This window comes from Pseudomonas parasichuanensis (assembly GCF_021601385.1).
Classification (GTDB): domain Bacteria; phylum Pseudomonadota; class Gammaproteobacteria; order Pseudomonadales; family Pseudomonadaceae; genus Aquipseudomonas; species Aquipseudomonas parasichuanensis.
Genome location: NZ_BQHO01000023.1, coordinates 1 through 54,708 on the forward strand (window position 1 = coordinate 1; position 54,708 = coordinate 54,708).

Annotated in this window: 56 protein-coding genes; 33 read left to right on the forward strand and 23 right to left on the reverse strand. The window is 63.0% G+C overall.

The window, feature by feature from the left end; translation table 11 throughout:
* The 3 genes from L6D77_RS17940 to L6D77_RS17950 form a co-directional block, all read right to left on the reverse strand.
* Positions 1-174 (reverse strand): DUF4158 domain-containing protein (locus L6D77_RS17940; protein ID WP_236170104.1); only part of this gene is annotated, 174 nt, incomplete at its 3' end.
* A gap of 3 nt (positions 175-177) precedes the next feature.
* Positions 178-588: a putative toxin-antitoxin system toxin component, PIN family gene (locus tag L6D77_RS17945; protein WP_003150546.1), complete on the reverse strand. Its 411-nt coding sequence runs from the start codon at positions 586-588 to the stop codon at positions 178-180.
* Positions 588-827, reverse strand: coding sequence for a ribbon-helix-helix domain-containing protein (locus L6D77_RS17950; protein ID WP_003089107.1), 240 nt, complete (start codon positions 825-827; stop codon positions 588-590). The genes L6D77_RS17945 and L6D77_RS17950 overlap by 1 nt, the downstream gene beginning before the upstream one ends.
* A 222-nt stretch (positions 828-1,049) precedes the next feature.
* On the opposite strand from L6D77_RS17950, the gene L6D77_RS17955 reads away from it, so the two are divergent.
* Positions 1,050-1,958 carry a recombinase family protein gene (locus tag L6D77_RS17955; protein WP_256930140.1) on the forward strand — a complete coding sequence of 303 codons (909 nt, stop codon included), beginning with the start codon at positions 1,050-1,052 and terminating at the stop codon, positions 1,956-1,958.
* Between the two features lie 3 nt (positions 1,959-1,961).
* Here the strand turns inward: L6D77_RS17955 and L6D77_RS17960 are convergent, their stop codons facing one another.
* On the reverse strand, positions 1,962-2,600 hold the full coding sequence (locus L6D77_RS17960) for a flavin-containing monooxygenase (protein WP_232884599.1): 639 nt from the start codon (positions 2,598-2,600) through the stop codon (positions 1,962-1,964).
* A gap of 376 nt (positions 2,601-2,976) precedes the next feature.
* Entirely contained in the window at positions 2,977-3,558 is a 582-nt protein-coding gene (locus tag L6D77_RS17965) for a TetR/AcrR family transcriptional regulator (RefSeq protein WP_166886036.1), read from the reverse strand.
* Between the two features lie 304 nt (positions 3,559-3,862).
* Between L6D77_RS17965 and L6D77_RS17970 the strand changes: the two genes are divergently transcribed.
* The 8 genes from L6D77_RS17970 (at position 3,863) to L6D77_RS18005 (ending at position 15,249) form a co-directional block, all read left to right on the forward strand.
* On the forward strand, positions 3,863-4,750 hold the full coding sequence (locus L6D77_RS17970; RefSeq protein WP_232884598.1) for a phytanoyl-CoA dioxygenase family protein: 888 nt from the start codon (positions 3,863-3,865) through the stop codon (positions 4,748-4,750).
* A 66-nt stretch (positions 4,751-4,816) separates the two neighbouring features.
* On the forward strand, positions 4,817-6,184 hold the full coding sequence (locus L6D77_RS17975; RefSeq protein ID WP_232884597.1) for an NAD(P)/FAD-dependent oxidoreductase: 1,368 nt from the start codon (positions 4,817-4,819) through the stop codon (positions 6,182-6,184).
* 74 nt (positions 6,185-6,258) lie between these two features.
* Entirely contained in the window at positions 6,259-6,921 is a 663-nt protein-coding gene (locus L6D77_RS17980) for a hypothetical protein (protein ID WP_232884596.1), read from the forward strand.
* Between the two features lie 465 nt (positions 6,922-7,386).
* The gene (locus tag L6D77_RS17985) at positions 7,387-8,808 is read left to right on the forward strand and encodes a DUF1329 domain-containing protein (RefSeq protein WP_232884595.1); all 1,422 of its coding nucleotides are present in this window, start codon (positions 7,387-7,389) and stop codon (positions 8,806-8,808) included.
* A gap of 24 nt (positions 8,809-8,832) precedes the next feature.
* Positions 8,833-10,479 (forward strand): DUF1302 domain-containing protein, encoded by a 1,647-nt coding sequence (locus tag L6D77_RS17990; protein WP_309295659.1) that lies wholly within the window; start codon positions 8,833-8,835, stop codon positions 10,477-10,479.
* An 8-nt stretch (positions 10,480-10,487) separates the two neighbouring features.
* Positions 10,488-12,902 (forward strand): efflux RND transporter permease subunit, encoded by a 2,415-nt coding sequence (locus L6D77_RS17995; protein ID WP_232884594.1) that lies wholly within the window; start codon positions 10,488-10,490, stop codon positions 12,900-12,902.
* A gap of 10 nt (positions 12,903-12,912) precedes the next feature.
* On the forward strand, positions 12,913-13,875 hold the full coding sequence (locus tag L6D77_RS18000; RefSeq protein ID WP_232884593.1) for a WD40/YVTN/BNR-like repeat-containing protein: 963 nt from the start codon (positions 12,913-12,915) through the stop codon (positions 13,873-13,875).
* Between the two features lie 171 nt (positions 13,876-14,046).
* Positions 14,047-15,249: a PucR family transcriptional regulator gene (locus tag L6D77_RS18005; protein WP_232884592.1), complete on the forward strand. Its 1,203-nt coding sequence runs from the start codon at positions 14,047-14,049 to the stop codon at positions 15,247-15,249.
* A 336-nt stretch (positions 15,250-15,585) separates the two neighbouring features.
* Here L6D77_RS18005 and L6D77_RS18010 read toward each other — a convergent pair whose 3' ends face one another.
* Together L6D77_RS18010 and L6D77_RS18015 are read right to left on the reverse strand one after the other, a co-directional pair.
* Positions 15,586-16,476, reverse strand: coding sequence for an alpha/beta fold hydrolase (locus L6D77_RS18010; RefSeq protein WP_232884591.1), 891 nt, complete (start codon positions 16,474-16,476; stop codon positions 15,586-15,588).
* Positions 16,473-17,546, reverse strand: a complete 1,074-nt coding sequence (locus L6D77_RS18015; protein WP_232884590.1) for a sugar phosphate isomerase/epimerase family protein — start codon at positions 17,544-17,546, stop codon at positions 16,473-16,475. The genes L6D77_RS18010 and L6D77_RS18015 overlap by 4 nt, the downstream gene beginning before the upstream one ends.
* A 110-nt stretch (positions 17,547-17,656) precedes the next feature.
* On the opposite strand from L6D77_RS18015, the gene L6D77_RS18020 reads away from it, so the two are divergent.
* Positions 17,657-18,244 (forward strand): TetR/AcrR family transcriptional regulator, encoded by a 588-nt coding sequence (locus tag L6D77_RS18020; RefSeq protein WP_232884589.1) that lies wholly within the window; start codon positions 17,657-17,659, stop codon positions 18,242-18,244.
* Between the two features lie 17 nt (positions 18,245-18,261).
* Here the strand turns inward: L6D77_RS18020 and L6D77_RS18025 are convergent, their stop codons facing one another.
* Positions 18,262-19,176 carry a LysR family transcriptional regulator gene (locus L6D77_RS18025; protein ID WP_232884588.1) on the reverse strand — a complete coding sequence of 305 codons (915 nt, stop codon included), beginning with the start codon at positions 19,174-19,176 and terminating at the stop codon, positions 18,262-18,264.
* Positions 19,177-19,278: 102 nt separating this feature from the next.
* On the opposite strand from L6D77_RS18025, the gene L6D77_RS18030 reads away from it, so the two are divergent.
* The 4 genes from L6D77_RS18030 (at position 19,279) to L6D77_RS18045 (ending at position 23,541) form a co-directional block, all read left to right on the forward strand.
* A complete protein-coding gene (locus tag L6D77_RS18030; RefSeq protein WP_232884587.1) occupies positions 19,279-20,247 on the forward strand; it encodes an ABC transporter substrate-binding protein in 969 nt (322 codons plus the stop codon).
* A gap of 76 nt (positions 20,248-20,323) precedes the next feature.
* Positions 20,324-21,175 carry an ABC transporter permease gene (locus L6D77_RS18035; protein ID WP_130264451.1) on the forward strand — a complete coding sequence of 284 codons (852 nt, stop codon included), beginning with the start codon at positions 20,324-20,326 and terminating at the stop codon, positions 21,173-21,175.
* A complete protein-coding gene (locus L6D77_RS18040; protein ID WP_232884586.1) occupies positions 21,172-22,005 on the forward strand; it encodes a quaternary amine ABC transporter ATP-binding protein in 834 nt (277 codons plus the stop codon). Before L6D77_RS18035 ends, L6D77_RS18040 begins: the two co-directional genes overlap by 4 nt.
* A 12-nt stretch (positions 22,006-22,017) precedes the next feature.
* Positions 22,018-23,541 (forward strand): HAL/PAL/TAL family ammonia-lyase, encoded by a 1,524-nt coding sequence (locus L6D77_RS18045; protein WP_232884585.1) that lies wholly within the window; start codon positions 22,018-22,020, stop codon positions 23,539-23,541.
* A 154-nt stretch (positions 23,542-23,695) separates the two neighbouring features.
* Here L6D77_RS18045 and L6D77_RS18050 read toward each other — a convergent pair whose 3' ends face one another.
* The 5 genes from L6D77_RS18050 to L6D77_RS18070 form a co-directional block, all read right to left on the reverse strand.
* Positions 23,696-25,153, reverse strand: a complete 1,458-nt coding sequence (locus L6D77_RS18050; RefSeq protein ID WP_232884584.1) for a DUF1254 domain-containing protein — start codon at positions 25,151-25,153, stop codon at positions 23,696-23,698.
* A gap of 450 nt (positions 25,154-25,603) precedes the next feature.
* Positions 25,604-26,842, reverse strand: a complete 1,239-nt coding sequence (locus tag L6D77_RS18055) for an MgtC/SapB family protein (RefSeq protein WP_232884583.1) — start codon at positions 26,840-26,842, stop codon at positions 25,604-25,606.
* A complete protein-coding gene (locus L6D77_RS18060) occupies positions 26,827-27,648 on the reverse strand; it encodes a helix-turn-helix domain-containing protein (protein WP_232884582.1) in 822 nt (273 codons plus the stop codon). Before L6D77_RS18060 ends, L6D77_RS18055 begins: the two co-directional genes overlap by 16 nt.
* A gap of 2 nt (positions 27,649-27,650) precedes the next feature.
* Positions 27,651-27,869, reverse strand: coding sequence for a hypothetical protein (locus tag L6D77_RS18065; protein ID WP_232884581.1), 219 nt, complete (start codon positions 27,867-27,869; stop codon positions 27,651-27,653).
* Between the two features lie 81 nt (positions 27,870-27,950).
* Positions 27,951-29,024 carry an NAD(P)-dependent alcohol dehydrogenase gene (locus L6D77_RS18070; protein WP_232884580.1) on the reverse strand — a complete coding sequence of 358 codons (1,074 nt, stop codon included), beginning with the start codon at positions 29,022-29,024 and terminating at the stop codon, positions 27,951-27,953.
* A 200-nt stretch (positions 29,025-29,224) separates the two neighbouring features.
* Here L6D77_RS18070 and L6D77_RS18075 point away from each other — a divergent pair, with 200 nt between their 5' ends.
* The gene (locus L6D77_RS18075; protein WP_232884579.1) at positions 29,225-30,151 is read left to right on the forward strand and encodes a universal stress protein; all 927 of its coding nucleotides are present in this window, start codon (positions 29,225-29,227) and stop codon (positions 30,149-30,151) included.
* 27 nt (positions 30,152-30,178) lie between these two features.
* Here the strand turns inward: L6D77_RS18075 and L6D77_RS18080 are convergent, their stop codons facing one another.
* On the reverse strand, positions 30,179-30,730 hold the full coding sequence (locus tag L6D77_RS18080) for a GNAT family N-acetyltransferase (RefSeq protein WP_232884578.1): 552 nt from the start codon (positions 30,728-30,730) through the stop codon (positions 30,179-30,181).
* A gap of 181 nt (positions 30,731-30,911) precedes the next feature.
* On the opposite strand from L6D77_RS18080, the gene L6D77_RS18085 reads away from it, so the two are divergent.
* The 3 genes from L6D77_RS18085 to L6D77_RS18095 are packed head-to-tail and all read left to right on the forward strand — an operon-like array spanning position 30,912 to position 33,861.
* Entirely contained in the window at positions 30,912-31,838 is a 927-nt protein-coding gene (locus L6D77_RS18085) for a universal stress protein (protein ID WP_232884577.1), read from the forward strand.
* Positions 31,829-33,196: an MBL fold metallo-hydrolase RNA specificity domain-containing protein gene (locus L6D77_RS18090; protein WP_232884576.1), complete on the forward strand. Its 1,368-nt coding sequence runs from the start codon at positions 31,829-31,831 to the stop codon at positions 33,194-33,196. The genes L6D77_RS18085 and L6D77_RS18090 overlap by 10 nt, the downstream gene beginning before the upstream one ends.
* A 20-nt stretch (positions 33,197-33,216) precedes the next feature.
* Entirely contained in the window at positions 33,217-33,861 is a 645-nt protein-coding gene (locus tag L6D77_RS18095; protein WP_232884575.1) for a hypothetical protein, read from the forward strand.
* Between the two features lie 77 nt (positions 33,862-33,938).
* On the opposite strand, the gene L6D77_RS18100 is transcribed toward L6D77_RS18095, so the two are convergent.
* Positions 33,939-34,508 carry a GNAT family N-acetyltransferase gene (locus tag L6D77_RS18100; RefSeq protein WP_232884574.1) on the reverse strand — a complete coding sequence of 190 codons (570 nt, stop codon included), beginning with the start codon at positions 34,506-34,508 and terminating at the stop codon, positions 33,939-33,941.
* Positions 34,509-34,722: 214 nt separating this feature from the next.
* Between L6D77_RS18100 and fnr the strand changes: the two genes are divergently transcribed.
* A complete protein-coding gene (gene fnr / locus L6D77_RS18105) occupies positions 34,723-35,454 on the forward strand; it encodes a fumarate/nitrate reduction transcriptional regulator Fnr (protein ID WP_232884602.1) in 732 nt (243 codons plus the stop codon).
* On the opposite strand, the gene L6D77_RS18110 is transcribed toward fnr, so the two are convergent.
* The 4 genes from L6D77_RS18110 to L6D77_RS27310 form a co-directional block, all read right to left on the reverse strand.
* Positions 35,429-36,187: a hypothetical protein gene (locus L6D77_RS18110; RefSeq protein WP_232884573.1), complete on the reverse strand. Its 759-nt coding sequence runs from the start codon at positions 36,185-36,187 to the stop codon at positions 35,429-35,431. The two genes, fnr and L6D77_RS18110, sit on opposite strands and share 26 nt — an antisense overlap.
* A 92-nt stretch (positions 36,188-36,279) precedes the next feature.
* Positions 36,280-36,705, reverse strand: coding sequence for a potassium channel family protein (locus tag L6D77_RS18115; RefSeq protein ID WP_232884572.1), 426 nt, complete (start codon positions 36,703-36,705; stop codon positions 36,280-36,282).
* A 28-nt stretch (positions 36,706-36,733) separates the two neighbouring features.
* Positions 36,734-38,575: an ATP-dependent zinc metalloprotease FtsH gene (gene ftsH, locus L6D77_RS18120; protein ID WP_373870597.1), complete on the reverse strand. Its 1,842-nt coding sequence runs from the start codon at positions 38,573-38,575 to the stop codon at positions 36,734-36,736.
* Between the two features lie 27 nt (positions 38,576-38,602).
* Positions 38,603-38,731 carry a hypothetical protein gene (locus tag L6D77_RS27310; protein ID WP_269807636.1) on the reverse strand — a complete coding sequence of 43 codons (129 nt, stop codon included), beginning with the start codon at positions 38,729-38,731 and terminating at the stop codon, positions 38,603-38,605.
* A 184-nt stretch (positions 38,732-38,915) separates the two neighbouring features.
* On the opposite strand from L6D77_RS27310, the gene L6D77_RS18125 reads away from it, so the two are divergent.
* Entirely contained in the window at positions 38,916-39,170 is a 255-nt protein-coding gene (locus L6D77_RS18125; RefSeq protein ID WP_232884570.1) for an outer membrane lipoprotein OprI, read from the forward strand.
* Positions 39,171-39,187: 17 nt separating this feature from the next.
* Here L6D77_RS18125 and L6D77_RS18130 read toward each other — a convergent pair whose 3' ends face one another.
* The gene (locus tag L6D77_RS18130) at positions 39,188-40,084 is read right to left on the reverse strand and encodes a universal stress protein (protein WP_232884601.1); all 897 of its coding nucleotides are present in this window, start codon (positions 40,082-40,084) and stop codon (positions 39,188-39,190) included.
* A 162-nt stretch (positions 40,085-40,246) separates the two neighbouring features.
* Between L6D77_RS18130 and L6D77_RS18135 the strand changes: the two genes are divergently transcribed.
* The 9 genes from L6D77_RS18135 (at position 40,247) to L6D77_RS18175 (ending at position 47,785) form a co-directional block, all read left to right on the forward strand.
* On the forward strand, positions 40,247-41,137 hold the full coding sequence (locus L6D77_RS18135) for a universal stress protein (protein ID WP_232884569.1): 891 nt from the start codon (positions 40,247-40,249) through the stop codon (positions 41,135-41,137).
* A 68-nt stretch (positions 41,138-41,205) separates the two neighbouring features.
* The gene (locus L6D77_RS18140) at positions 41,206-41,370 is read left to right on the forward strand and encodes a hypothetical protein (protein ID WP_232884568.1); all 165 of its coding nucleotides are present in this window, start codon (positions 41,206-41,208) and stop codon (positions 41,368-41,370) included.
* Between the two features lie 138 nt (positions 41,371-41,508).
* Positions 41,509-42,186, forward strand: coding sequence for a thermostable hemolysin (locus L6D77_RS18145; RefSeq protein WP_232884567.1), 678 nt, complete (start codon positions 41,509-41,511; stop codon positions 42,184-42,186).
* Positions 42,176-43,639 carry an AMP-binding protein gene (locus tag L6D77_RS18150; RefSeq protein WP_236170103.1) on the forward strand — a complete coding sequence of 488 codons (1,464 nt, stop codon included), beginning with the start codon at positions 42,176-42,178 and terminating at the stop codon, positions 43,637-43,639. The genes L6D77_RS18145 and L6D77_RS18150 overlap by 11 nt, the downstream gene beginning before the upstream one ends.
* 8 nt (positions 43,640-43,647) lie before the next feature.
* A complete protein-coding gene (locus L6D77_RS18155) occupies positions 43,648-44,328 on the forward strand; it encodes an iron-containing redox enzyme family protein (RefSeq protein WP_232884565.1) in 681 nt (226 codons plus the stop codon).
* The gene (locus tag L6D77_RS18160) at positions 44,315-45,121 is read left to right on the forward strand and encodes an SDR family oxidoreductase (protein ID WP_232884564.1); all 807 of its coding nucleotides are present in this window, start codon (positions 44,315-44,317) and stop codon (positions 45,119-45,121) included. The genes L6D77_RS18155 and L6D77_RS18160 overlap by 14 nt, the downstream gene beginning before the upstream one ends.
* The gene (locus L6D77_RS18165) at positions 45,118-45,759 is read left to right on the forward strand and encodes a tetratricopeptide repeat protein (RefSeq protein ID WP_232884563.1); all 642 of its coding nucleotides are present in this window, start codon (positions 45,118-45,120) and stop codon (positions 45,757-45,759) included. Before L6D77_RS18160 ends, L6D77_RS18165 begins: the two co-directional genes overlap by 4 nt.
* A 2-nt stretch (positions 45,760-45,761) precedes the next feature.
* Complete coding sequence (locus tag L6D77_RS18170) at positions 45,762-46,424, forward strand: response regulator (protein WP_232884562.1); 663 nt, start codon at positions 45,762-45,764, stop codon at positions 46,422-46,424.
* A complete protein-coding gene (locus L6D77_RS18175) occupies positions 46,421-47,785 on the forward strand; it encodes a sensor histidine kinase (RefSeq protein ID WP_232884561.1) in 1,365 nt (454 codons plus the stop codon). Before L6D77_RS18170 ends, L6D77_RS18175 begins: the two co-directional genes overlap by 4 nt.
* A gap of 80 nt (positions 47,786-47,865) precedes the next feature.
* Here the strand turns inward: L6D77_RS18175 and L6D77_RS18180 are convergent, their stop codons facing one another.
* A complete protein-coding gene (locus L6D77_RS18180; RefSeq protein ID WP_232884560.1) occupies positions 47,866-48,780 on the reverse strand; it encodes a LysR family transcriptional regulator in 915 nt (304 codons plus the stop codon).
* 208 nt (positions 48,781-48,988) lie between these two features.
* Here L6D77_RS18180 and L6D77_RS18185 point away from each other — a divergent pair, with 208 nt between their 5' ends.
* Positions 48,989-50,011, forward strand: a complete 1,023-nt coding sequence (locus L6D77_RS18185; RefSeq protein WP_232884559.1) for a zinc-dependent alcohol dehydrogenase family protein — start codon at positions 48,989-48,991, stop codon at positions 50,009-50,011.
* Between the two features lie 385 nt (positions 50,012-50,396).
* Positions 50,397-51,806 carry a hypothetical protein gene (locus L6D77_RS18190; protein ID WP_232884558.1) on the forward strand — a complete coding sequence of 470 codons (1,410 nt, stop codon included), beginning with the start codon at positions 50,397-50,399 and terminating at the stop codon, positions 51,804-51,806.
* 9 nt (positions 51,807-51,815) lie between these two features.
* Here L6D77_RS18190 and L6D77_RS18195 read toward each other — a convergent pair whose 3' ends face one another.
* Both L6D77_RS18195 and L6D77_RS18200 read right to left on the reverse strand, forming a co-directional pair.
* On the reverse strand, positions 51,816-52,610 hold the full coding sequence (locus tag L6D77_RS18195; RefSeq protein WP_232884557.1) for an ABC transporter permease: 795 nt from the start codon (positions 52,608-52,610) through the stop codon (positions 51,816-51,818).
* Entirely contained in the window at positions 52,607-53,227 is a 621-nt protein-coding gene (locus L6D77_RS18200; RefSeq protein ID WP_232884556.1) for an ABC transporter ATP-binding protein, read from the reverse strand. Before L6D77_RS18200 ends, L6D77_RS18195 begins: the two co-directional genes overlap by 4 nt.
* 234 nt (positions 53,228-53,461) lie before the next feature.
* Between L6D77_RS18200 and L6D77_RS18205 the strand changes: the two genes are divergently transcribed.
* Both L6D77_RS18205 and L6D77_RS18210 read left to right on the forward strand, forming a co-directional pair.
* On the forward strand, positions 53,462-54,226 hold the full coding sequence (locus L6D77_RS18205) for a COG4705 family protein (RefSeq protein WP_232884555.1): 765 nt from the start codon (positions 53,462-53,464) through the stop codon (positions 54,224-54,226).
* A 15-nt stretch (positions 54,227-54,241) separates the two neighbouring features.
* Positions 54,242-54,664 (forward strand): hypothetical protein, encoded by a 423-nt coding sequence (locus L6D77_RS18210; protein ID WP_232884554.1) that lies wholly within the window; start codon positions 54,242-54,244, stop codon positions 54,662-54,664.
* Positions 54,665-54,708: the final 44 nt, after the last annotated feature.

A 54,708-nucleotide genomic window follows, 5' to 3' on the forward strand; every position in this document is an offset into this window, starting at 1 on the left:
GGTGGTCAGCAGAACGGCATAACCCAGACGGTTATGGTTACCCCGCAGCACCTGGATGGCTTCACGGTCTTCATCGCTCAGGTGGAAGTAACGTTCCAGCTCTTCACGGCTGGGCGAATCAACATAGCGGCCAAAACCGTCGCGTTGCTCTTGAGTCAGAAAACCGACCGGCATTGATCACAGCACCTCGACGCAGAACACGGCGGGCGTGACGATCCGCGTGCGTTCGATGTGCCCGCGTTGCAGCAGGCCGGCGCGGCGATCACCGGTTACCAGGTAGTCCGCATCGCCCGCCAAGGCCATGGCCAGCAAAAACGAGTCATCCGGATCATCGGCTTCGACCTCGATGGTCAGGCGCTCCAGTACCACAGCCCGTTGCAGGTTATTGATCATGGCGCCCACCTTGGCGGGCTGTAGGATGGCCTGAAGCTTGGGATAGCGGCTGGCTCGACGAATTTCATCGAGTTGCATCCGCGAGGTCACCACCTCGAAACGCGCCGCCCGCCAGGCACGGTAGATCGCATCGGGCGCGCCATGTGGCGAGATCAGGGCGCTGAACAGGATGTTGGTATCCAACACGACCCGCATCAGCGCTTACGTGCCCAGTCGAGCGCTTCGTCAACCGCGTTGGTCAATTCTGCCTCACTCAGATGGGCGTTAGCGGCCTTGGCCTGCTCAGCGCTCAGCTCCAGGATGTGTGCCCGTACCGCTTCTTCGATGAAGCGCGACAGGTCGCCCTTACGGCCGCCGCCCTGGCTGGCCAGAAACATCCGAAGCGACTGGTCGGTGTCGGCCGAGACGGCGACATTCCAGCGAATGGTATTCATAGCGTTCTCCGCTAATAGGTGTTTGTGTGTTTATACGCCAATCACAAAGGGCGATGCAATGGTTCGACAAAACGAAGGTTTTGCCGAACTCTATCGAGGAATGGCTCGGTTCGTTAAGCTCCCCGCGCTACGGTTCAAATAACTGGTACGCTTAATCAAAGTTCAACTATTACTAACGTAGTCGAGTAAACAGTACTTTTGATGAAGATCGGTTATGCGCGAGTGAGCACTCGGGATCAGAAAGCCGACCTACAAGTCGATGCCCTGAAACAGGCCGGGTGCGAACGCATCTACCAAGACATCGCCAGCGGCGCGAAAAGCGCCCGGCCGGAGTTGGACAAACTGCTGGCCAACGTGCGGCCGGGTGATGCCGTGGTGATCTGGAAGCTGGATCGCCTTGGGCGTTCCCTCAAGCACCTGGTCGAGTTGGTCGGCGAGCTGGCAGAGCGCAAGGTCGGCTTACAGAGCCTGAATGACCCCATCGACACCACCCACGCCCAAGGCCGCCTGGTGTTCAACCTGTTCGCCTCGCTGGCGGAGTTCGAGCGCGAGCTGATCCGCGAGCGGACTCAGGCGGGTCTGTCGGCCGCACGGGCGCGTGGCCGGATCGGTGGCCGTCCCAAGGGCCTGCCAGCCAAGGCTGAGGCCACCGCCATGGCGGCCGAAACCCTCTACCGCGAAGGTCGCCTGAGCGTCAGCGCGATCGGCGAGAAGCTGCACATCTCCAAGAGCACGCTGTACAGCTACCTGCGCCACCGTGGTGTCGAGATCGGCGCGTACCAGAAGAGCGCCAGGTCACGCGACCAGCAGCCTTCGGCCGCGTCGCCGGCAGAGCCGCCCGCCGCCGAGCGGGTGGCCACCGTCACCCTGCGCCTCGCGGTGGTGAATAACAGCAAGTTCGTGCGCGGCCGGAAGCGGGCCACGGAGAACATTGAGCGCTACTGCCTGGAGCCCTATGGCATGAAGCGGCTGGATGCCGGCCACTATGAGTTGACCATTCCGTATCGGAGCGACGATGAGCTGGACAAGAGCGTGCATGACCTGCTGACCGAGATCAGCCAGGAGGCCGACATGCGCAACTGTTTTGTCGAGATGGGCGCCTGGGAAGAAGACACCGAAAAGCGTTGGTAGGGCTTACGTTGGTTTTTGGTTCCATTGCTCCCCAAACCCCGGAATCAGGGTGACCGCGGTTGCGCCACTGCCGATGACCACGACGCGCTTGCCGCTGTAGTCGAGGTTTTCTGGCCAGTGCTGCGGATGGATGATCTGGCCCTTGAACTGCTCGGTGCCCTCGAAGCGCGGGGTGAAGCCCTGGTCGTAGCGATAGTAGCCACCTGCGCTGAACAGCCAGCGGCATTCGAGGGTGCGCACCTGCGCCGTTTGGCCGTCCTCGATGCGTACCGCCCACAGGCCCCTTTCGCTTTGCCAGTTGGCCGAGATGACTTTCTGCTGGTACTGGATGAAGGGGGCCAGCTGGTGCTCGTCGATGGCTTCGCCCAGGTACTCGAGAATGTCCGCGGCGTCCGCCAGCGACTTGGCCTTGGTCCAGGGCTTGAAGTCGAAACCGAAGGTGTACAGGTCCGAGTCGGAGCGGATGCCGGGGTAACGGAACAGGTCCCAGGTACCCCCCATGCGCTCGCGGGATTCGAGGATGGCGAAGGTCTTGTTCGGTTGATTGCGTCGCAGGTAGGCCGCCGCGCCGATGCCAGACACACCGGCCCCAATGATTAAAATATCGAGCGGTTCAACCGGAAGAGCAGTGTGAGAGGACATCTCGCCTCCTGATTATTGTGTTATAGAGACTGATCTTATGACTTGATCACCTGACCAGAATAGGGCGGCCAACGGTGCTGGACAAGGTGCAAAATGCACCAGGTCGCTATCGTTTTAGGATGATTTGCACCTTGAAGGGTGGCGGGATGCTGATTTGCGCCATGCCTTGCGCAGTTCTTCTGTAGGAGCGGCATGCTAGCCGCCAGGTGGGCTTTAGCCGCGCAGCAGGCGACGCGGTGGATGGCACCGGCTCTGCCGGTGTTCGCGGCTAAAGCCGCTCCCACAGCGACCTCGTTGAATCACTCGTGGGTGACTTGTCACAAACCGCCCGGATGCGCCGCGCTACATGGCAGCACAGCGCATCCGACAGGGTGCCTCAGTAACTGGCCACCAGCAGCTTGACCGCCTGGCAGGCCGTGTCGGTCTCGGCCTCCAGGCGCGCGCGGTCGCCGTGGGCGGACCAGGCGAGCATCAAGCCGTCGAACAGGTTGATCAGCAGGCGGCTGATGGTGGTCAGTGCGGTCTGGTCCAGCGCGCCGTCGGTGACCTTCACGATGGCCTGCTGGGCCGCTTCGAGGGACACGGCATAGATCTTGGTCGCCATCTGCGGGTTGTTGCGCAGGTTCCAGCAGAACAGTTCGAACTGGGTGGTGGCCATTTCCGGGTGGGCGGTGAACCAGTTGACCAGCTGGCGCAACATTTCCCCCACCGATTCCGCGGCCGTGGCGCCTGTCGGCACGTGTTGCAACGATTGTTGCGGCATGTTGATCAAGGACTCGTAGACCGCATAGAACAACTCGTCCTTGGTGTGGAAGACGTAGTGCAACGACGCCAGGGGCGAGTCTGCCGCCGCGGCGATACGCCGGGTGGTGGCGTTGGCCACGCCATGTTCCGCGATCACCTTCACGGTGGCCTCGATGAAGTCCTGCCTGCGCTCTTCCGCGCCAATCCGAGCCATTGAGTTCTCCCTATTCGGTGGTGCCGCCAGCCCTGTGGTCGGGCGTTGGCGGTGACGAATGCTATCGCAAGGTCATGCCTGGATCCATGAGTCGATGCAATCCCATGCCCTGGAGATAGCACAGCACGGAAATTAGTTTAATCAAACGACTTGATCATGTGACCATGTTCGGTAATGATGAGTTCTCCACCGTGTCATCGCTGGACGACGGTCGCGAACACTGTGGTTGGCACCGGGTGGGCTGAGCCGGGTTGCCGAGGCTCACTGGACAGAACAACGACAAAACCAGACAGGTAGAACACAGATGGATACACGAGAACTCTCGACGGTCGGCAGCGATGCCTCGGTCGAGCAAGTGGTGGAGATCATCCGGCGTGACGGTGGGGTCATCATTAGTGACTTCGTCTCGCCAGCCACGCTGAAGGCCCTCACCGAAGAGCTGGACACCTACTTGAAGGCCACACCTTGCGGCGTCGACCCTTATTTCGCAGGCACGCAGACCCGGCGTGTCGCCCGTATCATCGGGCGCAGCGACACGGCGGTGGAGGTGGCGCTGAATCCGCTGTTCATTGATACAGCCAGGCAGATCCTGCAAACACCCACCCATGTCTGGGTCGGGAGCGACCGCATCGAGGTCGCGCCCGATATTCAACTCAGCATCACCCAGGCCATCCAGATCGGGCCGGGCCAGGGCCTGCAGCCGTTGCACCGTGACGATGCCACGTCGCTGTGGCGCCATCCCCAGTACGGGCGTGAGGCCCGCCTGCAGATGATGCTGGCCATCTCGGATTTCACCGATGAGAACGGTGCGACGCGGGTCATCCCTGGTAGTCATCTGTGGGATGACGAGCGCATGCCGACCCAGGAAGAGACGGTCGCCGCACAGATGAAGGCAGGCTCGGCGCTGCTGTGGATGGGGTCGGTGTACCACGGCGGCGGCGCCAACAGGTCCGACGCGCCTCGCACCGGCCTGACCATGGCCTATGACCTGGCGTTCCTGCGCCTTGAAGAGAATCACTTCCTGTCCATTCCCGTCGAACGCGTTCGCCAGCTGCCTGCAGAGATGCAACGCCTGCTGGGCTGGAGTGCCAGCTCCACGCTGCTGGGCTGGGTAGAAATCGATGGCCAGATGCGCGACCCGCAAGAGCTGCTGGGCATGGCGGACTTCGCCGAGCCGGGCAAAGGGTTCTGACGCGCCTGGGCCGCCATGGGGCGGCCCAGGGTGCAAGCCACAGTCGATTTTCCAGGAGCCACGTAAATGAATGCGTTGAACAAAGCAGCCCTCGGTGATGCAGCGCCGTTGAAGTTTCGTAGCCTGGGTGGATGGGTGGAGCGGCCGGGTGATCTGCAGCCAACGCTCGAAGCACAGGTGCAGGCCGATGTCATCGTGGTCGGTGCCGGTTTTGCCGGCCTGTCGACGGCGCTGGAGCTGAGGGCGCGCGGGGCGGATGTCATCCTGCTGGAGCAGGATTTCGCCGGCTTCGGTGCCAGTGGCCGCAATGCCGGCTACCTGCTGGGCAGCATGGGCATCGAATACGATATGTTCGTCAAGCGCGTGGGCATGGCGCAGGCCACGCAGTTCGTCAGGTTCTATGACGAGGCGGTGCCCTATGTGGAAGGTCGATTCAAAACACTGGGCATCGACTGTGACTACAACCCTTCGGGCGTGCTCCGGGCCGGTGTTCATCCCAGCCAGGAGAAGCGCTTGCGGGAAAACATGGCGCTGGGTCAGAAGCTGGGGGCGGCGAGCCGCTTCGTGGACGGTGCCGAGATGCGTAAGCGGGGCATCCCCTCGGCCTTTCTGTTTGCCGCCGAGCAGTGTGGCGGCACCCTGAACCCAGGGAAATACATCGGCGGCCTGCGGCGCGCGGCCATCGAGGCGGGGGTGAAACTCTACGAGCGCACGCCGTTGCTGTCCTTCAGCGAAGGGCCGGTCATTACCTGCACGACCGCGCATGGCAGTGCAAGCGCCCCGGTGATGGTGTTGGCCACCAACGCCTATACCCCGCAGCTGGGGGTGTTGCGCAACAAGGTCGCGGCCATTCGCGTGTCGGCAATCGAAACCCAACCGCTGTCGCCGCAGCAGTTGGCAACTCTCGGCTGGCAAGGGCGGGAAGGGATCATCACGCCGCACTACACCATGGAGAGCCACCGCCTGACGGCGCACGGCACCATGGTGTTGACTGTCAAGAAACTAGGGTATGCCTACGGTTCGAAGACGCCCAATATCCCCGACCACGACGCCTACGCGGCATTGGCACAGGTACTGCGCGAGCGCTATCCGGCGTTGCAGGGCCTTGGCGTCAAGCACTGCTGGAGTGGTTACGTCAGCGGCGCCTACGACTTCCTGCCGGTAATCGGTGCCATGGGCGCGAAACAGAACATTTACTACTCAGCCGGCTGCTCGGGCCACGGGCTGGGCACCCAGTCGTTGATCGGCAAGCTGTTTGCCGAACAAATCGACGGCAAGGCGCCTGAACTGCTGGCGGCACTGCAACACAAGACGCCGTCCTTGCTGCCTGAACCCTTGCAATGGTGCGCCGTTCACGCTGCCTTTGCGGCGGCCAAGGTGCTGGATGACTGGACCGATAGAAAAGTGCGCAAAGACAAGGCCAGGAAGGGCTGATTGCAATTGATGTGCTTGTTCTATGCCCGTGACTGTAGAACTACGGCGCGACCCTTATAACAGAGGCTGTTATCGTGGAACTCATAGATTTATTTGCGTTGATCGCATGCGTGCTGCTGGTGGTGAGTGGCTTGGGTTATGGTGTTGCGTTTATTAGGCGTAAGAATTACCTGCTGGGCGTGGAGTTCTTGATTGTAGGTATTTCCGCAACGAACTTTACGACGTTCATCGCGACGGGGTGGCAAGCCAATTACAATGTCGCCATCTTTCTGGATGCATTTTCCCGCGGGGTTGGCGTGCCGGTTATTGCAACGCTCGGGTTGATGGCCGTGACGCACAATTACAAGCCGTCGCCGGCGAAGGACGTGATATTGTTTTTGGCCGCTTTTGCGGCGACGGCTTTTTACTACCTGTCGACGGGTTTTAAAGAGTGGCTGCCCTATTTCTATATATTGACGTGGTCGTTCTACACGTTGTTCCTGGTTTACTTTATCTGGCGGCTGGCACGTGCCGGCGAGTCTCTGCACGCGCTGGCCACCTTGCTGGGAGGGGCGGCGGGGCTGACGATCGCGCTGCGGTATGACTTCTTCCCGATCCCGGGGGATGACACGAAGATGATCTTCATGACCTGCGCCTTCCTGACCTGGTCCTATTCGATTGTGCAGTTGTTTTATGCCTATGGGGCACTTCAGCGTTCACGGAAAGTGTCCTCGCATGCCGTGCTCAATCCCAGCTAAGTTGTGGGGTAGGGCTCAATTGCTGGTTGGGTAATTTATTGAATGGCTGTCATTACTCCATGGCGGGCGAAAGCCTGCTTTTTTTACCGCCCCTCGGGGCGGTTTTTTTATGGCCGAATCATTCGCTTCGATAATGGGGTTGGATAAGCGAGCGCTATATGCGGTTCGGCGCGATCAGTGGCAATTTGTTCATGTGGCGCACTATTAACAAGCCTCTTTTGGTAACACATGTTTCCTTACTTCCCAATAAGGTGCAGGCGCCAGTCGCGTATTAAGCGATAAATAAGTCCAACCAGCTGATTTATCTAATGTAATCCGCGTATCAGGCATTCTGGCATGTGGCTTGCGTGTTGATCGTGCGACATGGTCAATTGATCATGTCGCTTGATCAGGATGTAGCAGGCGCCGATTTTTCCACCGATGGGTCGAGCAGCCGGTCCAAGCCCTTTGTTTGAGGATCCTCCTATGAAAGAAGTCACTGCACGGTCGGAAGGTGTCGTATCCGCCCGCCGTATTTTCAGGCAGCTGCTGGTTACCCTCGCGGCCTCGACCGCGATCTGTTCGGTACAGGCTGCGCCCCAGGGGGCCGAGGCGCTGGGCTCGAAGTTGACGCCGCTGGGCGGCGAAAGCGCCGCCAGTTCAAACGGGGATATCCCGGCCTGGGCCGCCCCAGGGCCGCAGGGGGCTGGCTGGAGTTATGGCCAGGTGCGCGGGGAGTATTGGAAGTTCAAGGGCGACAAGCCCCTGTACAGCATCGACTCGAGCAATGTGGCGCAACACGCGAGCAAGCTGTCGCCCGCCCAGCTTGAGCTGTTCAAGAAGATTCCGGGCTATCGCATGGATGTCTTCCCGACCCGCCGTACCTGTGATGCGCCGAACTTCGTGGCTGAGAACACCCGGCAGAACGTTGGCTTCGCCAAGCTCGACGCCAGCGGCGTTGCCCTCGAAGAAGCCCATGTGCCGGGCATCCCGTTCCCCCTGCCCACGACCGGTGCAGAGGTGATGTGGAACATGAAGATGCGTTACCGCGGCGTCGGCGTCGAAATCCCGAAAACCATCTCGGGCATTTCGCCGCGCAAGGGCGGGGAGTGGTTGCGCCAATCCACCGACACCTTCTTCTATACGCCTTGGGGCAAGAAGGGCAGTGCGCTGTTCTCGTCCGTCGGCCGCCTGGAAAACGCCACCTTCTTCAATTACCTGGAGCCCGCCGCGCTGGCCGGCCAGTCAGCGGTGCAGACGGCCGTGGCCGGTGAGCAGGCCACGACCTTCTACTACTTCCCCGGCCAGCGGCGGGTACGGCGCATGCCATCGTACTCCTACGACGCGCCGCAGATCGGGCTGGATAACCAGTACACCGTCGATGAGGCGAACGTGTTCTTCGGCACCATGGACCGCTTCGACTGGAAGCTGGTCGGCAAGCAGGAACTGCTGGTGCCGTACAACGCCTTCGGCGCCTATGACACCGCCGCCAAGGTAGAGACGTTTGCCGGCAACGATTCGATCGCGCCGCAGTCGCGCCGCTACGAGCTGCACCGCGTGTGGGTGGTCGAGGCGAACGTGCGCCAAGGCATGCGCCACCAGGCCCCCAAGCGCATGTTCTACATCGACGAGGACAGCTGGAACCCGCTGCTGGCCGTCGACTACGACAAGCAAGGACAGATCTGGAAGGTGCGTGAAGGTTTCTCGATCCCGGTGTACGAGACCGGTACCTGTGATGTGCAGGCGCAGGTCCAGTACAACCTGATCGATGGCCGTTACCTGTTCGACATGACCTCGATCGGCGCGGGCAAGAACGATATCCGCTGGCTCACCGAGGAAGGCAGCAGCCCGCGCCTGAAACGCGATTTCTTCACCTCCGACAACCTGCGAGCCATCAGCGAACGTTGATCCTTCACCTTTCCGAGCGCCGATATGAAAACAACAATCACAAAAGCTTCAGGCCTTGCTATTGCGTGCATGACTCCCCTGGCAATGGGGTTCACCTTCGAAACCGAAACCCTTCATGGCTCGTTCGACTCCACCATCACCGCAGGCATGGGCCTGCGTACCGAGTCGCGCGGCTGCAACCTGATCAACCAGGGGCCGACCGGGCACAACGTGCCCTCTGGCTGCCTGGCGCAGAGCTCAGGCGTGGCGGACCAGGGCGACCTGAACTATGACCGCGGCGATATGTTCACCAACTACCTCAAGGGTACCCACGAGCTGCTGCTGAAGATGCCCGAGGACGTCACCTTCATGGCGCGTGGCACCTGGATCCGCGACTTTGCCGCCACCGATACCACCGGCACGCTGTCGTTCAACACCCCCGAGAGTGTCGGCAGCAACGGGCTCAGCGACGACGCCCGCGACGACCTCGCCTTCAAGGCGCGGCTGCTGGACCTGTGGGTGAGCAAGGGCTTCGACGTGGGCGGGCAGCGGGTGCGAGCGCGCCTGGGCAACCAGGTGATCAACTGGGGTGAGAGCCTGTTCGTGGCCGGTGGTATCAACAACACCAACGCCTACGACTATCAGGCCCTGGCGCGCCCCGGCGTGCAGCTCAAGGAGGCCGTGCTGCCGGCACCGATGCTCAGTGTTGCCTCGGGCCTGGGCGCCGGCGTCAATGTCGAGGCCTACTACCAGTTCCGCTGGAACAAGAGCGAGCTGCCGCCGGTGGGCAGCTACTGGTCCACCACCAACGCCCTCGGCGAGGGCAGGGGAGACTACGGGTACTCTGAGAAAAAAGCCCGGGACAGCGGCCAGTGGGGGCTCTCGCTGCGTTGGCAACCGGAGGACAGCGACGTCAACTATGGCTTCTACGTGATGCGCTATCACGACAAGTTGCCGTCGCTGCGGGTGGACATTCTTGACCCGGACACCTTCGCGGCGGCACCGACCTGGCACTACCAGGAAGACCGGATGATGTACGGCATCAGCGCCAACATGCCGATCGGCGACTGGGCGGTGGGGACGGAGCTTTCGTACCGGCCGAAGGATTCGGTCATGCTCAATCCGGTCGTCGACCTGTGTACAGGCAATGGCGGCAAGTGCTGGAAGGACGAGAAGAAGTTCCAGTGGCACCTGACCGGCCTGTACAGCTTCACACCGTCCAACTCGCCGACGCTGCTCGATTTCACCGGGGCCAGCTCGGGCACCTTGCTGACCGAGCTGGTGGTCATCCGGTACCCGGGGCTGCATGACGAAGTGAATGGCGAACCACTGGCTGCGGGGCTCAATACCTGGCAGCTGGACCCAGCAACCGCGCCCAAGTCCCGAGGCGACAAGACTTCATCGGGTATCAACCTGGACTTCAGCATGACCTACGACGGCACGGTGTTGCCGGGCTGGCAGGTCACGCCGGGTATCTTCTATGCACGATCGCTGGGCGGGCGCACGCCTAACCTCACGGCCACCTTCACCGAAGGTGCGAGCAGCATGAACCTGTACCTGAACTTCGTGCGCAACCCGGCCAGTTGGCAGATTTCCCTCAACTACGCCAAGTTCATGGGCGGCGATACGCCTTACGACCAGCTGTACCGTGACCGCGATTATGTCGGCGTCGCGATCTCCCGCACCTTGTGAGGCCTGCCGTGAACGGTTCCGTGAAACTCACTGAAATCCAGGCGCGTGGCGTGCTGCCACGCGTCGAGCGTGTCCTGTTCGGGCATCGTCGGCTGGTGCTGGCGAGCCTGGCCGTGTTCACGCTGGTCATGGCGTGGTTCGCCGTGCAGCTGCGCATGGATGCCGGCTTCGAAAAGCAGCTGCCGGTCGGCCATGAATACATCGAGACATTCCAGACCTACCGCAATGACCTGATGGGCGCCAACCGCCTGACCCTCGTGGTCAGGTCGCGCACAGGCGATATCTGGAGCGCCCCCGGCCTGAAGCGGCTGTATGACGTGACTCAGGCGGTCAGCTTCCTGCCCGGGGTTTCCCGCAGCAGTGTGCGTTCGTTGTGGACGCCCAATGCCTTCGTCAACGAGATCACCGAGGAAGGCTTTCGCGCCGATCCGCTGGTGCCGGGAACGGTTTCTCCCGAGCACTTGAACGATGAGGTCATCGCCAAGATCGCCAGCTCCACCGCGCAGGGGGGCTTCATCGGCACGCTGGTGTCCCGTGACCAGCGCAGCGCGATGATCACGGCGGAGCTCAACGAGTACGAAGCCGATGGCAGTCACCTGGACTACGTGGCGTTCAACCACCGGCTGGAGCAAGAGATCCGTCAGCAGTTCGAGGATGGCGACTTCGAAATCCAGATCATCGGTTTTGCCAAGCAGATCGGCGACATTGCCGAGGGCGCTTCAGCCGTGCTGGAGTTCTGTTTGCTGGCACTGTTGCTGACCGCCGCTGCGGTTTATTGGTATTGCCACTCGCTGCGTTTCACGCTGTTGGCGCTGGTGTGTTCGCTGGCCTCGCTGGTCTGGCAGTTCGGCAGCCTGCGCTTGCTGGGCTACGGCCTCGATCCGCTGGCGGTGCTGGTGCCCTTCCTGGTGTTCGCCATCGGGGTGTCCCATGGTGTGCAGCAGATCAACTTCATCGTCCGCGAGATCGCGGTCGGCAAGAGCGCAGAAGCGGCAGCGCGTTCGAGCTTCACCGGCTTGCTGATCCCGGGAACACTGGCGCTGGTGACTGCGCTGGTGTCCTTCGTGACGCTGCTGCTGATCCCTATCCCGATGGTGCGGGAGCTGGCCATCACGGCCTCGCTGGGCGTGGCGTTCAAGATCATCACCAACCTGTTGATGCTGCCATTGCTGGCGTCCATGCTGCGGGTCGACGATCGCTATGCGGCGGCCCAGGAAGTTTCCCGGCAGCGCCGTACCCGCTGGTTGCGCGGCCTGTCCCGGCTCGCCGAGTGGCGTAACGCACAATGGGTGCTGGGCGTGGCCCTGGTGGTGTTCCTGGTGGCGATCTGGCAAAGCCATGACCGGGTCGTCGGCTCGTTGCAGGCTGGGGCCCCGGAGTTGCGTGAGGACTCGCGCTTCAATCGCGATGCCGTCTCTATCGCCGGCAACTATGACATCGGCCTGGACTGGCTCAGTGTGGTTTTCGAAGCCAGCCCGCAGGGCGCTGGTGAAGGCGGGGCGACGGCCTGCGAGGATGTGGCGGCGGGGCAGTACCAGGATCGTTTCGTCTGGGCCATGCAGGGGGTGCCCGGTGTGCTGTCGGTGGCCTCGTTCTCCAGCAACATGCGCCAGTTCAACGAGGGCTACAACGAGGGCAATCCGAAGATGGCCGCGGTGCCCATCGACCCGATGAACTACGCGGCGCTGGCCACCGAGGTGGCGCGTACGCCCGGGCTGGTGCGCACCGACTGCAGCATGTCCGCCGTGCACCTGTATCTGGCCGACCACAAGGCCACGACCATCAACAGGGTGGTGGAAGCCGCCAAGGCATTCCGCAGCGAGTATCCGCTGCCTGGCATTACGATCCGCCTCGCCTCGGGTAACGCCGGCGTGCTGGCCGCCATCAACGAGGAAGTGGAGAAGAGCGAAACCCCCATGCTGCTCTATGTTTATGCCGCGATCGCGCTGCTGGTGTTCGCCGTCTACCGCGACCTGCGGGCGGTGCTGGTGTGCTGCCTGCCTTTGACCATCGGCACCTTCATCGGCTACTGGTTCATGAAGGAACTGCAGATCGGCCTGACCATCGCCACCTTGCCGGTGATGGTGCTGGCCGTGGGCATTGGGGTCGACTATGCCTTCTACATCTACAACCGCCTGCAATTGCACCTGGCCCACGGCCAGCCGATCACCAAGGCGGTCGAGCACGCGTTGCTCGAGGTGGGCGTCGCCACGATCTTCACCGCCATCACCCTGGCCGTGGGCGTGGCCACCTGGGCGTTCTCGGACCTCAAGTTCCAGGCCGACATGGGCAAGCTGCTGGCCTTCATGTTCATCGTCAACATGGTCATGGCCATGACCGTGCTGCCGGCCTTTGCCGTGTGGCTGGAGCGGGTGTTCCCGCGCAAGCGCCCCGTGCGCTTGATCGGCGCGTTGCTGCACTGAGGAGAGTGTCATGGGATTGAAGTATTCATTGATGGCGACCCTGTTCGCCGCCGCGTTGCCGCTGCTGCCCGTCCACGCCGAGCCCTTGCAGGCCGTGCCGGCGGCCCAGGCAGGCAATGCCACGCAAGCCACCATGCTGGATGCTGTTTGGGCGGCAGAGCGCCTGGTGGCTGTCGGCGACCACGGCGTGGTGTTGTTGTCCGACGATCACGGCAAGCACTTTCGCCAGGCGCGCTCGGTGCCGCTGTCCACACAGCTGACCGGGGTGTCGTTCGTCGATGCCAGGCACGGCTGGGCGGTCGGCCATTGGGGGGCGATCCTGGCCACTACCGATGGCGGTGAGTCCTGGCAGGTCCAGCGCTTGTCCAGCGAAGAAGATCGGCCGCTGTTTGCCGTGCACTTCTTCAATGCCCGGCAGGGCGTTGCGGTGGGGCTCTGGGCATTGCTGCTGACCACCGAGGATGGTGGCCAGACCTGGACGCAGCAGCAGTTGCAGGCACCGCCAGGCGCCAAGAAGGCCGACCTCAACCTGATGGGGCTGTTTGCCGGCAGCCACGGCTCGCTCTACGCCACGGCCGAGCATGGGCAGGTGTTGCGCTCCGAGGACCAGGGCAAAAGCTGGCGCTACCTGGATACTGGCTACGAAGGCACGCTTTGGGCCGGTGCGGTGCTGGCCGATGGCAGCCTGCTGGTGGGCGGGCAGCGGGGTACCCTGTTGCACGGCGATGCGGCCGGAAAGGACTTTCGCCGAGTACCGACCCAAGGCAAAGGCTCTGTTACTGCCATGGCGGTATCGGGCGCGCGGGTGCTGGTGGTCGGGCTGGATGGGATGAGGGTGCTCAGCAACGATGGCGGGCAAAGCTTCCAGGAAAACCAGGCCGCCGATGGGCTGTCGCTGACTGCGGCGCTGCTCGATGCCGACGCGGCGCCTGTGCTGTTCTCACGACGCGGGGTAGTGCTCGACCCGGACTAGAATGCTGTGAAGCTCCACACGCAATTTGTCCTCTAACCAGGTGTCACCGAGCGAAGCCTGGTTTAGTGACAAACCGCTCCATTAACGGGTTCGTTTTTTGAGTAGTTCGCACGCCTTATGACCAGTCCTGCGCCCCTCTGGCCACGCCCATCGGAAACCGTTCGCGAGCTCATGCGCAAAGGCGCCGAGCGGGCTCAGGCTTTGCCAGCGGAATGGATCGAGCGCCTGAATCAATCGCTGTTTGCTTCCCCGGAAGATGCACGGCTGCTGGAGGACCCGGTGATCCTGGCGGCGTGCCGGCGCGCCAACCGGGCGGAGTTGCTGCACTGGGCGAATGCGAACCTGCAGCGCCCTGGCGAACCGGTGGAGCCCTATGTGTCCGCCGACATGGTGGACACGGCCCGGGAGCTTGCCCGCAGAGGCTTGTCGGAACTGCTGGTGAATATCGCCAGGTCGACACAGAACACAGCCTGGGAGCTGTGGATGAAGATGGCGTTCAGCCTGACCCAGGATCCCCTGGTGCTCGAGGAGTTCCTGGCCGTCTCGTCGCGCTCGATCTCGGAATTCATCGACGGCAACATGCGGGTGATCACCCAGATCATCCTGCGGGAAAAGGAAGCGGTCGCGCATGACGAGCACATCGACAAACGCAGCCTGGTCAGTCGGCTGCTCGACGGCAGGGAGGTGGACAGCGAGCATTTTGGCAGGCGGCTGAACTACAACCTGGTTCAGAAACACCAGGCTTTCGTGGTGTGGAGCGAAACCCCAGACGTGGAGATCCGCTTGCTGGAGCGCATGGCAGGCGGCCTGGCCCAGCTCAACGGCCTATCAGCCCCCCTTGTTGTTTTCGCAGGCCCTGCAACTTTGTGGGGCTGGTGTAGCGCGGCGAGGCCGCTTGACCTGATCATGCTGCAAGGCGTGGGTGCAAAGTTCCCAGGCATTCGCGCGGCAATCGGCTCGCCGGCGGCGGGGGTGAACGGCTTTCGGCGCTCGCACCTGGAGGCGTTGACCACCCAGCGGCTCATGGGTCGCCTTGCCGGGTCGCCTGCCGTGGCCACGATCGACCAGGTCAGGATGGTGTCGCTGATGACCCAGGATGACCGTGCGGCCAGGCAATTTGTTGTGAGCACCTTGGGGCGTTTGGCGACGGAATCGAAAGTGCTCCAGCAGTCGTTGCACGCCTTCCTGGCCAATGGCTGCAATATCACCCAGACCGCCGAGGTGCTGGGCACCCACCGCAACACCCTGCTGCGCAGGCTGGAGCGTGCACAGGACCTGTTGCCTGTGCCGTTTGCCGACCACCGCATACAGATTGCCGCAGCGCTTGAACTGGTGATCTGGAGTACGCCGCTTGATGAGGGCTTGAACAGCTGAGGTTTGCTCGGTTGGCTCCGTGGTTGTCAGGGACATGCTGGGGAGGAGGGCAGTCCACTGTTGTAGGGGCCCCCCCGGCAAGGCTGCTCCCACATCATGGGCTTGCTCGCCCCCTTGTAGGAGCGGCCTTGCCGGAGCGCCGGACCGGCCGGAAAGGGCTGCGCAACAGCCCGCCGATATTGGCGGCGCCACATAGCTCGCGGGGCCGCTTTGCGGCCCTTTCGCGGCACAAGGCCGCTCCTACAGAAAAGCAGCACAAGACAGTTGCTCCCACAGCGTTCGTGCGAACCCTGTGGGAGCCCGCGAAAACGGGCGCAGTCGTGCGGACTGTTGAAATCAGGCCGCCGACCCGGCTTGCACTTCCTGCAGAAACGCCAACAAATGCTCGTTGAACGCCTGCGGCGCCTCCTCCATCACGAAGTGCCCGCACCCGGGGATGACCACCCCACGCAGCGATCGGGCATGCGCCTTCAGTGTCTGCAAGGGGGCGTCGCCCGTGGCATGCTGCGCCCCGATCGCCAGCACCGGCATGTCCAGTTCACGCCGGGCCCGCTCGGTGTTCTGGCGGATGGTTTCGGGGATCGCCCGGTAGTACTCGAAGCCACCTCGCAGCCCGCCGGGTGTCGAGTAGGCACGGATGTAGACGTCCGACGCCACCGCATGACGCCGCACGGCCCAACGATCGAACATGAAGTTCAGGTACCCCTCCTCACGGCCCGCAATAAGGAACTCCGGCAAGTCGCGCACCTGGTTGAACAGGAAATGCCAGAGGAAGATGTTCTGCTGCGGTGTAACGAAAATCGGTGGCGCCGCTGCCAAGCCCGGAATAACGGCCTCGGCCACCGCCAGGGTCTTCACCGCCTGCGGCTGGTCGCTGGCCAGCGCATACGCCACCCACATGCCCACGTCATGGCCGACCAGGTGGTAGCGCGCATGCCCGAGCTGGGCCATGGCCTGGTGCAGCAGCCGGGCGATGTTACCGGTGTCGTAGCCCTGGGCCGGACGATCGGAATCACCCAGGCCCGGTGGGTCGACGGCAATGGCCATGAAGCCATGCCCGGCCAGCGCCTGCATCACATGGCGCCATGCATACCAGGTCTGTGGCCAGCCCGGCACCAGCAGCACCGGCTCGCCTTCGCCAGCCACCACACAATGGATACGCAGGCCGTCCACCTGCGCATAGGTGTGGGTGAATGCATTCACCGAAGCATCGAGAGACGTCGTCATGCGCAAGCCTCCTGCGAGTGGACGCCAAGCATCCGGTGCATCTGTCCTGCATCGAGCGGCGCACCGGCAAAGTCGTCGAACACCTGGTCAGTCACCCGGATAATGTGGTTGTTGATGAACGCCGCGCCTTCGCGGGCGCCGTCCTCCTGGTCTTTCAGGCAGCACTCCCACTCAAGCGTCGCCCAGCCGGCATAGTCGTACTGCGCGAGCTTGGAAAAGATGCGTTTGAAATCCACCTGGCCATCGCCCAGCGAGCGGAACCGCCCGGCACGATCGGCCCAACCGCTGTATCCGCCATAAACCCCCTGACGGGCGCTGGGATAGAACTCGGCATCCTTGACATGAAACATGCGGATGAACGGGTGATAGAGGTCCAGATAGCCGAGGTAGTCGAGTTGCTGGAGCACGAAGTGGCTGGGGTCGAAGAGAATCCGACAGCGCTCGTGCTCACCCACCAGGGCGTGGAAGCGTTCGAAGCTGGTGCCGTCGTGCAGGTCTTCGGCGGGGTGAATCTCGTAGCACAGGTTGACGCCTTGCTCGTCACACACGTCCAGGATCGGCCGCCAGCGCCGCGCCAGCTCCTCGAACGCCGTCTCGATGAGCCCTGCGGGGCGTTGTGGAAACGGAAACAGATACGGCCAGGCCAGCGCGCCGGAAAAGGTCCCCATGTCTTCCAGGCCGAGGTTGCGGCTGGCACGCGCTGCCAGCTTCACCTGCTCGATGGCCCAGGCGGTGCGCTGCGCAGGTCGGCCGCGCAATGCCTCGGGGGCAAAGGCATCGCACATCGAATCGTAGGCCGGATGGACCGCGACCAACTGGCCGAACATGTGGGTGCTAAGTTCGCTGATCTGCAAGCCGCGCTCCGCCAGCCTGCCCTTGATTTCTTCACAGTAGCCAAGGCTTTGCGCCGCCAGCGCGACGTCGAACAGACGCGCGTCCCAGGCCGGTACCTGCAGGGCTTTGAAGCCCAGGCCGCTGGCCCAGTCGGCGATGCTGTCCAGGCTGTTGAACGGGGGACGGTCCGTACTGAACTGGGCGAGATGGAGGCTGGGTCCTTTGAGGGTTTTCATACGATCGATCCTATTGTTTGTCGATCAACAAACAATAGGATCGATCAGTGCTGGCCGTCAACCCTGGGTTGGATAGAATGGTCGTTCAACCCATTCAAGGCAGGCAGGTGATGGCAGGACGTCCCCGGGAGTTCGACAAACAGGAAGCGTTGCGCAAGGCGATGCGGTTGTTCTGGGAACACGGCTATGAAGGCACTTCGATGTCGATGCTGGTATCCGCGCTGAGCATCGCTTCGGCACGTATCTATTCAGCTTTTGGCAGCAAGCAGCAGCTGTTCGAAGAGGCCGTGGCGCTGTACGAGTCCGCCGAAGGAGGCTTCGCCGACCGCGCCCTGGACGTGCCGGATATTCGCCAGGCGCTGGCGCAGATGCTCGATGAAGCCATCGGCACCTATACCCGGGCCGACGAACCTCGCGGCTGTCTGGTGGTGAGCGCGGCCAGTGGTGTCGCGCCAGAGAACGCCGGGGTACTCGCGTGGCTGTGCGGGCACCGTCGGCAGCGCACCGAGTCGATCATCGCGCGCCTGCACAAGGCCCGGGAGGACGGCCAGTTACCGGCCGATATGGACGTTGAGGCGCTGGGGCACTTTTATGCCACGTTCCTGCACGGTATCTCCGTGCAGGCGCGCGATGGTGTGCCGGCGGCGGCGTTGCGTAGTGCCTGTAAGTACGCGCTGGCAATGTTGCCCGCAGCGTGAGCAGCCATAGCTGGTGTTCATTCGGATGCAAACGACGGTCGCTCGGCAAACCATGCCACCGCCAGCTCCTTGAATGCCTCGGCCGAAGGCGTCAGCGGGTAGCGCTGATCATGCGCCAGTACGATGCTATGGGTTGGCAGTTTCTCCTGGGTCGGCCGACACACCAGCGCTTGGCCATCGTAACTACGGTCACCGAATGGCCGGGTATAGATCAGCGCCACGCCAAAGCCATTGGCGACAAGGCTGCGCTGCAACTCGAAGGTGCGCACACGGTGCACCACGGCGGGTGACAGGTCGTAAAAACTGAACAGGTCCAGCACATGCTGCCAACTGTGGACCTGATCGGTGACCACCAGGGTGTATTCGGCCAGCGCTTTGAGGCTGACCCGCGACTGCTTGGCCAACGGGTGATCGGCCGACAGCAACACTTGGGCGGTCAGCTGGCACAGCTGGGTGCAATGGGTGTTCGGCGGTAAACCCAGGTCGTAGGTGATGGCCAGCTCTATCGCCCCCTCACTGAGGCGTTTGCCCACGTAATCGAAGCTGCCATCGCGCATGTCGACCGTGACCCTTGGGCAGGACTCCTGCATCCGTCGCACGATTTGTGGCAGGCAATAGGGCGCCAGGTCTTCAAAACAACCGACCACCAGTTCGCCAACGCACTCGCCAGCATTGGCATTGATCTCGGCAAAGGTCTGGGCCTCTGCCAGCACGCGACGGGCCTGGACCATGACGGTACGGCCGAAGGGGGTCAGCGAGATGCCCAGGCCTCGTTGGCGGATGAAGATCGCTTGGCCCAGCACCTCCTCAAGTTCGGTGATGGCCGCCGAGATGGAAGGCTGTGAAACATGAAGCTCCATGGCGGCCGTGGTCAGGTTTCCATGCTTGGCCGCTGCGAGCGCGTAGCGAAGCTGCCTGAGGGTGAACTTCATAGCTTTTTCCGTGGTGATGCATCAGGACTTATTATTTTATCCTTTTTTATTGTTATGAAATATTTCTCCTGCGCAGTGATCATCATGTTTGGGAGCGTCACAATGACAATTACAAAGGCTCTGCTGACCACGACACTTTCCTTAGGGCTCTTGGCGTGCGCTGGCGCCAGCCAGGCGGCCGGTTGGTGCGAGTCTGGCAAGCCGGTGAAATTCGCCGGTTTGAACTGGGAAAGCGGGATGCTGCTCACTGAGGTGATGCAGTTCGTGCTGAAAAATGGCTATGGCTGTGACACCGACAGCCTGCCGGGTAACTCCATCTCCATGGAAAACGCCCTGAGCAGCAACGATATCCAGGTGTTCGCCGAGGAGTGGGTAGGGCGCAGCGAGGTCTGGAACAAGGCGGCGGCGGCCGGCAAGGTCGTCGGTGTCGGTTCGCCGGTGGTTGGCGCGGTCGAAGGCTGGTATGTGCCGCGTTATGTGATCGAAGGCGATGCCAAGCGCAAACTCGAAGCCAAGGCACCGAACCTCAAGAGCATTGCCGACCTGGGGCAATACGCCCAGGTATTCAAGGACCCGGAAGAACCGGACAAGGGGCGCTTCTACAACTGCCCGGCCGGCTGGACCTGCGAGCTCGACAACAGCCAGATGCTCAAAAGCTATGGCCTGGAAAACACCTACACCAACTTCCGCCCGGGCACCGGCCCGGCACTGGATGCCGCCGTGCTGTCGAGCTACAAGCGTGGCGAGCCGATCCTCTTCTACTACTGGTCGCCCACCCCGCTGATGGGCCAGGCCGACCTGGTCAAGCTGGACGAAAAGCCAGGCGTGGATAAATCCGTGACCATCAAGGTGGGCGTGTCGAAGACCTTCCACGAGCAGGCGCCGGAACTGGTGGCGGTGCTGGAAAAGGTCAACCTGCCGATCGACCTGCTGAACCAGAACCTGGCACGCATGACCAGGGACCGTATCGAGTCGGCGGAACTGGCGAAGGTGTTCCTCAAGGAGCACCCCGAAGTCTGGCACAGCTGGGTCAGCGAAGACGCAGCCAAAAAGGTAGACGCGGCACTCTGAAGGGTGTGGGCCGGTCCGGCGCCTGCCGGGCAGGCCACACAGCAGTCCGCTTCACGCACTTGCTCGAGAGAACTCCATGTTTCCCAAAAACTTCACGTTTTCCATTGCCGACTGGGTCAATGGCTGGGTCGATGCGCTGGTCACCAACTACGGTGACGTGTTCAGGCACATTTCCGACACCCTGCTGTGGGCCATCGTCAACCTCGAAGGTTTGCTGCGCGCAACACCCTGGTGGCTGATGCTGGCCATCGTCGGCGGTATTGCCTGGCACGCCACCCGCAGAATCGTACCCACTGCGGTGATCGTCGGCTTGCTGTTCCTGGTCGGTGCGGTAGGGCTGTGGGACAAGCTGATGCAAACCCTGGCGCTGATGCTGGTGGCCACGCTGATCTCGGTTTTGGTCGGCATTCCGCTGGGTATCCTGTCGGCGCGCAACGATCGCCTGCGGGCGGTGTTGATGCCGCTGCTCGACATCATGCAAACCATGCCCAGCTTCGTGTACCTGATCCCGGTACTGATGCTGTTCGGCCTGGGCAAGGTGCCGGCGATCTTTGCCACCGTCATCTATGCCGCGCCGCCGCTGATTCGCCTGACCGACCTGGGCATTCGCCAGGTGGATGGCGAGGTCATGGAGGCGATCAATGCGTTCGGTGCCAATCGCCTGCAACAACTGTTCGGCGTGCAGCTGCCACTGGCGTTGCCGAGCATCATGGCCGGTATCAACCAGACCACCATGATGGCCCTGTCGATGGTGGTCATCGCCTCGATGATCGGTGCCCGTGGCTTGGGTGAAGACGTCCTGGTCGGTATCCAGACCCTGAACGTGGGCCGCGGCCTGGAAGCGGGCCTGGCCATTGTGATTCTGGCGGTTGTGATCGACCGCATTACCCAGGCCTACGGCCGGCCACGGCATGGGGTGGGCAAATGAGCGCCAAGCAGACGATGAACAAGATCGAAGTCAAAAACGTCTTCAAGATTTTCGGTGCGCGTGCCGAAGATGCCCTGAAACTGATCCGCCAGAGCAAAAGCAAAGAGCAGGTCCTGGCCGAAACCGGCTGTGTGGTCGGGGTCAACGATCTGTCGTTGTCCATCGGCAGCGGCGAGATCTTCGTGATCATGGGGTTGTCGGGCTCGGGCAAGTCGACCCTGGTGCGCCACTTCAACCGCCTGATCGACCCCACCAGCGGCCAGATCCTGGTCGATGGCGAAGACATCTTGCAGTACGACATGCAGGGCCTGCGCGAATTCCGCCGGCGCAAGATCAGCATGGTGTTCCAGAGCTTCGGCCTGTTGCCGCACCGCAGCGTGCTGGACAACGTCGCCTACGGCCTGAAAGTGCGTGGCGAGAGCAAAGCCCTGTGCACGGAGCGTGCCCTGCACTGGATCAACACCGTGGGCCTGAAGGGTTACGAAAAATCCTACCCGCACCAGCTGTCGGGCGGCATGCGCCAACGCGTGGGCCTGGCGCGTGCCTTGGCGGCCGACACCGACATCATCCTGATGGACGAAGCCTTCAGTGCGCTCGACCCGCTGATTCGCGCCGAAATGCAGGACCAGTTGCTGGAACTGCAGAAGACCCTGCACAAGACCATCGTCTTCATCACCCACGACCTGGACGAAGCGGTGCGCATCGGCAACCGAATTGCCATTCTCAAGGACGGCCGGCTGATCCAGGTCGGCACGCCGAAAGAAATCCTCTACCAGCCTGCGGACGAATACGTCGATCGTTTCGTGCAGCGTCGCGTAGCTTCGCTTTAAGGAACCGCGTGTATGTCGTTTGCCGAAAAAATCATCATCGCCGATGCGCCCGTTCGCTGGCAGGACGTGGTGGCTGTGGCCCGGCATGGCGCGCAGCTTGAGCTGGCCCCATCGGCCTGGGCGCGGATCGAGAACGCCCAGGCGATTGTGCAGCGCATCGTTTCCAGCGGTGACCGCGCCTATGGCGTCAACACTGGCCTTGGCGCCTTGTGCAATGTCTCGCTGCAGGACGAACAACTCAGCCAGCTGTCGCACAACACCTTGCTCAGCCATGCCTGTGGCGTGGGTAGCGCGCTGGCGGACGAACAGACCCGGGCGATCATGTGTGCGGCGATCATCAACTTCTGCCAGGGCCGCTCTGGCCTCCAGCGCAAGGTGGTCGAGGCGCTGCTGACCCTGCTCAACCAGCACATCACCCCGCAGGTGCCGAAACAGGGGTCGGTGGGGTACCTGACCCACATGGCCCATATCAGCATCAGCTTGCTGGGCGTCGGCCAGGTCAGCTATCGCGGCCAGATCGTGCCGGCGCAGCAAGCCTTGGCCGAAGTCGGCCTGGCGCCGGTCAAGCTGGGGGCCAAGGATGGCCTGTGCCTGGTCAACGGTACCCCCTGCATGACCGGCCTGAGCTGCCTGTCTTTGGACGACGCCACTCGGCTGAGCCAATGGGCGGACGTGATCAGTGCCATGAGCTTCGAGGCCCTGCGCGGCCAGCTCGATGCCTTCGACCCTGAAATCATCGCGCTGAAACCGCACCCCGGCATGCAACGCGTGGGCAGCAATTTGCGTCGCCTGCTCGAGGGGAGTGAAATCATTGCCAGCAGCCATGGGATTCGAACCCAGGACGCCTTGAGCATTCGCTCGATCCCGCAGGTTCATGGCGCCGCGCGCGATCAGCTGGAACACGCCGCGCGGCAGATCGAAACCGAACTCAACTCCACGACCGACAACCCGATGTTGCTGGGTACGCCCGAGTCCTATCGGGTGGTTTCCCAGGCCAATCCACACGGCCAGTCCGTGGCCATGGCGGCTGACCTGCTGGCCATCGCGGTGGCCGAGATCGGGGCGATTGCCGAGCGTCGTCTCGATCGCCTGATCAACCCGTTGGTCAGCGGCTTGCCGGCCTTCCTGGTCAGTCAGCCGGGTGTGAACTCGGGGATGATGATCGTCCAGTACGTGGCCGCTTCACTCTGTGCCGAAAACCGGCAATTGGCACAACCGGCCGTCATCGACAACTACGTGACCTCCGGCCTGCAGGAGGATCACCTGAGCATGGGCACCAATGCCGGGTTGAAGCTGCACCGCGCCCTGGAGAACTGCACGCAGATCCTCGCCATCGAATACCTGTTGGCGGCCCAGGCCTTCGAGTTCCTCAAGGAGCAGCGCTTTGGCGCAGGTACCCACGTTGCCTGGCGGTTGTTGCGCGAGCGGGTCCCGGCCTATGCCCAGGACCGTTGGCTGGCCCCGGATATTGCCAGCAGTGCAGCGATTCTCAAAGATCCCGGCCTGCTTGGCGCGGCCTTCCCCGAGTTGCTGTGACAGGGGAGGCGACTGGCTGTTGCGAACCGTGCGGGGCGCTTAGGTTCTGTACGAAAAGTATGGTCACCCATGGTTGTGGGAGCGGCGCATCGCCGCTCCCACAAAACTTTTCGTACAGTGCCCGGCAGCGCACTCGTTCAGTGGTCGAGCCCAATCACCTCTCCAACTGAATGTCAGGCAGCGCCCACGACTTGTCGAAGTAGGCCTGGGTCGGACCATACAAGCGGAAGTAGGTGAACCACCCTTTGTTCGGCAGCGTCTTGATCCAGTTCTGCTTAGGTTTACCTTGCGGTTGCTCGGGGCCGAAATAAAGGTCCACGGAGCCATCAGCGTTTTTCACGATGTCGTCGCGTGAGGAGCGATCAGGCACGGAGCCGCTATCCACCAACGCACGCGTCTCATTGTCGTAAACGGTGAACGACCAGAACTGTGCAACGGGTGCCTCGGGGGGGATATGCAGCGAGTAAGCCTTGCCACCATCGAGCCATGCACCGCTACCGTCTTTTTGCGACTCCAGATAGACCTGACCGGCACCGACGGTACGTCCCATCATCCCAACTGTCACGCCCACCGCTTCATAGAACCAAGAGGCCCGTTCATCGAGCTGGGTGTAGTTGGGCTTTTCCTGATTGGTTTCGGTCAGGAACAGGGAGTACTCCCAGCGCTTGCCTGGCCACACGACCGAACCTGGGAAGCGCTTGGCGTAACCATTTGCACGTGCCATCACTTCACCGACCAAGGCACCTTGTTCGAGGATCTTTTTCTGTCGTTCGTCGGGGTTGAACGGTTTGCCTTTCTCGATGCCCAGCGGCACCAGCATCGCAAGCATGATGCGATCACGTTCGAGCGCCGGTTCGGCGTTGATGGTTTTCGATAAGCCTTCCCAATACGCCAGTCCACGTGGCTGGGCAGCCAGCCACTGGCGGGCACCCGGCGTGACATGTTTGGGCGGTGGCGGGTTGGCCCGGTCCGCGTAGGGATAGATGTTCATACCGGCCAGGGCGGCTTTGGCCTTGGCTGGGTCCGCATCCAGGCCGCGTTGACCAGACCAGATATTGTTGGTCGGAGAACGAAAGACGAAATAGCCCTCGGGGTTCAGGTCCGGTTGACCAGGACCAAGGATCAGATATTTACCGCCCTTGCCCTTGTCTGGCCCCGTCTGGCCCGTATCGGTGATTGGCCGCTCCCAGAAATCTAGGATGCCGCCGGCGATGGCACCTGCGGGGAACTCCAGAACCAGCGGGCCAGTCTCGGCCAGGTTGGGGAAGGCTTGGGCGTAAGGAGTGGTGGCATTGGCAGTGAGAATACCGAGCTTGTCCTTGAAGTCGAGATAGTCGACATAGCCAAGATTGCCGGCCTTGAACTCCTCCCGTGTCCAGCGCTGCCACTCAGTCATGGCCATATAGGGCAGAGCCCAGAGGTAGGCCTGGCATGCCCTTTGGAAGTCCAGCGCATCGTAGACTTTATCGACGCTCTCGTTGCTCGGGAATCCATTGATCAGTTCAAGTTTGCCCAGTGGTGTGTCGATCGTTCCGTTGGTAGGTAGTTCTTGTGCGTTGGCGCTGGAGACAAGACTTCCCACAAGAACAAGGCTGAAGCAGGCTGCTCTCATGTCCATCTCCTGAAATGGCTGCAGGGTTTGAAGGAGAACTCGCATTAGACGCAAACAGGTTAGCTGAACTTTCATGAAGGAGAGTGACTGCTTTGGGTCAAAAGCGGCCGGCCGCGGTTGACCACTTCCGGCCCAAACCGCTCCTTCGTACATAACCTAACGGTCGATTGGCGTCTGTCCTGTAACTGCCCTCGGTAAAAGGGTGCTCAAGCCACGGTTCGTACGCGACGCCTTACATGTATGGCCAGGAGGCACGGACTGGTACATCTGTTGCCAGACAGCTTCGGCTTTGAGGTCGATGTCTGGATCGCGATGCATCGTGACTTACGCAAACTCAATCGGGTCGTTGCAGCGTTCGACGTGCAGGGTGAGGGTTTGCATCGGTATCTGCGTTCGCACGACAGCTGAGATCGGGAGCGCCCGTTGATGATCGCTTGCGCCACTGGGGCGTTACGCCAGCATTCCCAGCCACATCGCCCCGAGAATGATGAGCTGCGCCGGCACCAGGTACCGCGCAAAATCGTAGCCACCATTGCTGAACGCCAACACACATTTGGTCAGCGTGTTCCCCGTCAAAGCCATCATGCCCGGTACCACCAGCTCGGCCATTGGCAGCCGGCCTGCAACCACCAGCGCGGCTGCCGATGCCGTTGCCGCGTGGGCATCGCCCAGGCCGCTGATGAACGCTGCGATGCTGGCACCGTTGTGTCCCAGGTGTTCGAGCAGAAACGCCGAGAGCAGAGCGATACCGGTCAGGGCGAGGGTGATGATGAGGGCTGTCCACAGGTTGAAGGCATCATCGCCCGGATGCACCGCCGAACTGTTCGCTACCGCGCGCCAGGGCGCGAGCAGTATCACGCCATAGATCGCGGTAACCAGCGCGCCGAGGCCGACTGCAGGCAGGAAAGGGCTGAGCAGGTGCCGGTCGATGATACTCAGCACCAGGGCGAACTGGGTGATGGTAGCCAGGTTGGACAACACCGCCGCCGCCGCGAAGGGGCGTACCGCTGCGCCTTGACGCCGGGCTTCATGGGCCAGCAGGGCAATGGTCGCCGAACCGGAAGCAAAGCCTGAGGCGATGGCGCTCAAGGGCAGGCCATAGCGCGGGCCCATGAGGCGTATGGCGATATGGCCCAACGCCGTCACCGTCATCAGCAGGACGACCAGGGTACAGATGGTGCGTGGATTGAGCACGTTGTAAGGGCCCAGAAAACGGTCCGGTGTAAGTGGCAATACCACCAGGGCAACCGTCAGCAACGTCAGGCCATCGCGCAATTCCTGTTCGCTCAGTTGCTGCAGCACGAAATGATGCAGCTCGCGGCGCAGGGCCAGCAGTACGGTCGTGACCACACCTGCGGCAGCGCCGAGCTCAGGCTCGGCGACGCTCAGCGCGCCCAGGACAAGCACCAGCAAGAGGGCGATCTCGCCGGTCACATCCGGCGTCTTCCTGGGCGAGTGGCGGTACTGCAGGCAGAGCAGCAGGACCAGGCCCAGAGCCGTTGTCCCGACCAGCACAGGCCCTGCCAGCAGCATGCTGACGTAGCCCAGCAGGGCTGTAATGGCGAAGGTTCGCAGCCCGGCTGCGGCAGGTTCTTCGTCGCGACGTTTCTTGCGTTCGCGTTCAAGGCCTACCAGCATGCCGATGCCCAGCGCCACAGCGCCGTGGCCAACATTCAGCGTGTCGAGCATGGCGCCTTCAGGTTTTGCTTGCGTTCGCTGTCGGGGGCGCCTTGCTCGAGCGCCATCAATGCGGGCATGTCGAGTATTTCCACCAGCCTGCCGCGCAGGCTGACGATGCCTTGTGCTCGCAGGCGGGCGACCGATCGGCATACGGTCTCCAGGCGCAGGCCCAGGTAAGAAGCCATGTCCTCGCGCGACATGCGCAACATGAAACCATGGGCGGAGTAACCACGGTTGACGAAGCGCCTGGACAGCCCGATCAGAAAACTGGCCAGGCGCTGCTCGGCGGTGAGGTTGCACAGCATCAGCACGCGCTGGTGCTCACGCACGATCTCCCGGCTCATCAAGCGGTTCAGGCTTTGCTGCAATACTGGAAAGTCACGTGCCAGCGCTTGCAGGCGACGATACGGCACTGGGCAGACTTCGCTGTCTTCCAGGGCAATCGCGTCGCAGACATGGTGGTCGGTGGCGATGGCGTCCAGGCCGAGCACGTCACCCGGCATCCAGAAGTTGATCACCACACCCTGGCCTTCGGCGCTGTTCAGGCTGGTCTTGAAACTGCCGCAGCGCACGGCGTAGAGCGTGGTCAAGGAATCATTGGCATTGAACAGCGCCGTGCCTTTGCGGATGCGCATGCGTGGCCCGATCAGCGCGCCCAGGCAGCTGTTGTCATGCAGAGGCAGACCGGTGGGCAGGCACAGGCCACTGACCCGACAATCGCGGCACAGCGTGACCAGCGGTTTCAGATGAACCGGAGGGGATGTGCGCGGCGGAGCAGGTTGCTCGAGCAGCGTGACTTTCAGTTGGCCAGACATGCTCAGGCCTCCTTCGCGCATCGCAGATCCGCCCGGGCCGTCACCCCGGGGCGGGGCGAACGATCCGCCAGCATGGCCAGCGAATGGGGGGCGTTGAGGCGGGCATTGAGCCGCTCGACAAACTGTTCGGCTTCAGCGGCCGTGTTGAAACCTACCCGCCAGTCGTCCATGCGGACCCACCAGCGGTTCTGTTCGGTGTTGCACTCGACGTGGATGTTCATAGGTGCCTCCGGAGCATGCATGGGCAGGACAACTGCACAACTATGCGAAGCGAAGGCGTCCCTGCCGTCCAGCTCCTGGGTTCAAGGCGTTATCGCCACTTTCATCACGCCATCGCGCTGGTGGGCGAACAGTTCGTAGGCGGCTTCGATGTCATCGAGGCGCATGCGGTGTGTGACCAACGGTGAAACGTCGACCCGGCCACTGGCGACAACCGCCATCAACCTGCGCATGCGTTCCTTGCCGCCGGGGCACAGGGTGGTGATGATGCGGTAATCACCCAGGCCGGCAGCGAACGGGCCCAGTGGTATGTGCAGGTCGGTGCTGTACACACCCAGGCTGGACAAGGTGCCGCCCGGCCGCAGCACCCGCAGCGCCGCCTCGAAGGTGGCTTGCGTGCCCAGTGCTTCGATCGCCACATCCACGCCGCGTCCGCCGGTGAGCGCCATGATCTGCTCGACCACATTGCCCTGTCTGAAATCGACGATGTGGTCGGCACCCATGCGGCGGGCGACGCCGATACGCTCGGCCACGGTATCGACGCCAATGATGGTGGTCGCACCGAGCAGCCGGGCCCCGGCGACCGCGCACAGGCCGATCGGCCCCAGGGCGAACACAGCCACGCTGTCGCCCAGGGTCACGCCACCGCGTTCGGCCCCGGAAAACCCGGTGGACATGATGTCCGGGCACATCAGTACCTGCTCGTCGCTCAGCTGATCGGGAATGGGGGAAAGGTTGGCCATGGCGTCCGGCACACGCACGTATTCGGCCTGGCAGCCGTCGATGATGTTGCCGAACTTCCAGCCACCGATGGCTTTGAAGCCATGGGCGGTGCCTACACCGTCCTGCGAGCCGCAGCCACACAGGCAGGCGTTGCTGTGACCGCTGGGGGTAATGGCGCCGGCGATGACGCGCTGGCCTTCATGGAACCCCTGCACCTGCGCGCCGAGCTTTTCGATCACACCCACCGGCTCATGACCGACGGTCAACCCTTTGGCCACGGGGTATTCGCCGCGCAGGATGTGCACGTCGGTGCCACAGATCGTGGTGGTGGTGATGCGCAGCAAGGCGTCCAGGGGGCCGATGTCGGGTATGGGTTTTTCGTCCAGCACGATACGGTCCTTTTCGACGAACACCGCTGCTTTCATGAGGGCCATGGCACGCCTCCGGGGCTGGAGATTGTTGTTGATATGGCACGTAGCGTGCGCCCGGCAACCGGCGATACGTTGATCCTCGTCAAGTTTGTGTGCAGCGGGAAATACCGTTTGTCCGTAGGGGCGCCAATTGACAAACGTCAAGTCTGCGAACCACGGGTAAACGATGCTTCGGGTACGTACCGCAACCGCCGAGGTGTGCCATGGAAACCCCGCAAAGACTGCTGTTGATCGCATCACCCCTGATGCGCCGAACCCCCGTCTACGACCGCGCCGCAGCCTTGGCCAAGGCCAAGGGCATGGCGCTGCATATCGTGGCGTTCGATTACGTGGAAGGGCTTGCCACGGCGGGCCTGGTCAATGACCAGGCCCTGGCAGTGATGCGCGAAGGCTACGTACAGCAACACCGCGAGTGGCTGGAAAGCCAGGCGCTACCGATGCGGCGCAACGGTGTCACGGTCACCACCGAAGTGGTGTGGGTGCAGCATCCCTTGAACGAGGTCCTGGTGCATCTGCGCGAACAGCCGTTCGCCCTGCTTATCAAGGAATTCGAGCATGAGCCCTGGTGGACGCGTGCCATGTTCACCTCCCTGGATATCCAGCTGCTGCGCGAAACCTGCATCCCGCTGCACCTGGTGCACAAGGCCAGCCATGCGCTGCCGCGCCGGATCCTCGCGGCGGTGGACCTGTCCAGGCCCGAGGATCAGTTCGAAGGCTTCAACGACCAGATCATCAGCGAAGCGTTGAAACTGGCCCTGCAGTGCAACGCGCAGATCGAACTGCTGTATGCCTATGATCTGGGTTCGATGTACCTGGACGCCAACGGCAGCCGGGAGCATTCGTTCCTGTTCGATTCCAACCTCGCCCAGACGCTTCACGAAGCCCAGAGCGATGCCTTCCAGGCCCTTGCCGAGCGCAATGGCATCGCCGTCGAGCACCGCCACATGCGCATAGGCGACCCGGCCAAGGTTCTGGCCCTGTTCATGGACAACAATGATATCGATGTGCTGGTGATGGGCAGTTATCACCACCACGGCATCGGCTGGTTCATCGGCAGTACCGCGGAACGGGTACTGCATCGCTTGTCCAGCAGTGTGCTGGTGATTTCTCCCGAGCGTTCCCAGGGGTAGGGTACAAGGCCCGCAAGGGCCTTGTTTTCAGGCTCGCAGGTCAAGTTCGTGAAGGATCTCGCTGACATCGCCGCCCAGGTAACGTGAGGTGAATCCCTGCGCCTTGGTCAGCCGGTGCATGGCGTAATTGTTCGCCGGGTCCCTGGACATCATCCACGCATAGCCATTGCGCCGCGCCGCTTCGATCAGGTGCAGCAGCAGGCGCTTGCCCAGGCCTCTACGCTGCCAGTCCTCCCGCACCGCCACTGCACACTCGCAGCGCGGGCTGCCCGCTACCCCGGCGTAGCGGCTGACACCAATCTGCTGCAGGCAGCCGTCGACGTGAGCCAGCGCGACATAGGCCATGCGCTGATGATGCTCGACGGGCATCCCTTGCGGGTGGTCCAGGCTGGGCAGGACGCTGTGGATCCCGGCGATACAGCGCAAGCGCCGGGCCTCATGGGTGATCGAGCTGAGGAAGCGCCGGTCGCGGTCGTGGTCTTCCTCGCGCAGCGGCCGGATGAGCACGGGCGTGCCGTCATCCAGTTTTTCGACCCAGTGCTCGCAGGCGCCCGGCTGTTCAGACTGCTGCGTATTCATGTTGCCTCCCATCACCCGGATAGATGCCTGAAGCCGTTGTAACCTGGCCGGCCGCTGCGGTTCTGACAATCGTCAATTTCGGGCCCGATCACGGGTTTCTGATCTGCATCAAGCGCCAGCGCGCGCCCCCCTGGAAAATCCCTTGCATCACACCCCAGGGGCGTAAGCCCGGAGGTCCACCATGAGTCAATATCGACAATTGCTGGTGCTGCTTACCGACGTCGACCCGCACTCAGCCGCGCTGCGTAGGGGGCTGGCGCTGGCGCATGCCAGCGGGGCCCGTGTGCACGTGCTGGGGGCATTCGAGCCGAGCGAGGCACATTTGCTGCGCGAAGAGCGGCTGAATGAGGCCGATATCAAGCGCCAGTACGATCACTATCGCGAGCAATTGCGAGTGCTGGTCGAGCGGCACCGCGGGAGCGGTGTGGCTCTGACGGTCGACAGCCTCGCCGACGGCGATATCCGCAGTGAGGCCATTGCCTACATCAGCGAGCTGCAACCGGACATGGTCATCAAGGACAGTGAAGCCGCGTCGGCCATGACGCGGCTGTTCGGCACCCCGTTGGACTGTGCGCTGATGCGCGGCTTCACGGGGCTCACCCAGTTCGTGCCGATGGCGGCCGTCTCCTTGCCCCGGCGCGTTCTGGTGGCCGTGGACACCCGCTTCAGCGAGACGCCTGGCGCGCAGGAACGGTTCAATCGAGGGCTCATTCGTGTCGCCCAGGCCTTGGCGCTGCAGTGCGATGCCCAGTTGCACCTGCTGTCTGCCTACAACATGGCCGGAGTGTTCGCGGCGGATATGAACGTCACCCAGGCATGGGTCGAGGAGATGCGCGAAGCACTCCAGGAACCCTTCAATGCCTTGGCCGAGGCCGAAGGGGTGGCGGCGGACCGTCGGCACTTCATGGAGGGCGGCCCGGTGCAGGTGATCCGCGAACAGGTCGCGGCCCTGGAGGTCGACGCCGTGGTGATGGGCGTGGTGCAGCCCAAAGGGCTGGACAAGTTGCTGGGCGACACCACTGAACGCATCGTCGGCCACCCACCGTGCAGCGTGCTCGCGGTTCATCCCCATGTGTTCGAAACCCAGGAGCCTTGGCCATGCAACTGACCTTTCTCGGCGGCACCGGGACGGTGACCGGCAGCAAATTCCTGTTGACCCACAACCGCACACGGATACTGGTCGACTGCGGGCTGTTCCAGGGCTACAAGCAATTGCGCCTGCGCAACTGGGAGCCTTTGCCAGCGGCACTGCGGGCGCTCGATGCGGTCGTGCTGACCCACGCCCATCTCGACCATAGCGGCTACCTGCCAGTGCTGGCCAGGGAAGGCTATAGCGGGCCGATCTATGCCACCCCGGCAACCTGCGCCCTGGCTGAAGTGCTTTTGCTCGACAGCGCGCGGCTGCAGGAAGAGCAGGCCGAACATGCCAATCGCCACGGTTATTCCAAACACACGCCGGCGCGGCCGCTTTATACCGAAAAGGATGCGAAGCAGGCGCTGGCACTGTTGCGCCCGGTGGAGCTGCATCAGGCAACGACGATCGCCGAGGGCGTGGAGCTGCTGCTGCGCACGGCCGGCCATATCCTGGGTGCGGCGACGGTGCAGATCAGCGCCGAGGGGCAGACCTTGGTCTTCTCGGGTGACCTGGGCAGGCCGCAAGACCCGATCATGCGGGCGCCGGAGCTGATCCAGGCGGCGGATGTGCTGCTGGTGGAGTCCACCTACGGTGACCGCCTGCACCCGGCAGAATCGACCGAGCAGTATCTGGCCCAGGTGATCAACCAGACACTCCTGCGCCATGGCATCGTCCTGGTTCCTTCATTCGCAGTCGGGCGCGCCCAGTTGCTGATGTATTACCTCTACAAGCTCAAGCGTGACCGGCTGATTCCGGATATCCCGGTGTACCTCAACAGCCCGATGGCCACCGATGCCACCGCCCTGTATCAGCAATTTCGCAATGAGCATCGGCTACCGGCGGCGGAGTGCGCCGCGATGTGCAAGGGCACACGGATCATCCGCACGGTCGATGAATCCCGTCACCTGGACCAGTTGCGCGAGCCGGCGGTGATCATTGCTGCCAGCGGCATGGCCACCGGTGGGCGGGTGCTGCACCACCTGAAGGCGCTGGCGCCCAATCCGCGCAACAGCATCCTCTTCTCTGGTTTTCAGGCAGGAGGCACGCGCGGCGCCGATATCGTCGCTGGTGCCCACAGCGTACGCCTGCAGGGCGAAGACGTGCCCATCCGGGCGCAGGTGCACGCCATGGAAAATCTCTCCGCCCACGCCGACGCCGACGAAATCATGGAGTGGTTGCGCGGTTTCACCCGGCCACCTCGGCAGACCTACGTCATCCATGGCGAGCCACACGCCGCCGATACCTTGCGACGGCGAATCAGCCTGGAGCTGGGCTGGCAGGTATGCGTGCCGGAGTATCAGCAAACCGTTGCCATCGACCCTGTGCGCTGAACCCGGCGCGGGAGGTAGTCATGAACACGCAAGCACGAGCGAAACTGCGGGCCTGGATACACCGCCCCAAGGGAAGCCTGGGCTGGATCGCGGCGATCGCCGCGTTGCTTGTCGCGGCATCTGTCTATCGCGCCGTGAGCCCGAGCTGGCGCATGCCCATGCGTGATCCGGCCGTGCTCCTGAGCCTGCTGGCATTGAGTGTGGCGCTGGGCTGGGCGGTGCAGCGCGGCGTGAAACGCACGGTCGGCAAAGCCATCTTCAACGGTCAGGAGACGGGCTGGCAGGCAAGGCTCGCCTTCCTGCGCTCGATTACCCGGGAATCGAACGTGCTGATGGGCACGCTGTTGCTTCTGGCAGTACTGGGCAGCGCCACCCTATGGTCGGCCGGGCGCTCCGTGGCGCAGATCGTGGAAAACTGCTCGGCCAACCTGCAGGCACAGGTGCAGGTGCCTGAAGATGAGCAGCTTGCGGCGGTGGTCGGCAAGCCCGTGTGCACCTGCCTGGCGCAAACCTTCCTGCAGCGCAATGGGGTGATCCGCCTGGCGTTGTTCGAAACGCCGCTCCAGGAAGTGAGCGGCCTGCAGGCGCTTACTCCGGCGGATGAGCAGCGCTGCCTCGCGCAGTTCGATCTGTTACCCGAGCAAGGCAGTGCAAGCACGCCCTGAAAGCGGGCGGTTGCCACCCTGGGCACGCCTGCGCAGGTAGGCCGCCGCGCCTTGGGGCCTTGCGCGGCGGCCAGCGATCAACTCAGGTTGAGCCGGTGGATAACCTGGCTCAGGTCATCCGGATCGGCAGCTGTGGTGAAGCCTGCCGCCTTGGCCAGGTCGCGCATGGGCTGGTTGGCTGCCGAGTCGATCGAGTACATCTGCCGCAAGCCCTTGGCCTTGGCATGATCAATCAGGTGCCTGAGCAACAATCTGCCCAGCCCATGATGTTGCCAGCTGTCGAGAACCGTCACGGCACACTCGCAGGTGTCATTGCCGACAGCGGCTGCGTAGCGGGAAATACCCACCTCCTGCAGTTCGCCATCCACGTGGGCGAGGGCGACGAAAGCCGCCTGTCGGTCCTGGTCGACCTGCATCAGCTGGTCGAGCATGGCCTTGCCGGGCTCCTTGACCTGGCAAAGGAAGCGAAAATGCCGCGACTCGGGCGAAAGGCGTTCGATGAAGGCCTTTTCCCGCTCTCGGTCCTTGGCTTGCAACGGCCTGACGAGCACATGGGTGCCGTTATCGAGGGCTTCGATCCAGTGCTCGCCTGCGGGTGTCGGAAAGGGCGGTTTGGAGGGTTGCTTTGAACGTTCGGCGGGGGTCATGGCATATCCTCGGCATTGATTGAACCAGGGAAGGCCAGTGTCGGCGCTTGACTGCGAGTTGACTTGACAGTTGTCAAAGGATTGGCAGCTGGCGTGGATTCATCTGCAGCAAGCCCAGGCGGGTGTTATCGACCCTTGGTCGGCCATGGCGCAAACCTTTTGCAGCCCAGCTAACTTGAATACATGCCTGCAGGAACAAAGCGGAGGCATCGTCATGTCTGGCGCTGCGCAAAGTGGTGCAACACAACATGTGAAGTGCCTTGCCTGCTCATTGAGTCGGCTTTGTCTGCCTGCCAGCCTTAGTGCCGACGAAGTGGAACAGCTGGAGCGCATCGTGCGCCGAAATCGCCCATTGAAGCGGGGCGAGTACCTGTTCAAGGCCAACCAGCCGATGGAGCATGTGTTCGCTCTGCGTTCGGGGGCGGTCAAGAGTTTTCTGCTCGATGCCGATGGTAACGAGCGGGTCACAGGCTTTGTTCTGCCCGGGGAAATGCTCGGTCTGGATGCTATCGGTGCCAGCCACTACCGCAGTTTTGCGGTGGCGCTGGAGGTTTCGCTGGTCTGCTCCATCAGGCTGAATCAACTGGTGGATCTGTCGGGCCAGATCCCGGGGCTGCGCTATCAACTGCTGCACATGCTCAGCCTGGGGATCCAGGGCAAGGACGAGCACCTGCGCTGCTGCCACGGGCGGGCCGACCAACGGCTTTCGATCTTTCTGCTGGGTATGGCCGCGCGTTACCAGGCCCGAGGCTTGAGCGCCGATCTGTTCAACCTGCCCATGTCCCGGGGGGATATCGCGAACTACCTGGACCTCACCTTGGAAACCGTCAGCCGGGTGTTCGGCCGTTTCATTGATGAAGGCTTGGTGCAATGTGCCGGGCGGGAAGTCAGGCTTGTCGATGAGCAAGGCCTGATCAATCTCAGCCGCCTGGAGGGATCCACTTGAGGGTGGCCAGGAGCCTGTCGTACCGTTGCACGGGCCACCCTTGCCCGGAGGAGGCAGCCCAGGCCGGGCCGAGCAAATGGTCCGTGCGTAACCAGATGCGCTGCGCGGCGACGCCTTTTTGCCAGCAAAGGCGGGCAGCCTGTCGAGCCACCTGAGGCGCGGCGCAACAATACACCGTGTCCGGCAGAAAGGCGTCCAGCAGTTGCCTGAGATGCAACCAGCCGCTACTGCTGTCGCGTAGCTGCGGCAGCAGCGTCGAAACCCAGGCTTGACAGTCTTCCGGCAGCCTATGGGCCGAAATACCTTCGTGCGACAGCCGTATTTGTACCCCGGGTAGCCAGCAGCGAATTTCATCCAGCGCACCCAGCAACGGCAGCAGGCCCTCGCCGCGGCTGATTGCCAGTAGCCTCGCGCTTTGCAGGGGCAGTGGCCAGGCGCTGCCGAGCGGCCCCGAATAGTCGAGCAGATCCCCCACTTTGCCCAATCGCGTCGAGGCGTGGGTGGTAACAAGGAATCGCCCGGCCACCCCAGGCAGGCTCACATAACTGCAGGGCCAGGACTCGGTGTGCCTGCCGAGCAGGCAGTACTGACCTGGCATCGCCTCGTCAGGTTGCCGGCCGCAAAGGGCCAGGCGCAGGTACTGCTGATTGCCAGGCCCGTGCGGCAATTCGAGTAAGTGGACGCGTGCGCTGAAATCCCGGCCCATTGCGGCCTCACTGTAGTTGTGACCCATCTGAGTTCAGCCTGGGCCCGGTCTGGTGCAGCACCTTGATCGCGATCAAACCGGCCGGCGAGCGTGATCGTGGGCTCGTGACCATTCGATGTTCACTTGGCTTTCCAGTACTTCTGCATCTCCAGAAACAGGAACGAGGCGGTCCAGGTGATCAGCACCAGGCCGGTCAGCGCTTGCAGGCCGGTGAGGTACTTGAGGTGGCCGGTGGGGGCGATGTCGCCGAAGCCTATGGTGGTGTAGGTGGTGAAGGAAAAATACACGCAGTCCAGAAAGCTCCCGTCGAAATTGCCGCTGAGCCTTCCCCAGCCCTCGGCATGGGCCATCAGGTAATAAGCCAGGGCAAAGCACCAGACTTCCACGGCATGGGCCAGCAACGCGCCGAATACCCCCGCGACGATACGGAACCTGCTCCACAGCCTGAGGCGCGGTAGCCAGTCATTCAGGCGCAGCAGGCATTCGTAATGAATGACCACCACCAGGATCACGATCAGCATGTTGATCAGCGTGACAGTGAGCATCGTCGTTACTCGGGACGCGGTTGCAGGGTCACTGCTTGCTGGCGATCAAGGTATAGGTGGCGGGGTCAAGGACCCGCGGCAGCAGCGCCGGGAACTCTTCCGGGGTGATGCTTTCCTTGGCCAGCAACAGGTGCGCACCGGCATCCAGGTCTGCGCGCCGCTGCTCGAGCAAAGTGCGGGCACGGCCGTAGGCCTCTTCCAGCAGGCCACGGATGCCGAGGTCGATCTCGCGGGCGGTCTGCTCCGAATAGTCCTTGCGCGCCTGGTGCAGCAGCGAGTCACCGAGGTAACTGGCCTGCTGGCGCTCCAGCACCGCCTGGCCCAGCGCTGCGCTCATGCCGAAGCGGGTAATCAGCTGTCGGGCGATATCGGTGGCGCGCCCCAGATCGTCGGCGGCGCCCGTGGAAATCTGACCGAACACCAGGTTTTCGGCGGCGCGCCCGGCCATCAGCACGACGAGCCGGTCGCGCAGCATTTGCGTGCTGATCAGATAGCGGTCATCGGTGGGCCGTTGCAGGGTGTAGCCCAGCGAGCCAGCGGCACGGGGGATGATCGACACCTTGTGTACCGGGTCCATCGCCGGCAGGCTGCTGGCGGCCAGCGCGTGGCCCATTTCGTGGTATGCCACCACCTGCCGCTCGTCGCTGCGCAGCACGTTGCCTTTGCGCTCGACACCGGCCATCAGCCGTTCGATCGCTGCAGTGAAATCCTTCAGCTCGACCCACTGGCTGGCCCGCCGGGTGGCGACGATGGCGGCTTCATTGACCAGGTTGGCCAGATCGGCGCCTGTCAGGCCCGGCGTGAGTTCGGCAATGCGCTCGCAATCAAGGTCGTTCTTGTAGACGATCTTGTGCAGGTGCACCTTCAGGATCGCCAGCCGGCCCTTGCGGTCGGGCCTATCGATGAGGATCTGCCGGTCGAAGCGTCCGGCGCGCAGCAGTGCCGGGTCCAGCACTTCGGGCCGGTTGGTCGCTGCCAGCAGCACCACGCCTTCGCGCGGGTCGAAGCCGTCCAGTTCGGCCAGCAGTTGATTGAGGGTCTGTTCTTTCTCGTCATTGCCGCCCAAGTTGCCGATGCCGCGCATCTTGCCCAGGGCATCCAGTTCATCGATGAAGATGATGCAAGGTGCTGCCTGGCGGGCCTGATCGAACAGGTCACGGACCCGCGCAGCGCCCACGCCCACGAACATCTCGACGAACTCCGAACCTGAGATCGAGAAAAACGGCACTGCCGCTTCCCCGGCAATGGCTTTGGCGACCAAGGTCTTGCCAGTGCCGGGTGGGCCGACCAGCAACGTGCCTTTGGGCACATGCGCGCCAAGGCGTGCGTACCAGGCTTTGTTCTTGAGAAAAGCGACGATTTCCGTCAGCTCATCCTTGACCTCATCGATGCCCGCAACATCGGCGAAAGTGACCTTGATATCGTTCTCGACATACACCCGCGCCCGTGACTTGCCAACGCCCATCAAACCGCCCAGGCCTTGTTTCTGCCCCAGGCCGTGAAAGAGGAAGTACCACAGCACCAGCATCATCAGCACTGGCATGAACCAGCCGACCACGGTCGCCAGGGTGCTGTCCTCCGCGACACCACTGAATGCCACGCCCGAGCGCCCCAGTTGCTCGCTCAGTGCCGGGTCGACACGTACAGTGGAAAACACCGTGTGCCCGTCGATGGGCTCTTGCAAGCGGCCCAGGATGCGTTCGCGTTCGACATGCAGGTCGCTGACCTTCTGCTGCTCCAGCAACTGCAGGAACTGGCTGTAAGGGATGGCCTGCACGGCCGGCCGGCTGAACAGGCCGAACTGCGCGGCAGCCAGCACGGCCAGCCCGACTGCCAGGAAGTACAGCTTCCAGGGCTGCTCGTTGTTCATGGCCATCCCTCCTTCTGTTTGCGTGGGCTAGGCGATCAACAGGCAGTCTTTGACCTTGCTCACGCCTGGCGCCGACCAGGCCTTACGCTCCACCACTTTGCGCACGCACAGCAGGTGCTCCTCGAGCACAAGGTCTCGCAAATCAAGGTCGTTCATGATGGGCTCCGTTGGCAGACCGAAGGGGCAGGGGTGCCCTTCGCTGTTTTTACCCCTGCATCGGGCGAGGCGATTGATAAAGGTCAAACTCGGCGAACTGACGCTACGTGGTTGACAAATGTCAGGCCGCTGCGGGTGCCGCGACCGATACTCAGGGTGTCTTGGCACCCACGAGGGTCTCTACATGCAACGTTATCTGCTGTTGGGGTGGGCGAGCCTGTTGCTGCTAGGCGCTTCAGGTTGCAGCCCGTGGCGCACCGCGGAATACGACGCGCGTCTGGAGTCGGCAGAGAACAATGCTGCCACCGCCCGCTTGCGCGCCGATCAGGTGTGCTCCCGAATCGATCTGGTCGAGCAGACCGCCAATGAGGCCCTGCGCCGGGCAACCCAGGCTCAGGACCAGGTGCAGCAACTGCGGCAGCAGGCCAGGCGCAAGTAGCAGCCGCAGGCGGCGGATCAACCATGGATCGCCAGGATGCTGGAATGCACCTTGTACAAGGTCTGTTCGGTGGTACTGCCGATCACCTTGGCCTGCCCTGCGTGGTAAAGCGTGCCCATGACGACCACCTCGAAGCCATGCTGGTTGGCGTATTCACTGACAACGGTGCGAGCCGCGCCTCGCAGCACGTGCAGGTGATCCGGCTTGATGCCGCAGTGGCTGGCGAATGCGCTCAAGCGCTCCCGCGCCCGGCCGGTCACGTCCTCGATCCGTTCATCAGTCCAGGCGACGGGTGCGGCGGCATAGGCGACGAAACTGGCGCTGGGCTCCCAGGCCTGCAGCAGATGCAATTGCGCCCTGCAGGCGCGCGCCAGCAGTTGCGCGGCTTGCAGGATACGTTCGTTGAGTTTGCGGATGGCCGGATCATGTTCGACCAGGTCCACGGCGACCAGGATCTGCGCTGGCAGTGAGGCATCTGCCTGGGCCACCAGGTGCAGCGGGACAGGGCAGCGACGCAGCAATTGCCAGTCCAGTGGCGTGAGCAGGGCACGGCTGACGAGGGTTTCGTGGCGAATGTCTTTAATCAGCATTGCCACCCGGTGCACTTGTGCCAAGCGGATCAGGTCCTTGAGCGGGTCTTCGTCTTCCAGTGTTTCGGCATAGGCAGTGAGGCCCTGCTCGCCAAGCGCCTTCACCTGCTCGTGCAACCACGCCTTGCGGTGTTCCTCGTCCTGCTTGCGCGCGTTGCTGCGCAGTATCTGGTCAAGTGTGGCCAGGCGTGAAGGCAGGCGGTTCAGCAGCACCAGGTGCAACGTGGCGCCCGTCGCCTTGGCCAACGCTTGCGCGCGCGCCAGGGCGGGCGAGGGGTGCAGATCCGGGTGGCAGATCAATAACAGTCGCGTCAGGGCGTTCATGGTGGCCTCCACGGCGATGGCCGCCTCGCTGGCGGCATACCGGTTCAGGCCAAGGGTGGCGCGATGGCGCCCGGGGGCCTTGATTTTTATCAAGTACCGACCAGCACGGGCTTCGATAATGACACTCGCAGACAACCGCGCTGCTGCGCCGGGAGGTGACCGATGAGCCCGTATCGCCGGATCCTGCTGATCATGACCGAGGTCCGGGCCAGTGCCGCGTTGTCCCGGGCCATGGCACTGTCTGCGGCCTCCGGTGCTTGCTTGCATGTGCTGGGCATCCACGAGTCTGCCGAGCTGCGGCTGCGTCATGCCTTGCAGGAGCCTGCCTTGCCCTCTGCCACGTTCACGCACTTCGTCTCAGGGCTCAAGGCGTTGATTGATGAACAGCCAGCCGTTGGCCTGCGCCCAGGCTTCGAGGCCATGGAAACCTCCAGCCCGCGTGATCTGGTTTCAGGTTACATTGCCCGCTACGCACCTGACCTGGTGATCAAGGACTGTCCAGGCTGCGCCCTGTTCGATCAGGTGGCACAGACCTCGCTCGACCAGGCGTTGTTGCATGCAAGCGCGGCACCGTTGATGTTCGTGCCGGCTGACGCCCCGGCTTTGCCTGGCAGTGTGCTGGTGGCGGTGGATGTCGCCAGCCTGACGCCGCAGAAGGACTCCCTCAACCATGAATTGCTCGCGGCGGGGCAACAGCTGGCTGCTCAATGCCGGGGGCAACTTCACGTGCTCTCGGTTTACGACCTGCCGGTCGCCATGCTGGCCAATCCTGATCTTGCCGGCCCCTGGGCTGACGAAGTACGCGAGTCGCTGCAGTTACCGTTCGACGCCCTCGCCGATGCCCATGGCATCCCCCTCTCGCACCGCTATTTCAGCGAAGGGGCGCCAATGCGGGTGATCAAGTCGCATATCGTCAAGTTGAAGATCGATGTGGTGGTGGTCGGCGTGGTGCAGGCCAGAGGCTGGGCCAGGTTGATCGGCGATACCACCGAACGACTCGTGAGCCATGCGCCGTGCAGTATCCTGGCCATCAGACCTGTGCCTGCCAGTTGAGTCACAGGGGATCGGCGCGTCGACCATGGGCCTCACTTCGAGGCAGAACAGCGCCTCGAAGGGCTGAAATGGCATTCGACGATATCCTGCGCCGCGACATGCAGGTGGATGCCGACGATGCTTGCGCACTGTCGCTGCTGCTGCCCGGTGGATCTTGGCAATCCAGGCTGTTCGTGGCAGCGATGCTTGCTGGCATGCTGCTGGTCAATGCGGTGAAAGCATCACGGCGCTGAATGGGGTAGCAGCCAGGTCGACTTCATGCCACCGCAGGAAGGCAGCTGCAGCCTCTGCGACGGTTTTCATCCCGCTTCAGACTCTCTTCAGATTCGCCCCCGATACTCACCCTGACCAACCCATTCGGGGGGAGATTCATGACGCAAGCCCTCTGGAGCAACCTGCTCCCATTGCCCATCGGCACCCACCCAGACCATCACGGCCATTTGTCCTTGCACCTGAATGACGACCCGGGGCGTGGTGATCTGGAGCACTTCATCCATCAGTGTTTTGCCGAAGTACATCACGCCGATGTCCATCACTATCTGCCCGAGTTGCTGGCGCTGCATGACAGCCATGGGCAACTGATCGCTGCGGCCGGCATGCGCCCGGCCAGCACCGGGCGGTTGTTTCTCGAACACTACCTGGACGAGCCGCTGGAGAGCACGATTTCACGCCTGACGGGCGCGCCGCTGGGGCGCGATCGCCTGGTCGAGGTCGGCAACCTGGCATCCCTCAGCGCCGGCAGTGCGCGGATCATGATCATCGCCGTCACCTGGTTGCTGGCCACGCGCGGGCTTGAATGGGTGGCGTTTACCGGTGCGTCCACGTTGATCAACAGCTTCCAGCGCCTGGGGCTGGCCCCAACCGTGCTGGCGCCGGCCAACCCTGCGCGGCTCAAGGAACCTGCCGGGCAGTGGGGGAGTTACTACGATCAGCATCCCCAGGTGTTCGTCGGTGAGATTCAGCAGGGTTTCGCGCGGCTCAGTGCTGCTGGCGTGTTTCGACGCCTGGGTTTCCCGGCGCTGGACGAGGAGACCGGCCATGCCGCATGAACTGGAGCGCTTCAAGCAACTGCTGTTCGCCCACGGCCGAGAGCACGGCGATGCCCTGGCTGTGGCGGGCTCCAGTGAGCGGTTCACCTACAGACAACTGCTCGCCGAGGTAGGGTTGCGTGCCAAGGCGTTGAGCGAACGCCCGGCCGGTGTGTTGATGTTGGCGCTGGATAACGGCCCTGAACTGTTGTTCTGGGACTTGGCGGCACTGGTCTCGGAGCGCGCGTGTGTGATCGTGCCGACCTTCTTCAGCACCGCACAGGTGCAGCACTGCGCCGGGCAATGTGGCGCGAGCCTGGTGCTTTGCCAGCGGTCGTGGGAGGAAACGTTCAGCCAGCTGGGCTTCGTCGAACAGGATGGGTTCTGGGCGCGCGAGCTCGAAGCAGCCGTGACGCTCCCTGCAGGGACCGCCAAGATCACCTACACCTCCGGCAGTACGGGCACCCCGAAAGGCGTGTGCCTGGGCGCGGATGCCATGCTGCGGGTCGCCCATGAGCTGGAGCTGGCCAGCCGGCCCACCGAGCCACGGCGCTACCTGGCGGTCCTGCCCTTCGGTGTGTTGCTGGAAAACCTGGGTATTTATGCCGCTCTGATGGCAGGCGCCAGTGTGCTGCTGTACCCACAGATGCAATTGGGTATGGGCGGCGCCAGCCAGGTCGACTTCAAGCGCTTGCTGGGAGCCATCGCCTTGAGCGGTGCGCAGAGCCTGATCCTGGTCCCGCAACTGTTGATGGGCCTGGTTGCGGCAATCGAGCGAGGGCTGACCCGGGTGGGCCCGCTGCGTTTCGTCGCGGTCGGCGGGGCACGGGTTTCCCCCAGCCTGCTGGCGCGGGCCGAGGCTATCGGCCTGCCGGTGTTCGAAGGCTATGGCCTGTCGGAGTGCGCGTCGGTGGTGGCGCTCAACCGCCCGGGGGCCATGCGCATGGGCAGCGTGGGGCGCCCTTTGCCCCATGTGCAGGTGCGCATCGCCGAGGATGGCGAGGTACTGGTCGCGGGCTCCGTGCTGCTGGGCTACCTGGGCGAGGCTGCGCAGGCGCCCAATTGGTGGGCCACGGGCGACCTGGGTTACTTCGATGATGACGGCTACCTGTACCTGAACGGGCGCAAGAAGCACCAGTTCATCACCAGCTTCGGGCGCAACGTCAACCCGGAATGGGTGGAGGCCGAACTGACCCAGAGCGGCGTGATCGCCCAGGCGTTCGTCCACGGCGAAGGGGCGCCGCGCAACCTGGCCTTGCTCTGGCCGCTCGACCCGGGGGCAAGCGACGAGGTCATCGAACAGGCCGTGCAACGCAGCAATGCGGCATTGCCTGATTACGCCAGGGTGCATGCCTGGCGGCGCCTTCCCGGCCCCCTGGGGGTCGCCGAACAAACCTTGACCGCCAATGGGCGGCCGCGCAGGGAAGCGATCCTGCAGCGTTACCACACCCTTTTGTCCGATCCCTTGTCGTGAGGCTCACCATGTCATTCTTCGACACCCTTCAGTTGCACACCACCCAGGAGCGCGAGGCCCTGTTCGCGTTGCCCGTGATCCGTGAGGCACTGGCCGGCCAGGTCAGCCGGGAACGCTATGTCGCCTTCCTCACCCAGGCCTATCACCATGTGCGGCACACCGTGCCGCTGATGATGGCCTGTGGCGCGCGCCTGCCTGCGCACCTGGAATGGCTGCGCGGGGCCGTGTGCGAGTACATCGAGGAGGAATATGGCCATGAACAGTGGATCCTCAACGATATCAAGGCCTGTGGCGGTGATTGGGAGGCGGCGCGCGATAGCCGTCCCGCCTTGCCAATCGAGCTGATGGTCGCCTATCTCTATGACGTGATTGCCCGGGGTAACCCGGTGGGGCTGTTCGGCATGGTCAATGTGCTGGAAGGCACCAGCATCGCCCTGGCCACCCAGGCCGCCGGTTCGATCCAGAGCAGCCTCGGGCTGCCCACTACGGCGTTCAGCTACCTGAGCTCCCATGGCGCACTGGACCAGGATCACATGGTGACCTACAAGGGCTTGATGGACCGCTTGGAGGATGTGGACGATCACCAGGCCGTGATCCACGCCGCCAAGGTGGTGTACCGGCTATACACCGCGATGTTCGAAGGGCTGCCACAGGCGGGCCAGGCACAGGTGCAGCATGCGCTTGTCTGAATCGGTGGTGGTGCTGACCGGGGCCAGCGGCGGTATCGGGCTGGAGCTGACCGAGCAATTGTGCGCGGCCGGTGCCCGTGTGCTAGCGGTGAGCCGCCACCTGGGCAAGCTTTCCGGCCTGCTGAGCCGTTACCCGGATCGCCTGCGCTGGCAGACCGCGGACCTGCGCAGCCAGCAGGGGCGCGAGCAGGTGGTCGCGCGTGCCCGTGAAATGGGCGGGGTCAATGTCCTGATCAACGCTGCTGGCGTGAACCGTTTCGCCTTGCTCGACCAGCTGGACGAGCACGCGCTGGACGAGTTGCTGGACATCAATCTCAAGGCGCCGCTGCAATTGACCCGCGCCTGCCTGCCCCTGCTGCGCGAGCAACCCAGGGCACTGGTCGTCAATGTGGGTTCTACCTACGGCTCGATCGGATACCCCGGTTATGCCAGCTACTGCGCCAGCAAGTTCGCGCTGCGCGGGTTCTCCGAGGCATTGCGCCGCGAGCTGGCCGATACCTCGGTCAACGTGCTGTATGCCGCACCACGCGCTACCCGCACAGGCATGAACAGCAGTGCGGCAACTGCACTCAACCAGGCCCTGAAGGTCGGCATGGACGACCCCGCCGATGTGGCCCGAGCCGTGCTCATGGCGGTGCAGTCCGAGCGCAGCGAGCTGTACCTGGGCTGGCCGGAAAAGCTCTTCGTGCGCATCAACGGCATGCTCCCCGGGGTGGTCGACCGGGCGCTGCGCAAACAACTGCCCGTGATTCGCCGTTACACCGGCAGCCACACCAAGGAGTCGAGCAAATGAAGCCTCTGATGATTGTCAGCCTGTTGGCGTTTACCCCCTTCGCCTGGGCGCTGGATCAGGCTGCCAGTCAACGCCTGGGTGATCTGCAGCAGCGCTGGGCGCAGATCCAGTACCAGACGCCGAAAGAGCAACGCGCTGACGCGTTGGAAAAACTCTCCGGCGACGCAGCCGCGTTCGTTCATCAAAACCCCGGCACCCCTGAGCCGTTGATCTGGCAAGGCATCATCAACAGCAGCTGGGCGGGCGCCATAGGCGGGCTGGGTGCGCTGGGCAAGGTCAAGGCGGCCAAGGCCAGCCTGGAGCAGGCCATGAAGCTGGACCCCAACGCGCTCCAAGGTTCGGCCTATACCAGCCTCGGAACGCTCTACGACCAGGTTCCCGGCTGGCCGATAGGGTTCGGTGATGCCGACAAGGCCGACGAACTGCTGCGCAAGGCGCTGAAGGTCAACCCTGACGGGATCGACAGCAACTACTTCTGGGCCGATCATCTGTACCGGCAAAAGCGCTACCCTGAAGCCACCGCCGCCTTGCACAAGGCCTTGCAGGCAGCGCCACGCCCAGGGCGAGAGCTGGCGGACCAGGGCCGGCGCGCCGATATCGATGCTTTACTCAAGGCGATCAAGGAAAAACAGGACTGAACATGCGGCTGCTGCTGGTTGAGGACGATACTGCGCTGGGGGAGGGGATCTGCGACGGCCTGCAACAGGAGGGCTACACGCTCGACTGGTTGCGCGACGGGATGAATGGCTTGCATGCGTTGCAGCATGAGGCGTTCGACCTGGCCATCCTGGACCTTGGCCTGCCGCGCCTGGACGGGATCGAGCTGCTGCGGCGCCTGAGGGGCGGTGGCGACAGCCTGCCGGTGCTGATCCTCACCGCACGGGACGCCCTGGATGACCGTATCGCCGGGCTGGACGCCGGCGCCGATGATTATCTGGTCAAACCGTTCGACCTGAATGAACTCAAGGCTCGGTTGCGCGCTTTGCTCAGGCGTAGCGCCGGTCGCGCCAAGGTATTGATCGAGCATGCCGGGGTCATGCTCGATCCCGCAACCCAGCAGGTGCATTATCTCGGCGCCGAAGTCGTTCTGACCCCGAAGGAATATCAGTTGTTGCACGAGCTGCTGGCGCAGCCCGGCAAGGTTTTCACCCGTGAACGCCTGACCCAACTGCTGTATGGCTGGGACGAGGAGCCCGAAAGCAATACGCTGGAGGTGCATATCTATCACCTGCGCAAGAAGCTGTTCAACGGCCTGATCCGTACGGTACGTGGCATCGGCTACCTGGTCGAGGTCAAGGCATGAGTTCGCTGCGCCAACGCACCCTGTGGCGGGTGATGCTGCTGTTGCTGCTCGGAACCGGCCTGCTGGCGCTCTATAACTACCACGACAGTCGCCATGAAATTAACGAGGTGTACGACGCGCATCTGGCCCAGAACGCTCGCTTGCTGCAGGGCGTCATGAGCCTGCCGGTGCAAAGTGGCTCGCGTGAAGCGATGTACCAGGCATTCAACGAGGCGTTGGCCCAGGCCGGTCACCATCGGCCAGGCCACCCGTACGAGAGCAAACTGGCATTCCAGGTGTGGGGGGAGGGTGGCGTACTGCTGGTGCATACCCCAAGTGCACCCAGTCTTGACGTGCCTGCGGCCAAGCCGGGGTTCTCCGATTTCGAGAGTGGCGACAAGCGATGGCGTGGCTTCGTGTTGCCGGTGCCGGAGAAGCACTGGGTTATCTGGGTGGGGGAGCGCGACGATGTACGCCTGGACCTGATCGACCGCATCGTGCGCCATACCCTGTTCCCGTTCCTGCTAGGCGGCCTGGCCCTGGCATTGCTGGTCTGGGCGGCGATTGGCTGGGGCTTGCGTCCGCTGCAGAGCATGGCCGCCGTGATCCGCGCACGTCACGCCGACTCCCTGGAGCCCTTGCGCCTGGTGCCGCTGCCCTCGGAACTGGAGCCCATGCAGGCGGCCATCAATCGCCTGCTGGCGCAGATCGGCGAACTGTTGCGGCGCGAACATCGGTTTATTGCCGACGCTGCCCATGAAATGCGCACGCCCCTGGCGGTATTGCGCCTGCACGCACAGAATGCCCTGCAAGCGGGCAGCGAGGCCGAACGGCAGAAGGCATTGGGCTTTCTGATCGGCGGGGTCGATCGGCTGACCCGGGTGGTGAGCCAGTTGCTGACACTGGCCCGTGTCGAACCTAGGCTGGGGCAGCGTGCTACTGCCCAGGTCGACCTGGCCGAGGTGGTCACCGATACCCTGGCCGAACTGACACCCTGGATACTGGACCATGGCCAGGAGCCTTCGCTGGACATTGGCGACGGTGATCATCATCTGGCCATTGATGCCAGTGCGCTGACGATTGCGCTGCAGAACCTGGTTTCCAATGCGGTAGTGCATTCGCCCCCCGGGGGGCGCATCACAGTGCTGCTCAGGCGTCTGGACAATCGTTTCGAACTGATTGTCGAGGATGAGGGCCCGGGTATCGACGAGGCTGATATCCCGCGCGTTTTCGAACGTTTCTATAGCCGCAACAGCCCCGATGGCGCGGGCCTTGGGTTGTCCATCGTCGCCACCATCATCGAGCGTCTGGGTGGGCAGGTGCGCCTGCAGAACAGGCCCCATGGAGGGTTGGCTGCCACTTTGTCGTTGCCGATTGCCTGAGCCAGTCAGTAACTGGAGTAGCCGTTTAGTGGCGGCACTTCCATGTTGCGGGCATCGCCTCGTGAACACCGAGCGTTGGGCTACATGTTTTCATCGCTGCCAAAGAACATCTGAATCCGCGACCGCAGCCACCGCTCCGCCGGGTCATTGTCCTGCGCACCCCGCCAGGCCATGTGCAACTCGAAACTGCGCACGTCCAGTGGCAGGTCCTCTGCCCGCAACCCGCCCGCAGCGGTCAACGCATCCGCGGTGTAGTCCGGTACCGTGGCGACGATATCGGTCCCCGCCAGCAAACTCCCCAACCCGTTGAACTGCGGCACCGCCAGCACCACATGGCGCTTGCGGCCGATTTCGTCCAGCGCTTCATCAATGAACCCAGACAAGTCACCGGCAAACGACACCAACGCATGGGGCCGGGCGCAGAAATCGTCGAGGCTGATGCTGCCGGGCATGCTGTCGGCGCGCAGCAACTTGGGCATGCTGCGGCGCAGCACCTTGCGCTTGGCGTTGGCAGGCAGGTCGCTGGTGTAGCTCACGCCCACCGAGATTTCGCCGGAGGCCAGCAGCGTCGGCATGAGCAGGTAATTGACCCGGCGTACCACCAGCACGATACCGGGGGCCTCGGCGCGGATGCGCTTGAGCAGCTGCGGCAGCAGGGCGAACTCGGCGTCGTCGGACAGGCCGATGCGGAACACCGCGTTGCTGGTGGCCGGGTCGAACTCGGCGGCGCGGCTGACGGCGGTGGAGATCGAGTCCAGCGCCGGGGAGAGCAGGGCGAAGATCTCGTGGGCGCGGGCCGATGGCTCCATGCTGCGGCCGGTGCGCACGAACAGCGGGTCGTCGAACAGGCTGCGCAGGCGCGACAGGGCGGCGCTGATGGCCGGCTGGCCGAGGAACAGCTTTTCGGCGGCGCGGGTCACGCTGCGTTCGTGCATCAGGGTTTCGAACACGATCAGCAGGTTGAGGTCTACGCGACGCAAGTCGTTACGATTCATTCGATGCGGCTCGCCAGTCAGTGGGGCAGGGGTGAATCTTACGGCCAAAGGCTGTTACCCTGCACCGATTTGTGGGAGCCAATGCGCAGATTTGCCTGGGGCCCAATCAATGACAGGCATGTCGACTATTAACGGCCACTGATGGCCCAAAGCGCAAAGCCCGGATAAAGTCCGTGGTAATACGAGATTCACACAGGCGAGGTATGCGATGTCCCGCATGATCCGTTTCCACAAGTTCGGCCAGGCCGATGTGCTCTGTTGCGAGGAGCAGGCCGATCCGTCCCCGGCCGCAGGCGAAGTGCAGGTGCGCGTCGAGGCGATCGGCATCAGCTGGTACGACGTGCTCTGGCGGCAGAACCTGGCACCGTCCCAGGCGCGGCTGCCGGCTGGCATCGGCCACGAGATGGCCGGTGTGGTGATGGCGGTTGGCGAAGGGGTGGACGATATTGCGGTGGGCGACCGGGTCGCCAGCTTCCCGGCCACCAGCCCCAATGATCACCCTGTCTATGGCGATGTGATCGTGCTGCCGCGCAGCGCCATCACCCGTTACCCCGACGTGCTGACCCCGATCGAGGCCAGCGTGCACTACACGCCGCTGTTGATCGCTTATTTCGCCTACGTCGACCTGGCCCGGGCCAAGGCCGGCCAGACCGCGTTGGTCACCGATGCCAGCCACTGCGCTGGGCCGGCGTTCGTGCAACTGGGCAAGGCCCTGGGGCTCAAGGTGTTCGCCGCCACCAAGGAGCCGGAGCAGCGTGAATACCTGCTCAGCCTGGGTGCGGACAAGGTGATCGTCACCGAAGAGCAGGACCTGGTCCTGCAGGTCGGCAAGTACACCCATGGCCGCGGCGTGGACATGGTCCTCGACGGCATGGGCGGGCCGCAGATGTCGCTGCTCGGCGACGTACTTGCACCGCGCGGCAGCCTGGTGCTGTATGGCCTGCAGGGTGGCAACCAGACGCCGTTCCCGGCTTGCGCGGCGTTCCAGAAGAACATCCAGTTCCATGTGCACTGCATCGGCAACTTCACCGGCAAGCCTGAGCTGGGCATTGCCCAGGACCAGGTCGCCCTGCAGCGTGCGTTGCGTGACATCAACCAGTTCACCGCCGACCAGCTGCTGACACCGCAGATCATCAAGGTGTATCCGTTCGACCAGGTGGTCGCGGCCCATCGCCATATGGACGAGTGCCCCTGTGGAGGGCGTGTGGTGTTGGACATGGCGGTGAACTGATCGCCAGCGACTGTTGCCATCATTAAAAAGCCCGAGCATTGTCTCGGGCTTTTTTTCGGATGCGTCCTACAGGAATTTAAGATTTTTCGTTCATATAACAGATAATTCTGCACGTTAACCAGATGCAACTTTAATCAGGTGCTCTTTGTGGCGGCTATTCATGGTTTTTATGTTTCGGTCTGTCACCTTGTTGGCGGAAAACCGTAGATTTTGCGCCGCAGAGCCCGGTAGCTGCGGGGTGTGGCTTGGCCTGTGACAATGACGGGGATATTACCGTCCCGTTATCTTTCGTTGTTTTAGGAAATTTCCTTCAAAGTCGGGGTTATATTCATCTGCCAAACTCTGCTTTTCGATCTGAATTCGATCAGGAAAGTGGAGTGATCACATGAACAATACCCATGACCAGGCCATGCACTTTGTTTATCAACAAGTGTTGCAACGTATCTTCGAGCATCTGAACCAGGCGCAGCGCGCTTCGATTCAGCTGTTGATGCAGCGATTGTTGGTGATTGGGGGTGGCCATACACAGATCGCTGGCCTGCGTCTGGTGCTGTTGCACGGGGGCGACCAGCGCAGCGCCCATATACTGGCCTACCTGCGCGCGGCGCAATTGAGCATCGCCATTCGCCATCACGCGACCTTTCGCCTGCGTGTAGTCGTTGCCAGGTTGCCCGGGTTGGACCGCGCGACGCTGGCCAGCCATGAGCGCTGCTTCAGTGCCTTGTTCCTCCATGACGACCCGCGGGTCGAGCTGCTGCTAAGTGACGGCCAGCGCCTGGCGCCTTTTGTTGCCAGCGAATTCAATGGAGTCGGGCAGTTAGGCGAGGCCGGCAAGACCTGGCTGCTGTACGGTCATCTGTGTAGTGGGCAGCCCGATGCTTTGCTCGGCGGCCAGTCCTACCTGGGGCTGGCAGAGGGGTTGAGCCAGACACTGGCCGATGCGGACCTTGAAGGTGGCGTCGATGCCCTGGTCACGGTGGTGCCGGCCAGGCAGCGCCGTCGCCTGTTGGGCTGGGCCCGGCGCTGCCTGGGCATGGCCCGCGATGCTGCGCCACCGGTCTTGCCGCAGTGTGCACGTGCGCTGGCGCAGCAACTGGCACAACTGCGCTACAGGCTGGCCGACCCTGTGCAGCCCGGCGAAGCGGCACCGCTATCCCAGGCTGCGCGCCCCCTGCGTGTGGTCGCGGTTGACGACCTGCTGCAGCTGGACGATGGCGCTTCGCTCGAACGCATGCTGGGCCGCCGGGAGGTGCTGGCGTGTCAGCTGCAGGGGCCGGCGGGGCTGTTTGATCCGCTGGCGCTGGCGCATCTGCACGGGCTGCGTGGGCAGTATGTAAGCCTGCTTGGCTATCGCGAGGGCGTACAAGGTTTGTTGCACAGGCTCGGTCAGAGCCAGATGGCCTGGACAGAGGAATACGCCTCGCAGGCCCAGGCCAGTTTCGCCCAGGCCTATGGGGTGACCGAAGAGCAACTGGTCTGCCTGCTGCTCACGCCGTTCGAGGCGCGGGGGCGCAACCTTGAGCGTTATGTACAGCGTTGTCACCCCCGCATGCGGGTGGCGTTGCCGTACCTGCACCGAGCACTGCAGGGGCGCCCTTGCCCGGCTGCGGTAAGCCAGTGGCTGGTGGATGTCAGCGGGTTGGAGTTGGCGCAGCTGCGGGCGCTGTACGCCGGTACGTTGCCACCGCAGGTTTACCTGCAGGCGCAGGTGTTGGCGCGGCGTGACCTGTGGCTGCGGATGCTGCCGCGCCCGATAGAAGAGGTGGCTTACCCGCAGCGCCACCGCCGAGGATGACGCCGATGTTCATGGCCTGGGCAAGAGTTTGTGCGGCATGAATTGGTGAGCCGTCGAGAACAGCCGATTGAAGGTCAGTAGCACCGCGCATACGGTCCCCAACGCTGATGCCGCGGCGATCAGGAACATGATCACGATCTGGTAGCGCACGGCCTCCGCAGGGCTTTGCCCGGCGAGGATCTGGCCGGTCATCATGCCCGGGAGGCTGACGATGCCAACCACGGTCATCTGGTTCAGGGTGGGCATCATGCCGGCCTTTACCGCTTGGGCGGCGGCGGCCCGTGCGGCCTCCCAGCGGGTGCCGCCCAGGGCCAGGATCATCTCGACCACGGCGCGGTTGGTACTGAGCTCACGGGTCATGCGGTCAATGCCCAGGGACACCGCTGTCAGGGTGTTGCCGAGGATCATGCCGAGGATCGGAATGGCGTACTGGGGCTCGTACCAGGGGCGGATCCGCAGCACCACGAACAGGCCGACGGCCGTGACCAGCCAGGAGCTCAGCCAGACGGACACGACGCTGTCGGTGAGCAGGCCCTGATGGCGGTGCCCGCCACGCCCTGCGGCCGCATGCCCTGCCACCAGGGTCATGGCCAGCACCAAGGGCAGCACCACATACCATTGGGCAAAGCGGAACACCCAGCCCAGCACGTAGCCAATGGCCAGCAGCTGCACCACGGTGCGCACGGCAGCCAGAAGCAATTGACGCTCCAACTGCAGCTTCAACAGCAGCGACAGCACGCCGTTGATCAGTATCAGCGTCGAGGCGATGGCCAGGTCGGCATAGGACAGGCTCTGGTAGTTCATGTGCGGTACCCGGCAAGCAGGGTGCCTTGTTGCATCGTCAGCTGGCGGCTACTCATCCTTTGTGCCTGCGCGTGATCGTGTGAAACCCAGATGTAGGCGCGGGCCTGGCTCTGGGCATTGAACCAGTTCATCACCAACGCCTCCACGGCGGCTGCCGAGTGCGGGTCGAGAGCGGACGTGGGCTCATCGAACAGGATGACCTGCGGTTGCATCAGCAGCACGCGAATCAAGGCAACGATTTGCGCTTCTCCGCCTGACAGTTCAATGGCCGGTTTGTCGATGAAGCCTTGCGGCTTGCCGGCCAGGCTCAAAAGCTCATTCGCCGCTTCAAGGTCGAAGGTGCGCGGGCGCAGGGCTTTCAAGTTAAACGGCAACTGCAGGTTATCCCTGACGCTACCGTCTACGAGCGCCGCACGTTGGCCCAGGTAGCACACGCATGAGCGGTAGCGCGTCATGGTTTGGGCCGTGACGGGGCTGCCCCTCCAGATGATTTCACCGCTGCTGGGCGCGTCGAGCAGCGCCAGCAAACGCAGGAATACACTTTTGCCGGCGCCGGAGTTGCCGCTGAGCGCCACGCGCTCACCGGCGAACAGGCTGAAGTCGGCAGGTGCAAGCAAGGCCGCCTGCCCAGTGGCATTCGTTCGCCCCAGTTGCCTGGCTTCGACCAGCGCCGGCGTGTGCTCGGAGGGGGAAGGGCGTGATGACACAGGGCGTTCTCGCACGAGTTGGGTGTGCGAGGCAGTGTGTCAGAGCCCGCCATCGACAACCAGCGCCGGTACTCAGGCCCACCTAAGTTTTCATCCGTAAGGTCCCTCCCTGAAATCACAACCGGATCCGAGGAGGGAGCCGCGATGAACGCACCGAGCTCAGGTTGGCTCAACAAAGTCCCGGAAGTGACGCTGTCCTTCTGGATCATCAAGATCATGTCCACCACCGTTGGCGAAACCTTCGCCGACTTTCTCGCCGTCGATGTCGGCTGGGGGCTGGGCATTACCAGTGTGGTGATGGCCCTGCTGTTGACCGCCGCGCTGGCCCTGCAACTGCGCAAGCGTGAGTACGAGCCCTGGATCTACTGGCTGAGCGTGGTGCTGGTGAGCATCCTCGGCACCCAGATCACCGACATCCTGACCGATGTACTGGACGTCAGCCTCTACACCAGCACGGCGGTGTTCTCGCTGTTGCTGGTGTGCAACTTCGCGGTTTGGTACGCAATGGAGCGCAACCTTTCCATTCGCGAGATCGTCACCCCGCGCCGCGAGTTGTTCTACTGGACAACGGTGCTGTGCACCTTCGCCCTGGGCACGGCCGGTGGTGACCTGGCCACCGAGGCCCTGGGCCTTGGCTTCGGTATCGGCACGCTGATTTTCGGTGCCTTGATCGGCGTATGCCTGCTGGCCTGGCGCATGGGGGCCAACACCGTGCTGGTGTTCTGGATCACCTACATCCTGACCCGTCCGCTGGGCGCATCCTTGGGCGACCTGTTGACCCAGTCCCGCGAATACGGCGGCCTCGGCATGGGCGCCACCTGGACCAGTGCGATGTTCCTCTGCGTGATTTTCATCCTGGTCGGCGTTGCCCAGCTCGGCGCCATCCAGTCCAAACGACTTGCTCCCTAGAAACGAGGTATTCCCATGATCTGCAAACGCATGCTGTCCACCACCCTGGCCATCGCCTGCCTGGCCACGGTACTGGGTGCCACCCAGGGCTGCTCCAAGGCCGATGATCCGCAACAGGCCAGCGCCGGGGTACATGCGCCCAGCAAGTTGGGCGACCTGAGCGTGTTCCGTGGCATCGCCCAGGATGTCGCAGCCAAGGTCGACGCCCAGGACCTGCCCGGCGCCAAGGCGCGGATCAAGGACCTGGAGAAAGCCTGGGACGATGCCGAGGCCGGTATCAAGCCCCGCGCCGCCAGTGACTGGCACTTGCTGGACAAGGCCATCGACCGCTCGCTCGACGCCTTGCGTGCCGGCCAACCGGCCCAGGCCGACTGCAAGGCCGCGATGCAAGACCTGTTGAAAACCTTCGACAGCCTGCAGGGGCCGCGACAGGGCTGATCCAGTGGGGGAGCGCCAGGCTTCCGGTTCGCCACCGGGACGGC

Bases quoted from the DNA above. Each gene is read 5' to 3' on its own strand.
- L6D77_RS18160 (WP_232884564.1), top strand. From the start codon at position 44,315: ATGCGCTTGTCTGAATCGGTGGTGGTGCTGACCGGGGCCAGCGGCGGT.
- L6D77_RS18085 (WP_232884577.1), top strand. From the start codon at position 30,912: ATGAGTCAATATCGACAATTGCTGGTGCTGCTTACCGACGTCGACCCG.
- L6D77_RS18010 (WP_232884591.1), bottom strand. From the start codon at position 16,476: ATGACGACGTCTCTCGATGCTTCGGTGAATGCATTCACCCACACCTAT.
- L6D77_RS18040 (WP_232884586.1), top strand. From the start codon at position 21,172: ATGAGCGCCAAGCAGACGATGAACAAGATCGAAGTCAAAAACGTCTTC.
- L6D77_RS17990 (WP_309295659.1), top strand. From the start codon at position 8,833: ATGAAAACAACAATCACAAAAGCTTCAGGCCTTGCTATTGCGTGCATG.
- L6D77_RS18060 (WP_232884582.1), bottom strand. From the start codon at position 27,648: ATGTCTGGCCAACTGAAAGTCACGCTGCTCGAGCAACCTGCTCCGCCG.
- L6D77_RS18110 (WP_232884573.1), bottom strand. From the start codon at position 36,187: ATGGGTCACAACTACAGTGAGGCCGCAATGGGCCGGGATTTCAGCGCA.
- L6D77_RS18205 (WP_232884555.1), top strand. From the start codon at position 53,462: ATGAACGCACCGAGCTCAGGTTGGCTCAACAAAGTCCCGGAAGTGACG.
- fnr (WP_232884602.1), top strand. From the start codon at position 34,723: ATGTCTGGCGCTGCGCAAAGTGGTGCAACACAACATGTGAAGTGCCTT.
- L6D77_RS18140 (WP_232884568.1), top strand. From the start codon at position 41,206: ATGGCATTCGACGATATCCTGCGCCGCGACATGCAGGTGGATGCCGAC.
- L6D77_RS18090 (WP_232884576.1), top strand. From the start codon at position 31,829: ATGCAACTGACCTTTCTCGGCGGCACCGGGACGGTGACCGGCAGCAAA.
- L6D77_RS18020 (WP_232884589.1), top strand. From the start codon at position 17,657: ATGGCAGGACGTCCCCGGGAGTTCGACAAACAGGAAGCGTTGCGCAAG.
- L6D77_RS18100 (WP_232884574.1), bottom strand. From the start codon at position 34,508: ATGACCCCCGCCGAACGTTCAAAGCAACCCTCCAAACCGCCCTTTCCG.
- L6D77_RS18185 (WP_232884559.1), top strand. From the start codon at position 48,989: ATGTCCCGCATGATCCGTTTCCACAAGTTCGGCCAGGCCGATGTGCTC.
- L6D77_RS18055 (WP_232884583.1), bottom strand. From the start codon at position 26,842: ATGCTCGACACGCTGAATGTTGGCCACGGCGCTGTGGCGCTGGGCATC.
- L6D77_RS18190 (WP_232884558.1), top strand. From the start codon at position 50,397: ATGAACAATACCCATGACCAGGCCATGCACTTTGTTTATCAACAAGTG.
- L6D77_RS18135 (WP_232884569.1), top strand. From the start codon at position 40,247: ATGAGCCCGTATCGCCGGATCCTGCTGATCATGACCGAGGTCCGGGCC.
- L6D77_RS18195 (WP_232884557.1), bottom strand. From the start codon at position 52,610: ATGAACTACCAGAGCCTGTCCTATGCCGACCTGGCCATCGCCTCGACG.
- L6D77_RS18130 (WP_232884601.1), bottom strand. From the start codon at position 40,084: ATGAACGCCCTGACGCGACTGTTATTGATCTGCCACCCGGATCTGCAC.
- L6D77_RS18035 (WP_130264451.1), top strand. From the start codon at position 20,324: ATGTTTCCCAAAAACTTCACGTTTTCCATTGCCGACTGGGTCAATGGC.
- L6D77_RS18030 (WP_232884587.1), top strand. From the start codon at position 19,279: ATGACAATTACAAAGGCTCTGCTGACCACGACACTTTCCTTAGGGCTC.
- L6D77_RS18045 (WP_232884585.1), top strand. From the start codon at position 22,018: ATGTCGTTTGCCGAAAAAATCATCATCGCCGATGCGCCCGTTCGCTGG.
- L6D77_RS17970 (WP_232884598.1), top strand. From the start codon at position 3,863: ATGGATACACGAGAACTCTCGACGGTCGGCAGCGATGCCTCGGTCGAG.
- L6D77_RS18005 (WP_232884592.1), top strand. From the start codon at position 14,047: ATGCGCAAAGGCGCCGAGCGGGCTCAGGCTTTGCCAGCGGAATGGATC.
- L6D77_RS17985 (WP_232884595.1), top strand. From the start codon at position 7,387: ATGAAAGAAGTCACTGCACGGTCGGAAGGTGTCGTATCCGCCCGCCGT.
- L6D77_RS17965 (WP_166886036.1), bottom strand. From the start codon at position 3,558: ATGGCTCGGATTGGCGCGGAAGAGCGCAGGCAGGACTTCATCGAGGCC.
- L6D77_RS17975 (WP_232884597.1), top strand. From the start codon at position 4,817: ATGAATGCGTTGAACAAAGCAGCCCTCGGTGATGCAGCGCCGTTGAAG.
- L6D77_RS18155 (WP_232884565.1), top strand. From the start codon at position 43,648: ATGTCATTCTTCGACACCCTTCAGTTGCACACCACCCAGGAGCGCGAG.
- ftsH (WP_373870597.1), bottom strand. From the start codon at position 38,575: ATGAACAACGAGCAGCCCTGGAAGCTGTACTTCCTGGCAGTCGGGCTG.
- L6D77_RS18015 (WP_232884590.1), bottom strand. From the start codon at position 17,546: ATGAAAACCCTCAAAGGACCCAGCCTCCATCTCGCCCAGTTCAGTACG.
- L6D77_RS18070 (WP_232884580.1), bottom strand. From the start codon at position 29,024: ATGGCCCTCATGAAAGCAGCGGTGTTCGTCGAAAAGGACCGTATCGTG.
- L6D77_RS18025 (WP_232884588.1), bottom strand. From the start codon at position 19,176: ATGAAGTTCACCCTCAGGCAGCTTCGCTACGCGCTCGCAGCGGCCAAG.
- L6D77_RS18115 (WP_232884572.1), bottom strand. From the start codon at position 36,705: ATGCTCACTGTCACGCTGATCAACATGCTGATCGTGATCCTGGTGGTG.
- L6D77_RS18175 (WP_232884561.1), top strand. From the start codon at position 46,421: ATGAGTTCGCTGCGCCAACGCACCCTGTGGCGGGTGATGCTGCTGTTG.
- L6D77_RS18065 (WP_232884581.1), bottom strand. From the start codon at position 27,869: ATGAACATCCACGTCGAGTGCAACACCGAACAGAACCGCTGGTGGGTC.
- L6D77_RS18125 (WP_232884570.1), top strand. From the start codon at position 38,916: ATGCAACGTTATCTGCTGTTGGGGTGGGCGAGCCTGTTGCTGCTAGGC.
- L6D77_RS18075 (WP_232884579.1), top strand. From the start codon at position 29,225: ATGGAAACCCCGCAAAGACTGCTGTTGATCGCATCACCCCTGATGCGC.
- L6D77_RS18170 (WP_232884562.1), top strand. From the start codon at position 45,762: ATGCGGCTGCTGCTGGTTGAGGACGATACTGCGCTGGGGGAGGGGATC.
- L6D77_RS18000 (WP_232884593.1), top strand. From the start codon at position 12,913: ATGGGATTGAAGTATTCATTGATGGCGACCCTGTTCGCCGCCGCGTTG.
- L6D77_RS18095 (WP_232884575.1), top strand. From the start codon at position 33,217: ATGAACACGCAAGCACGAGCGAAACTGCGGGCCTGGATACACCGCCCC.
- L6D77_RS17950 (WP_003089107.1), bottom strand. From the start codon at position 827: ATGAATACCATTCGCTGGAATGTCGCCGTCTCGGCCGACACCGACCAG.
- L6D77_RS18150 (WP_236170103.1), top strand. From the start codon at position 42,176: ATGCCGCATGAACTGGAGCGCTTCAAGCAACTGCTGTTCGCCCACGGC.
- L6D77_RS18050 (WP_232884584.1), bottom strand. From the start codon at position 25,153: ATGAGAGCAGCCTGCTTCAGCCTTGTTCTTGTGGGAAGTCTTGTCTCC.
- L6D77_RS18180 (WP_232884560.1), bottom strand. From the start codon at position 48,780: ATGAATCGTAACGACTTGCGTCGCGTAGACCTCAACCTGCTGATCGTG.
- L6D77_RS27310 (WP_269807636.1), bottom strand. From the start codon at position 38,731: ATGAACGACCTTGATTTGCGAGACCTTGTGCTCGAGGAGCACCTGCTG.
- L6D77_RS18165 (WP_232884563.1), top strand. From the start codon at position 45,118: ATGAAGCCTCTGATGATTGTCAGCCTGTTGGCGTTTACCCCCTTCGCC.
- L6D77_RS17960 (WP_232884599.1), bottom strand. From the start codon at position 2,600: ATGTCCTCTCACACTGCTCTTCCGGTTGAACCGCTCGATATTTTAATC.
- L6D77_RS18210 (WP_232884554.1), top strand. From the start codon at position 54,242: ATGATCTGCAAACGCATGCTGTCCACCACCCTGGCCATCGCCTGCCTG.
- L6D77_RS17945 (WP_003150546.1), bottom strand. From the start codon at position 588: ATGCGGGTCGTGTTGGATACCAACATCCTGTTCAGCGCCCTGATCTCG.
- L6D77_RS18145 (WP_232884567.1), top strand. From the start codon at position 41,509: ATGACGCAAGCCCTCTGGAGCAACCTGCTCCCATTGCCCATCGGCACC.
- L6D77_RS18080 (WP_232884578.1), bottom strand. From the start codon at position 30,730: ATGAATACGCAGCAGTCTGAACAGCCGGGCGCCTGCGAGCACTGGGTC.